The sequence below is a fragment of the Rhodospira trueperi genome (genome assembly GCF_900101965.1).
GTDB classification, from domain to species: domain Bacteria; phylum Pseudomonadota; class Alphaproteobacteria; order Rhodospirillales; family Rhodospirillaceae; genus Rhodospira; species Rhodospira trueperi.
Window position 1 is genome coordinate 1 of sequence record NZ_FNAP01000016.1, and the last position, 55906, is coordinate 55906.

Below are 55906 nucleotides of genomic sequence, written 5' to 3' on the forward strand. Positions count from 1 at the left end.
GTCAGACCATCAACCTCCGAAAGCCAAACCAAAAACGTGTCCCGATCCATACCCGCCTCCCGCGTTCAGCATCCTTTATGATACCAAAAACGGGAACGCATACCTAACGCTAATTGAGCCTATATTTTTAATTGGGCTGCGCTTCTCACAATGACGAGCATAAGTGAAGATGTGTGAATCGGATAGCCCTATCCAGGGGAGGGGGCCGGTGCGCGCCAGGGGCGACAAGCCGTTCACTTCGGAGGCCGGGCGGCCAAAATGAGAACTGCTGCGCCCCCGGTTCCTCAACTCAGAATCAGCAGCGTTCCCAGGATCGCGATCAGGCCCCAGGGCAGCGCCTGCCTGAACGGGTTGGGGCGTGGCCGCATGGCCTTCAGGGTGTCGGGATGCAACCGGAGGCCGTCGGCGCTGATCATCGAGGCGGCCCGATCGGCGTGATCCAGGATCTTCGGAAGCCGGTCCGCCGCCGTGGCCAGTGTTTCCATGCCGCTGCGCAGGCGGCCCACCGGTCCAAGGGTCTCGGCCATCCACTTCTCGATCAGGGGCTGCGCCAACTCCCACATGTTCACCGTGGGCGCCACGGTGCGCCCCACGCCCTCGATCACCAGCAGGCTCTTCTGCAACATCAGAAGCTGCGGCTGGGTGGACATGTTGAAGGTCTCGGTGACCTGGAAGAGCTGCCCCAGCAGGCGGGCGATGGAGATTTCGGCCAGGGGCTTACCCAGGATGGGCTCGGCGATGGAACGCGAGGCCTGGGTGAAGGCCTCGACCGACTGGTCGGCCGGGATCCAGCCAGCAACGAAGTGGGCCACGGAGACGCGGCGATAGTCGCGGGTCAGGAACCCCAGCAGCATCTCGCCCAGGGTGCGGCGGGTCGCGGAATCGACACGGCCCATAATGCCGAAGTCCACCGCTACGACGGTGCCGTCGGGCTCCACGAACAGGTTGCCGGGGTGCATGTCGGCGTGAAAGAATCCGTCGCGGAACACCATGTTGAAAAAGGCGTTGGAGGTGCGGCGAATGACCTCCAGCGGGTCCAGCCCGGCGGCCACGAGTTGGTCGATCTCGTCAATAGGCAGGCCGACGATGCGCTCCAGCGTCATGACGCGTTGGGCGGTGCGGGTCCAGTCCACCTCGGGCACGCGGAAGGTCTCGTCACCGGCGAAGTTCTCCGCCATCTCGCAGGCGGCGGCGGCCTCGAATCGCAGGTCCATCTCCATGTGGACCGAAATCTCGAAGGTGCGGATGGTCTCCACCGGCTTCAGCCGCTTCATGATCGGCTGGGTGGCCTCCATCAGTTCCGCCAGCCAGATCAGCAGGCCGACATCGCGGCGGAACGCGGTCTCGACTCCCGGGCGCAGCACCTTGACCGCAACCTTGCGGCCCTCCGGGTAGGTCTTGTCGGGCGGGGTGACGGCGTAATGGACCTGGGCGATGGAGGCGGCGGCGACGGGCGTTTCCTCGAATGCCTCGAACGCCGCTTCCAGCGGCCGGTCGAGTTCCGATTCGATGATCTCGCGGACATCCTCGAACGGGAACGGCGGCAGGCGGTCCTGAAGCCCGGACAGGTCGGCGGCGATCTCCTCGCCCAGCAGGTCGGAGCGGATGGACAGCGCCTGACCGAACTTGATGGCCGTCGGCCCCAGTTCGACCAGGGCATTGGCCAGCCGCTGGCCCGGGCGCCCCGGGGCCTTCTCGTTGACGAACAGGCGGGCGGCCGCGATGACCGGCTTGGCCACGCCGACCCGTTCCACCAGGAACAGGGCGTTGTGGCGCGCCAGCACGCGGGCGATCACCCACAGGCGAAGCAGATTACGGCCGAGGCGTTGCATCAGGACAGGTCCGGGGTCGGAGTCACACCGGCCTCAGAAAAGGCTAGCCTTTTCGGGGGCCGGTCGGCGCAAGCGCGCCGACGTGGCGGGAGAACCAAACCGTCATCGGTTCGCCGCGGCGATCTTGAAACGAAGGCACGGCTCTCATCGTCGGTCACGATCAGAGGCGCCAACCCGAATGAATCGCGGCGATTCCCGCCGACAGGTTGCGATAGCGGGCGTGCCGCAGGCCGGCGGCGGTCATGCGACGGCACAATTCCTCCTGGGGCGGGAAGCGGCGGATGCTTTCCGCCAGATATTCGTAGGACTCGCGGTCTCTGGCGACCACCTGCCCCAGCGTGGGCAACACCGAGAACGAATAGACGTCGTACAGCCGGTCCAGGCCCGGCAGCACCACCTTGCTGAACTCCAGGCAGTAGAACCGTCCGCCCGGTTTCAGCACCCGGCGGGCCTCGGCCAGGGCGTTGTCGATGTGGGTGACGTTCCGCAGGCAGAAGGCGATGGTGTAGACATCGACGCTGGCGTCATCCACGGGCAGTTTCTCGGCGTCGCCGACCAGCCAGTCCAGGCCCGTCACCAAGCCCCGGTCGAGCGCGCGGTCGCGGCCGACCCGGATCATGTTCTCGTTGATGTCGCAGACGGTGACCCGCCCGCCCCCGGCCGGCGGCGCCTGGGCCAGCGCCTCGTCGGTGGTCTCGTCTTCCGTCTGGCGGCGCTTCGCCTCGGCGCGGCGCGTCATGTGGTCGAGCAGGCGGAAGGCGATGTCACCGGTGCCGCCGCCGACATCCAGGCAGGCCATGCCCGGTCGGGGCGAGACCTGATGGACGAACGAATCCTTCCACAGGCGGTGGACGCCGCCGCTCATCAGGTCGTTCATCAGGTCATAGCGCGAGGCCACGGAATCGAACACGCCCCGGACCATGCCCGCCTTCTCGGCGGCGCGGACGGTGCGGTATCCGAAGTGGGTGGTGTCCGGGTCGGCCGGGGCGGCGGAGCCGGACTCCGGCAGGTCGGAGTCTTGGTGCGTCATGGCCGGCAACATAGCGGATCACATCGCATCGCACCAGAATTGTTGCACGCGGATCGGGCGTCTATATGAGGCGGTTGTCCGTCGATCCGGAGCGCGCGCCGCCATGCCCGAACTGCCCGAGGTGGAGACCGTCCGCCGCGGCCTGGAACCGCTGTTGCTGGGCCGTCGGCTGGCGCGGGTCGTGGTGCGCCAGCCTCTGTTGCGCTGGCCGGTGCCGGCCGGATTCGCCCGTGCCCTGACCGGCCGGCGGGTCGAGGCGCTGGACCGGCGCGGCAAGTACCTGCTGATCCGGCTGGACGACGGCCGCGCGGTGATCGGGCACCTGGGCATGTCGGGCTCGCTGGCGACACGTCCCACGGCAGCGGCGCCCGACCCCCACGATCACGTCCTCTTCGAGACCGACGCGGGCGCGCGCCTGACCTTTCATGATCCGCGCCGATTCGGCGCCCTGTTGCTCGCCGACGCGGCCGGGCTGGCGTCGCACCCACTGCTCGCCCACCTGGGGCCGGAGCCGCTGGACGAGGCCTTCGACGGCCCGGCGCTGGCGGCGCGGCTGGCCGGCAAGCGGTGTTCCATCAAGGCGGCGCTGCTCGACCAGCGCGTGGTCGCCGGTCTCGGCAATATCTATGTCAGCGAAAGCCTGTTCCGCGCCGGCCTGTCGCCGCGCCGGCTGGCGGGAACGGTGACGGGCGCGCGCGCCGTCCGGCTGGCCTCCGCGATCAAGGCCGTGCTTCTGGAGGCGCTGGAGTCGGGCGGCTCGACGCTGCGCGACCACCGCCGCGCCGATGGTACCCTAGGCTATTTTCAGCACGCCTTCGCCGTCTATGACCGCGAGGGACTGCCCTGTCCCGGCTGCGATTGCGACCTTGCCCGCACCGGCGGCATTCGGCGCTTGGTGCAGAATGGCCGCTCGACATTTTTCTGTGCGGCGCGGCAACGCTGATGTAGCGTGCGGGGCCATGACACGGGGACCGAAACACGCGGTTGGCGCGCTTCTGGCGCTTGCGCTCCTGGCGGCCATGCCCTCGCCCGGCGTGGCCGACGAGGCGGGCGTCTTCGTGACCGGGACCGAGGATCTGCCGTTGATGCCCGGGCTTCGCGAGGTGCCGGATCGCGGCGTGGTGTTCGAGACCGGCCAGGGCCGTATCGTGGAGGCGTATGCCGTCGGATTCCTGTCGGCGGATGCGGTTGGGGGGTTTTACCGCGAAAGCCTGGAACAGTTGGGCTGGAGGCGAGTCGGCGACCTCACCTTTCATCGGGAGGGAGAGGTCCTGACGCTGACGTTTCCGTCCGCGCCCGATCCCCTGACGGTGCGGTTCCGGATCGCGCCGGGCCCGTGAGGATTCAGAGTCATTTTCCCGCGCACCGGACGGGCGCGGACCAGTGCGGAGCGTTGAGATATGGCCTACGAGAACATTCTGGTCGAGACCCACGGCAAGGTGGGCGTCATTGTCCTGAACCGGCCCAAGGCCCTGAACGCCCTGTCGAAGGGCCTGACCCGGGAACTGGCGCAGGCGCTGGACAGCTTCGAGGCCAACGACGACATCGGCGCCATTGTCCTGACCGGCAGCGAGAAGGCCTTCGCCGCCGGCGCCGACATCAAGGAGATGGCCTCCAAGTCCTACATGGACGTCTACATGGAGGACTTCATCACCGTGGACTGGGAGCGGGCCTCCACCTGCCGCAAGCCGGTGATCGCGGCCGTCTCCGGCTATGCCCTGGGGGGCGGCTGCGAGTTGGCCATGATGTGCGACTTCATTCTGGCGGCCGAGAACGCCAAGTTCGGCCAGCCGGAAATCACCATCGGCACCATGCCCGGCGCCGGCGGTTCCCAGCGTCTGACCCGTTTCGTCGGGAAGTCCAAGGCCATGGAGATGTGCCTGACCGGCCGCATGATGGACGCCGCCGAGGCCGAGCGTGCGGGCCTCGTCAGCCGCGTCGTGCCGGTCGATGACCTCAAGGACGAGGCCATCAAGACGGCCTCTAAGATCGCCGACCTGTCGCTGCCGGTGGTGATGATGACCAAGGAGGCGGTCAACCGCGCCTTCGAGACCACGCTGGGCGAGGGTCTGCGGTTCGAGCGCCGCCTGTTCCACTCCACCTTCGCCACCGAGGACCAGAAGGAAGGCATGGCCGCCTTCGTCGAGAAGCGCCAGCCGGACTTCAAGAACAAGTAGGGCGGCGCGGTCGGGGTCGGTGCGACAGGGGCGCTCCCCCTCGACAGGCGGGCGCGACGTGCCTACATGGCCGGGGACTGTTCGTGCGGACCCTGCGCGGTTCCGCCAGCCGGGACGCCATGCCATGACCGAAGCCGAGACCCAGACCGCCCCCCCGCCGGCCGGCACGCTGTCCGTCAGCGAGGCCTGCGCCGCCCGCGTGCGCACCCTGATCGCCGGAGAGCCGGCGCCAGAGCCCATGCTGCGCGTGATCGTCGAGGGCGGGGGATGCTCCGGCTTTCAGTACCGCTTCGACCTGGACCGGGTGGTGGCCGACGACGACCGGGTGTTCGCGGCCCACGGCATCCGCGTGGTGATCGATGAGGCCTCTCTGGAGATTCTGGACGGCTCGGAGATCGACTATGTCGAGGATCTGATGGCCGCCGCCTTCACCATCCGCAACCCGAACGCCACCGCGACCTGCGGGTGTGGAACGTCGTTCGCGGTGTAATCCGGAACCCGGATGATCGGCTCCCGTGCGTTGGCCGCCAACCCGTAGGTTGGGGTGAGCGAAGCGAACCCCAACGGATCCGGCCACCAGAACCGAATGGTGTTGGGGTTCGCTTCGCTCACCCCAACCTACGGGCCAATTCGCCGGATCGCGAACGAGTCACCCGGTCTCCGGATAAGACCTTAGGCCGGAACCGAAATCCCGGCCGGTGGTCCCGGTGGCGTGCTACTCACCCTTGGTGCTGGCGGCGTCCTTGCGGGCCTTGGAGACCTCGCGCTCGTGATGCAGCGCCTTCTGCGTCGCGGTGCCGTCCTCGACGATGCGCGCCGAGCGACCGCGACGGCCCCGCAGATAGTACAGCTTGGCGCGGCGGACCTTGCCTCGGCGCACCACCTCGATGCGGTCGATGGTCGGAGCGTACAGCGGGAAGACGCGCTCCACACCCTCGCCGAACGAGAGCTTGCGCACCGTGAAGGAGCTGTTGAAGCCGGCGTTGCGGCGCGCGATGACCACGCCCTCGTAAACCTGGATACGGCTGCGCTGGCCCTCGACCACCTTCAGGTGGACCTTGACGGTATCGCCCGGGGAGAACTCCGGCACGCCGCGCTGCTCCAGCGCCTTTTCGATTTGCTCTTTCTCAAGCTGTTCGATGAGGTTCATGGTCTGTCGTCCTTTCGCATCAATCTTGGTTGGTTTTCATTGGCGTTTTTGTTTTCATCGCCGCAACGATCCTGACGGATCACGCGGCAGTTCACATTTCAGTCGCCGCCGCGATCCGTCAGGATCGCGCGGCTTCGGGCCTTCGGCCCGCCCGGGCGGTCGCCCGGGATTGGCACACCACATCCGACGCGACCGCGTCGGCGCGGCGAAGCCGCGGAGCCCCGCGAGGTCCGAAGGACCGAGCTGGGGCGATAAAGAACAAAGATTCGCTCGGGTTTGGCACACTCCATTCAGCGCAGACGTGCCCAGTTAACACCTCTTCTTCGTAGGGCGGGTTCGCGCCGAAGGCGCAACCCGCCATGTGTGGTGCCGTCTGTGGCGGATTGCCGCTGCGCGGCGACTCCACCCTACTCCTTCTCCACATACCGTGCCCACAGATCGGGGCGCCGGTTCCGGGTGATCGCCTCGGCCTGTTCGCGCCGCCACTGGGCGACGCGGCCGTGGTGACCGGAAACCAGCACCTCGGGCACGGTCCGTCCGTCCCACACCTGCGGCCGCGTGTAGTGCGGATACTCCAGCAGGCCGGTCTCGAAACTCTCCTCCGCCAGCGATTCGGCCTTGCCCGTCACCCCGGGCAGCAGCCGCACCACCGCGTCCAGCATCACCAGCGCCGCCGGCTCGCCCCCGGAGAGGACGACATCGCCGACACTGACCTCCTCCATGGACCACGCGTCAATCGCACGTTGGTCCAGGCCCTCGTAGCGACCGCACACCAGGGTCACCCCCGGCCCGGCGGCCAGCTCCCGCACCAGCGCCTGATCCAGCACCCGCCCGCGCGGGGACGGGTAGATCAGCCGCCGCTCCGGCGTGTGGTTCGCGGCCACCGCGTCGCTCACCACGTCGGGGCGCATCACCATGCCGGCGCCACCGCCGAACGGCGTGTCATCCACGGTGCGGTGACGGTCCCGGGCATAGCCCCGAATGTCCACCGCGTCCAGCGTCCACACCCCCTCGGCCAGCGCCTTGCCGGCCAGCGACAGCCCCAGCGGACCCGGAAACATCTCCGGGAACAGCGTCAGCACCACCGCCGACCAGGGACGCGCGGCACCGGTCTCAGCCCCGGTCTCAGCCATTGCCGTTGCCCTCGTCCGCGCCCGCGTCCTCCAGCAGCCCCGGCAGATCGGCCACCACCGCCCGGCCCGCCGCCACATCCACCACCGGCACGGCGGCCCGGGTGAACGGGATCATCAGCGGCTTTCCGCCCGCCGCCGTCGGCGTCACGTCCAGCACATCGCCGGCCCCGAAATCGTGCACCGCGCGCACCGTGCCCAGCGCCGTGCCGTCCTGTCGCTCCACCCTCAGGCCGATCAGGTCGGCGTGGTAGTATTCCTCGTCCTCCCCGGCCGGCGGCAGCGCGTCGCGCGGGACATACAGCCGCAGGCCCTTCAACGCCTCGGCGGCGGTGCGGTCATCGACGCCGTCGAGGCGGCACAGCACCACGCCCTTGGCGTCGCCGACCACCGACAGGCCCCACGACCGCGCCCCGTCCTCGGTCCAGACGGGGCCGTAAGCGCCCACATCGGCGGGGTCGGCCGTGAAGCTCTTGACCCGCACCGCGCCGCGCACCCCGTGCACGCCGACCACCACGCCCAGGCAGACCCGTTCGGCCATGGTCCCGGCTCCCAGGGGAGATTACGTAGCGTCGCCGTCCGCGGGTGCGGCGTCCGCCTCGGCGGCGGCAGCGGCGGCCTCGGCCTTCTCCTGAGCCTCGCGCAGACGCTCCTGGGCTTTGGCCTTGGGCTGGTTCTTCTTGGTCTGCTCCGGATGCGGGCGGGCGTCCATCAGGCCGGCCTCGGCGAGGAACTTGGCCACGCGGTCGGTCGGCTGCGCGCCCTGGGCCATCCAGTGGCGGATGCGCTCCTCCTTCAGGCGGACGCGCTCCTCGTGCTCGCGCGGCAGCAAGGGATCGTAGGTGCCCAGCTTCTCGATGAAGCGGCCGTCGCGCGGCGACCGCGCATCGGCCAGCACCACACGGTAGAACGGCCGCTTCTTGGCGCCACCACGGGACAGACGGATCTTGAGGGACATGCTTGCTCTCTCCTGGTGTTTCTTGTTCTCGGTGTTCAGGTGTCTATTTCTTGCGGCCCTTGGGCCGCTGCATCATCAGGTTGGTGGGGAGCCCGGATCGGCCGGGACCACCGGCGCCCAGCCCAGGGGGCAAGGCCGGGCCACCCGCGCCCCCGGCGCCCAGGCCGGGCGGCAGTTTGCCATCGGCCAGTTCGGGCGGCAGCTCGCCCCGCTGCGCCATGTCGGCCAGCATTTTCGGGTCCATGTCGCCCATGTCGGGGGCGCCACCGCCGCCGCCGAACATGCCGCCCATCTGTTCGGCCAAGCCCTTCATGCCGCCCATCTTTTTGACCTTCTTCATCATCTGGGCCATCTGCTGATGCTGTTTCAGCAGCTTGTTGACCTCCTGCACCGTGGTGCCAGCGCCGGCGGCGATGCGCTTCTTGCGCGAGGCCTTGATGATGTCGGGATAGCGCCGCTCGCGCCGGGTCATGGACAGGATGATGGCTTCCTGGCGCTTGATCATCGAATCGTCGATGTTGGCGGCCTCGATCTGCTTTTTCATCTTGCCGACGCCGGGCATCAGGCCGAGCAAGCCCTTGACGTCGCCCATACGGCGGACCTGTCGGAACTGGGAGAGCATGTCCTCCAGGTCGAACTTGCCCTTCTCCATGCGCCGGGCGAGCTTTTCGGCCTCGTCCACCTGAATCGAGCGGGCCGCCTTTTCCACCAGACTGACGACATCGCCCATGCCCAGGATGCGCCCGGCGACGCGGTCGGCCTGGAATTCCTCCAGGGCGTCCATCTTCTCGCCGGTGCCCATCAGCTTGATGGGCCGGCCGGTGATGGCGCGCATGGACAAGGCCGCGCCGCCCCGGGAGTCGCCGTCCACACGGGTCAGAACGATGCCGGAGATGCCGACCTTCTCGTTGAACTCGGTGGCCACGACGACGGCGTCCTGGCCGATCATGGCGTCGGTGACGAGCAGGGTCTCGGCCGGGTTGGTGATCTTGCGGACCTCGGCCACCTCCTCCATCAACTCCTCGTCGATGGCCAACCGGCCGGCGGTGTCGAGGATGACCACGTCGTAGCCGCCCTTGCGGCCCTCATCCAGGGCCCGCTTGGCGATCTGCACGGGCTTCTGGCCCATGATGATGGGCAGGGTGTCGACGCCGGTCTGTTCGCCGAGCACGGCAAGCTGATGCTGGGCCGCCGGGCGCTGCACGTCCAGCGAGGCCATCAGCACCTTCTTGCGCTGCATGGTCTTCAGGCGCAGGCCGATCTTGGCCGACGTGGTGGTCTTGCCGGAGCCCTGCAGGCCGACCATCAGGATCGGGACCGGCGGCGTGGTGTTGAGGTCCAGGGCCTCGGTCACCCGGTCGCGCTTGCGGGCGCTCCGCTCGTCCTCATCCTCGTCGTCCGCCGCGCCGCCGACCTCGCCGGCCAGCATTTCCACCAGGGCGTCGTGAACGATCTTGATGACCATCTGGCCCGGGGTAACGGACTTCAGCACCTCCTGACCGACAGCGCGCGCGCGCACCTTGGCGACGAAGTCCTTGACCACCGGCAGGGCAACGTCGGCCTCCAGGAGGGCGACGCGCACCTCCCGCATGGCCTCCTTCACGTCGTCCTCGGAGATGCTGCCCTTGCCGCGCAGTTTCTCCAGAACGTCGCCGAGACGACCCGACAGCCCTTCGAACATGACCAAACCCCAAGCCTATTGGTCCGCGCCGCGTCGCGTTACGCCAACAGCAAACACGCCAGTGCGCGAACCCTCGCGGACTGGCGGGCCGCCGTGGCGGCAAACGTCACGACCCAATGCGGTACGAAGACGATCCGGCCGGACAAGGCCCGGACGGAAGACGGCTTTTTAGGCCGGCGCGCCCCGGCGAGTCAATGAAAGGATTGGCGGGACAGCAATTCTCAGGATGGAGGGAGAACACCGGTTGCGGCCGGTGCCGGCCTGTTCTCCTCCCCCTTCGGGGGGACGTTGGGAGGGGGGCGAGGGGATGTCCGCACGGACCCCGCTTGCCGCATCAACCCCGCGGGCCTTTTTTCAACCCCACGGGCTTTCTTTTCAACCCCACGGGCTTTCTTTTCAACCCCACCCCAGGCCCTCCCCTATCCAGGGGAGGGCGTTCGGCTCGCGCCTGGGGCTCACAGCCGTTCCCTTCGGAGGCCGCGCGGCCAAAATGAGAACTGCTGTTGGCGGGAGCTTGACACAGGGGGCCGCTGTTGCCCCGAGAAGGCAAGGGCCGATGCGACGGGCGCGACGATCCGCTCGATCTCGGCGGGCGCGGGGGATTCGATGGAAAAGGGAACCGTCGGGTCAGAATTCCAACAGATCGGCTCTCGTCTCCCCGGTTTCAAGCGAAGCCCGTGCCCATCGCGTCGCCCCGTCGAATCCCGTCAACGGACTCCTCATGCCGGCCCCAACGCGGCTTGAACGGCCTGAGCCCGTGTGCGGGCCGTCAGGCCGCTTTCGAAAAGCCTTCTCTAAAGACGCAGGCGGCCGGAAACCAGTCCCGTCCAATTGAGAACTTACCTCTGCGGGCAAGCTCCGGTATGATGGGCAGGCCGCATGGTCCCGAAGGCGGCGCGGATCGGTTCGAGCCTTTTGGGACCGCATGGACTTTGGGAGGGGTTTGAGACGTTGAGCAACCCGGGCACGTCGGGGGCCACGAACGGTCCGATGCCAAAGGACGGCGGCACACCGCCGACGGGACTTGACCTGTCGGAGTGCGAGGCCGAACCAATCCATTTACTCGGCCACATCCAGCCGCACGGATACCTGTTGGCGCTTGATGCCGACGCCACCCGGATTACCCACGTCAGCGCCAATATCGCCGGATTCCTGGGGCAGCCCCCCGAAGCCGTGTTGGGGAAATCCCTGCCGGACGTTCTGGAGGCCCCGGTGGCCCAGCGCCTCGTCGACCTGATTCGGGGAATCGGGACCCGGGCGGGGCCGACCGCGGCGACGGCGGTTTGTCCGCCCGGCTCGTCCGAGCCCTGCGCCGTCACGGTTCACCGGCACGCCGGCCGCCTGTTCGTCGAGGTCGAGCGTCTGCCTGCCGAGGAGACCGCGCCGACCGTGCCGGCCCTCACCGCCGTACCCGATTCTTTGGCGGAAATGGGCGACGACGTGCTGCATCGTCTGGCCGACCGTGCCGTGCGCGCGGTGGCCGAGGAAACCGGCTATGACCGGGTGATGATCTACATGTTCCATCCGGACTGGAGCGGTGAGGTCATCGCCGAGATGCGCCGCCCGGAGATGGTGCCCTATCTCGGTCTGCGCTATCCGGCCACGGACATTCCCTCTCAGGCGCGCCAGCTTTTCACCCTGAACCTGCTGCGGGTGATCGCCGACGTGGACGCCCGGCCGGTCTCCATCGTGGCCGAGCCCGGCACCGCCGAGGACGCACAGGCGCCCGATCTGAGCCTGTCCGGCCTCCGCAGCGTCTCGCCCTACCACCTTGAATACATGCGCAACATGGGGGTGGCGGCGTCGCTGACCGCGTCGATCATCATCGACGGAGAACTGTGGGGCATGGTGGCCTGCCACCACCGGCGTCCTCGTCTGACCCCGCCCGCGCAGCGCGCGGCGGTGATGCGGCGGGTCGGCGATCTGGTCGCCCACGTCAAGGCCCAGGAGCAGATGGAGGCGGTGCGCCGCGCGCGCGCCGTGGACTTCGCCATGGGCCGGCTCGATCGGCGCTTGAGCGAGGGTCAGGATCCGGTGTCCGCCCTTCTGATGGGCGATCAGCGCCTCGTCGAGGACCTGGAGGCCCAGGGCGCCATGGTGGCAGCGGATGGGGCGATGGCCCTGGTCGGCCGCTGCCCCAGCGGGCCGGTGATCGCCAGAGTCCTGGAGATGGCCGCCCGGACGGACGGTCCGGTTTTCATGACGGACGCGCTCAGCGCCGAGATCGGCGCCGTTGGCGACGGCGAAGGGCCGAATGCGGACGAACCCGTCGTGGGGGTGTCCGGGGATATCGCGGGGTGCGCCGTCCTGGTGATGTCTCGCGCGCCCCTTGTGGCCATCGCCGCATTCCGCGAACCCGAATCCCGCAATGTGTTCTGGGCCGGCGATCCCAACAAGCCGGCGATCCGCGAAGAGGGCAAGGAGCGCATCAGTCCGCGCAACTCCTTCGCCGCCTGGAGGGAAAGAGTCGAGGATCGGTCGCGTCCGTGGGAGAGGTGGTGCGCCGACCTGCTGACCCGCGCCGGGACCGCGGTGGGCCGTCATGTTGGCGCGGACAATCCGGCCGAGGCCTTGGGAAACGCCGTGCGCGGCCTCGCCATGCGCTTCAAGGATGCGCGCACCGTGCCAGGCGGGACCCTGGACGCGGCGGGACAGGGAGTTCTGCTGACCCTGCGACAGTCCGGGCATCGGGCTCGCGTCGTAGCCACCAACCAGACCTTTCTCGACCTGTTCGACCTGGAACCCGGCACGATCGAGGGTGAATCTCTGCACACCGTCGCGGCGCGGATCGGCCTGCCCGACGACCTTCGCCGCAAGGTCCTGTCCGGTCCCCAAACGTTCGACTGCTGGTCACGGTCGCTGGGGCGGCGGGCGCTGGAAACGGTCGCCCGCAACATGCTGGCGGTGCGCGACAACGGATCCGTCGTGGAATGGGACGTGTTCACCTTCCGCGATGTCACCGCCTTCCACCGCACCGCCGAGGCCTTGGCCGCCGCCCGTGACGAGGCGGTCACGGCCTCGCGCCAGAAGAGCGAGTTTCTGGCCAACGTCAGTCACGAACTCAAAACACCGCTGAACGCGATCATCGGGTTTTCCGAGTTGATCCAGTCCGGCCGAGTGGGGCCGACATCGGATCGGGTCACCGACTACGCGCGCATCATCGGCGAGGCGGGTCACCATCTGCTGACCATGATCAACGATCTGCTCGATCTGTCCCGGGCCGAGGCCGGCCGTCAGATCATCGAGGATGAGCCCGTCAATCTGACCACGCTGGCGCGGGACTGCCTGTCCTGGATGCGCTCGCAGCCGCGCGGCGACGCCGTCACCTGGACTCCCGGCGGTGTGCCCGATGGCCCCCTTTGGGTGCGCGGCGACAGTCGCGCCCTGCGCCGGGTCCTGCTCAACCTTCTGGGCAATGCCCTGAAGTTCACGCCCGACGGCGGAACGGTTGGTCTGGTGGTGGGACACATGGGCGATGGCAGCGTGTTCCTGGAGGCGCGGGATACCGGAATCGGCATTCCGGCCGATGAGGTGGAGAGCATCTTCCAACCGTTCCGGCGCGGCAAGGGCGCGAACGTCAGCGCCCGGGAAGGCGCGGGACTGGGGCTTGCCATGACCAAGGCCATGGTGGACCTGCACGGCGGCCGGATCACCGTCGAGAGCACGGTCGGCACGGGTAGCACCTTCCGCGTTCTGCTGCCGCGAGACCGGGTGTTGAGGTCGGGCTCGGATCCGATCAACCCCGCCCAACCCGCGTAAGACATCCCGCGCAGGCCCGGACCAGCGGGCGAAGACGTCGGGGACCGAGGCCGGATGCGGCGGGGGGCAACGCACCCAAGCCGGATCAACATGGACCCTGACCATGCGCCAGCATCACGACACCCTGACCGTTCAGACACGCGGCACCGGCTTCGTTGAGTTCACCCGCGACGCCGCCCGGCTCGTGGCCGACAGCGGCATCCGCGACGGCCTGCTGACCCTGCTGATCCAGCACACATCGGCCGGACTGACCATCACCGAGAACGCCGACCCGGACGTGCTCGCCGATCTGACCGACCGCCTCGCGGTGCTGGCGCCGCGCGATCCCTCGCTGTACCGCCATGGGCTGGAGGGGCCGGACGACATGCCCGCGCATATCCGAACCCTGCTGACCAACGTGCAACTCTCGATTCCGGTCAGGGACGGCCGCATGGTCCTGGGCACCTGGCAGGGGCTGTTCGTGGTCGAACACCGCGCGCGCGGTGGTCGCCGTCAGGTTGCGGCGCATGTCATCGGCGAGTGACGCCGAAAAGGAACTCCGCGCCCACAGAAGGTCTCGATGCGGTTGGACGACAGGGGACCTGACGGCGCCGCCCGGCGGCCTCCGCGCCGCCGAAAGGTTTGTTCGCAGTGCAGCATTGACTATATTGCCGGCACAGGGATGAGCGGTGATCCGCTGGCGCCGGGGTTTCCGGCGCGACGGGACGCCGCGTCCACGGTCCGGGACCGACGCTCGGTCTCGTCCCAAGGGGAGAAACAAGCTTCCCCGTATCAGTCGATCTTGGAGGACTTCATGAGCTTCACCGTCATCGAGCAGGCTCCGGCGCGCCTGAACCGTTCCGAATTGGCCGTGCCCGGCTCCAGCGCGCGTTTTCTGGAAAAGGCCGCGCAGGGGGCCGCCGACGTGGTGTTCCTGGACCTGGAGGACGCGGTCGCGCCCGACGAGAAGGAGAAAGCCCGCAAGAACATCATCGCGGCGCTGAACGATCTGGACTGGAGCGGCAAGACCGTGTCCATGCGTATCAACGGCCTGGACACGCACTACATGTACCGCGACTTGGTCGAGGTGCTGGAGGGCGCCCCCGGCAAGCTGGACCTGATCATGATCCCCAAGGTCGGCACCGCCGCCGACGTGTACACGGTGGACTGTATCGTCAGCCAGATCGAGGCCGCGACCAAGGTCGAGAAGCGCATCGGCTTTGAGATGATCATCGAGACCGCGCTGGGCATGGCCAATATCCATGAAATCGCCGCCGCCTCGCCGCGCAACGAGAGCCTGCATTTCGGCGTCGCCGACTATGCGGCCTCAACCAAGGCGGCCACCGTGGGAATCGGCGGTCCCAATCCGAACTACGGTGTGTTGACCGACCCGGCCGACGACGGCAGCCGCGACTATCATTGGGGCGACATGTGGCACTACGCCATCGCCCGCATGGTGGTGGCCGCGCGCGCCCACGGCCTGCGCCCGCTGGACGGCCCCTTCGGGGACATCAAGGACCCGGACGGCTACACCGCCCAGGCGCGCCGTGCCATGGTACTGGGCTGCGAGGGCAAGTGGGCGATCCACCCCTCCCAGGTCGATCTCGCCAACGAGATCTTCACACCGACCGAAAAGGACATCGCCAAGGCCAAGGCGATCCTGGAGGCCATGGAGCAGGCCAAGAAAGAGGGTCGTGGCGCCGTGACCCTGGACGGCAAGCTGATCGACATCGCCTCCATCAAGCAGGCCGAGGTGATGGTCAACAAGGCCGCGCAGATCGCGGGGAAGTAGGGCGTGTCCGGGCGGGCGGCCGATGGTCGCCCCCCTATGCCCCCGGCAGGGCGTCGAGCAGGCGGTCGACGTCTTCGGCCGTGTTGGTGTGGACCATGCTGGCGCGGACGATGCCGTCGTCCGGATCCAGGCCCAGCGCCTCGATGGCCCGCCAGGCGTAGAAATTCCCGTGACGGACGGCGACCTTGCGGGCGTGCAGCGTCGATGCGATGTCGCGGGACGACAGGCGCTCATGCACGAAGGCCACGGTGGGCGAGCGGTGCGTCCCGGCCTCCTGGGCGCCGATCACCCGGATCCCGGGGATGGCGTGCAGGCCCGCCAGCAGACGCGCGGTCAGGGCCTCCTGATGGGCCTCGAAGGCGCCGAACAGGCGCTCGACGCGGGTGCGCGGGGCATCGTCCGGCCCGCCCCCCAAGTCCCGGTCGAGGGCTTCCAGATAGTCGGTGATCCCGGCCAGTGCCGCCGCCAGTTCGTGCGGGGGGCCGCCGGGATTGAGCGGCAGGGTGCCCTTGCCGGCGAGAAACATGTGGTTCTGGTTCTCCAGACGTCCCGGCAGTTCCGGCCGCAGCGCCAGAACGCCCACATGCGGCCCGAACACCTTGTAAGGACTGAACGCATAGGCGTCGGCGTTCAGCGCCATCACGTCCACCAGCGCATGTGGGGCGAACGACACGCCGTCCACCACCGCCAGCGCGCCGGCCTCGTGCGCCAGCCGGACGGCGTGGGCGGCATCGCTCACCGCGCCGGTGACGTTGGAGGCATGGGGCAGGCACACCAGCCGGGTGTTCTCGGTCAACAGGGACTCAAGGTCCGCGATGTCCAGCGCGGCCGTCTCCGGATCGAGGCGCCATTCCCGGATCGTCGCGCCCACCCGTGTCAAGCGCCGCCATGGCGTGATGTTGGCCTCGTGGTCCAGGTTGGTGACGATGATCTCGTCGCCCGGCTCGAACAGCGGGGCCAACGCGTTGGCCAGGACATGCAGGTTGGTCGAGGTATCGGCGCCAATCACCAGGGTGTCGACCGGAGCATTGGCCATCGTGGCCATGGCGGCCGTGCCTTCAGCGATCATGGCCGACGCCAGCGCCGACGCCGGGAAGGGTGCGCCCGGCTGCACCTTGGCCTCGATCATGAAGCGGGTCAGGCGGTCCAGGACGGCCTGGGGGACATAGGTGCCGCCGGCGTTCTCGAAAAACGCCCAGCCCGCGCAGGGGCCGGTTCGGAAGGCGGGGAAACGCGCGCGGGCAACGGCTGGATCGAACGCGGGTGCTGCGGCATTGGCATCGGGCATGACGGGACGAACTCGACAAAGGGGATAGGGAGGCATTGGACCACTGGCCTCGGCCGGGGTCAGGCCATCAGTCCGGTGCCCACGGCCAGCGCCAGCAGCATCAGCCCGCCGGCGCCCAGGAAGACCACGCCCGTGGCGGTACGCTGATCCGCCATCAAACGGCGCAGGGCGCGGCGGGGCATGGCCGACCAGGATCCGGGTCCACCCCTGTGCCGGGCCAGCCCCGCGTCGTGCAACGCGGTCCAGGCCTGCTCGACGGATGCGGAGGGCGCTGATCCGTCCGCGTCCGCCGCCCGTAACTCCTGCAGAAACGGCCCGAGCGGCGCGACACCCTCGGGACGGCCGCGCGGAAATTGGGTGCGTCCGGGCACCAGCACCTGACCGGTGACCGTCAGGTCTTCGGCGTCCGCCTCGGCAAGCGCCGCGCGCACGGCCGTCATGGCGCGGTTCAGACGGAGGAGCGGGTTGCCGAAATGATAGATTTCCAGGCCCAGGTCCTGGCGCCAGACGCGGGCGCCGCGCCGCCCGATCAGACGGCCCGACCGCATGCATGTCTCAAGAACCACGAGGCCGGTGGGCAAGCGCACCAGATGATCGATCTGGCACAGCCCGCCGTGCCGGCCCTTCAGGACCAGATCGTTCAGGCAGGTCAGGCCGGCCTTGTGCAGCGAGCGGGCCACCCGCCGCTCGGCCCGGCCCTGCCGCAGTGCCGGCCCCACGGTCATGTAGACGCCGGCGACCAGCAGGAACACGGCGACGACGGCGAACAGAAGGCCCCACAACACATCCGTGGCCCACAGGATCAAGCTCTGTTCCATGGTGTCGTGCCCGGGCTCCCGTTGTGGCCGGCGGCCGGCCGGGACCGCCGCCGCGTTTTCCATCCGTTTCCGGTTCTTCTTCATACGCGTCGACCGGCGCGTTGGCCAGCGCCGAAACGCCCTGTCGCCCGGCGGGGCGCGGCGAACTTGACCTGACGGGTCGCACCCTGACATTGAAGAGAGGGGAAGTTTACAAAAAGGACGGTCTCATGGGTCTCGACCTCAGCCGGCTGTGCGTCCTGATCGTTGACGACAATACGCACATGCGCCTGATCGTCACGGAGATCCTGCGCTCCCTTGGCGTCGGAACGATCAAGGCAGCCGCCGATGGGGCGGATGCCCTGAAGATGATGCGCGTGGTGGAGGCCGACATCGTCATCGCCGATATCGACATGGCGCCGCTGGACGGGCTGGAGCTGACGCGGCTGTTGCGAACCTCGAAGGACAGCCCGAACCCTTACGTGCCCATCATCATGCTGACCGGCCATACCGAGGCGTTCCGGGTGGTCGAGGCCCGCGACGCCGGGATCGATGAGTTCCTGGCCAAGCCGATCTCGGTGAGCAGCCTGTATTCGCGCATGCGCGCGGTGATCGAGCGCCGCCGACTGTACATCCGCTCCAAGGGATATGTGGGGCCGGATCGGCGGCGTCGCGACAGTGACTTCCGCAAGTCCGGTGGTACCGAGCGGCGCCGCGATCCGGAGGGCGGACTGAGTTCGGCATTAATTGACACTCCTGGGCAGGATCAAACCGCCTGAAACCGTTTGCCTTCCCACCATGAGCCGCTAAGGTGCCCAATTGCTGGGTTGACGGGGAGATGGCGGCCATGACGTGGACCGTGAGCAGGGCCTTGACCGTGGGATTGGTAGGCCTGGGCCTGAGCGTGGGCGCGCCCGGTTCGACGGCGCGCGCGGATCAGGACTTCAATCTGATTGCCGCCGCCTCGTTGGCCGTCATCGGTGCGGGCATGATCGGCGATCATATTCGCGGCAACGACATCTGGGCTCCCGGGCCGGAGGAGCCCTTCCGCGTCGCTCTGGGCGCTGGTGTCGCCAACGTGAATCCCGACAATGAGGCGGACGGAGACACCCTGTACGGCCTGTTCCGGGCTGAGGCCCGCCTGCCCATGAAGCTGTGGCGGTTCACACCCATCGCCGGTGTTGAGGTGACCCATGAGGGGTCGGTCTACGGCTACGGCGGCCTTGCGCTCGACGTGTTCTTCGGTGAGAACATCCTCGTCACGCCGAGCGCGGCCGTTGGCTTCTACAGCGCCGGGGGCGGCCGCGACCTGGGTTATCCGCTGGAGTTCCGCACCGGCCTGGAGGCGGCCTGGCAGTTCGAAGGCGGCACCCGCCTGGGCTTAGCCTATCACCACATCTCGAACGCCGAACTGGGCGACCGCAACCCGGGCATCGAGAACTTGACGGTCAATCTGGCCGTGCCCCTGGGCATGGTGTTCGGGGAGTAACGGGGGGGCGGGTGGCGTGCCGGCGTCCGGACCCATCGGCCTGCGGATCAGGCGGGCTCCTCGGGCGCGGTCAGGTCGATCTCCCGGATCTCGTGGCCCAGCTCGTCCAGGAACCGGCGCAGGTCGGCCGTGCGGATCGAAGTGGTCGCGGTATTCACCAGCGGGTGATAGTTCGCCACCTCCGACGCCATCATGTGGGCGTCCAGAATGACCGTCACGCGCCGTTCCGTGTCATTGATCAGCGCAAAGGGCGTGACCGAGCCCGGCTCCACCCCCAGCACCGCGCGCAGCAGCTCGGCGTTGCCGAACGACAGTCGCTTGCACCCCAGGCGTTTGTGCAGCCGGTTGGCGACGATCTCGCGATCATGCGGGCAGACCACCAGAAACAGCGCGCCCTTGGCGTCCTTCATGAACAGGTTCTTGCAATGCACGCCGGAGATCGCGTCGTAGGTGGCCTTGGCCTCCTCGACCGTGAACACGGGATGGTGCTCGACCGTGGTGGTCTCGATGCCCAGCCGGTCGAGATGAGCGAACAGGGGGGCGGTGACGTCGGAAAGGGGCATGGGGCGTCTCGTGCGGGGTTCGGGGATTGCGGGTGGAAAGAACGCTCGGATCGTGCGCCGTTTCCGGGCGCGGCCGCAAGGGGGGTCACAGCCGCTCCACCGGTACGGCGAGCACGTATCCGCCGCCCCACACGGTTTTCAGCACGGCCGGCTCCTTGGGGTCGACCTCGATCTTGCGGCGCAGGCGGGAGACCTGGGTGTCCATCGACCGGTCGGTGACGGCGGCGTTGTGGCCGCGCGCCAGATCCAGCAGTTGGTCGCGGGTCAGCACCCGCTGCGGATGCTCGACAAACGCCCGCAGCATGGAGAACTCACCGCTCGACAGCGCCACCGCGACACCGTCCGGCCCCTCCAGTTCGCGGCGGCCCAGATCCAGAATCCAGCGGTCGAAGCGTACCCGACCGGCCGGCGGCAGCCGGTCGGCTGCCGCCTCCGCGTCACCATTCACGACACTCGCGCGCGGGCCGGCGCGGCGCAGCACGGCCCGCACCCGGGCCAGCAACTCGCGCGGATTGAAGGGTTTGGGGATGTAGTCGTCGGCGCCCAGTTCCAGGCCGACGACGCGGTCGGTCTCCTCGCCCATGGCGGTCAGCATCACCACCGGCAGCGCGGCCGTCGCCGGATCGGCGCGCAGCGCGCGGCACAGCGACAGCCCGTCCTCGCCCGGCAGCATCAGGTCGAGGATCATCAGGTCGGGCCGGTCGTCGGTCGGCCCCTCCAACACCCTGCGCGCGGCGGCGGCATCGGCGGCCGTGGAGACGGCGAAGCCGTGCTGGCCCAGATAGCGCGCCAGCAGATCGCGGATGTCGGCGGTGTCGTCCACCACCAGGATGCGCGGCGCCGCACCCGCGCCGCCACCGGTCTCAGCCATGGCGGGCCTTCTCGTCCAGCCGGTTCTGTCGGCGGCAGGCGGTGACGACGTTGCGCATCAACATGGCGATGGCCACCGGGCCGACCCCGCCGGGAACGGGCGTGATCCATCCCGCCACCTCGCGCACCTCGTCGAATCGGACGTCCCCGACGATGCGCAACTCGTCGTTCACCGTCACCCGGCTGCGGCCCAGGTCAATGACGGCGGCGCCCGGTTTGACATGGCGGGTGCGGATCATGCCGGCGCGGTTGGTGGCGGCCACCAGGATATCGGCTTGCCGGCAGACCTCGGCGAGATCGCGGGTGTCCTCGTTGGCGACGGTCACCGTGCAGCGCTCGTTCAGCAGCAGGCGCGCCGCCGGCCGCCCGGTGCGGTGGGTGTCGCCGACGACCACGGCGTGCCAGCCGACCGGGCGCGACTCGACCACGGTCTTCAGCAGGTGGATGCCGGCCAGCGCCTCGCACGGCACGAAGGCGGGCGCGTCGTTGGCCAGCAGCCCGGCATTGCTGGTGTGGAACCCGTCCACGTCCTTGCTTGGGGCGATGGCCTCGATCAGGCGTCGGGCGTCGCGGTAGCGTGGCAGGTAGTGTTGCACCAGGATGCCGTGAACGGCGTCATCGTGATTCAAACCGTCGATGACGGTGATGACCTCGGCGTCCGTGGTGTCGGCGGGCAGGGTATAGAGCTGGGTGCGCAGGCCGGCCTCCTCGGCCCGGGCCTTCTTGTTCTCGATCAGACGCAGGGTGTTGGCGTCGTCGCCCACGACCACCAGGGCCAGGGTGACGGTCAGGCGGTGGTCGGTGTTGAGGTCGCGAACGGCCTTATGCACCTCCCGCAGCATGTCGCGGGCGGTGGGCTGACCCTCGATCACACGGGCGCCGCCGGCCATGGCTGTCTCTCCTTTCAGACGGTGGGCGGACGGATCGGGAGGCGGACCGCCACGGCGCGGCGATTACCGGCGGGGCAGGGCCATCAGACGTGCCGTGATGTCCTCGACTGTCGCCGCGTCGGCGGAGATGTGCAAGGTTTTGCGGCGGTCGATGGCGCCGGCCGTGACCTGAATCGCGCCCTTGGGCACCTTCCACGCCTTGGCCAGAAGCGCCACCAGGGCGGCGTTGGCCTTGCCGGCCTCGGGCGCGGCGGTGACGGAGACACGCAGCCACGGCCGGCCGTCGGCGTCCCGTGCGATGCCGTCGATGCCGGCCCGTGCCGCTCGGGGCGTCAGGCGCACCGACAGGCGGGCCCCACCCTCGGCGGCGACCAGAGGCAGGGTGTCATCCTCGGCGCGCATGGCGATGCCCTGCTAGCCCAGCTTCATCAACAGCCGTGTGAACAGCATTTCCAGGAAGATCAGGCCCAGGATCAGCACCATGGGCGACAGGTCCACCCCGCCGAACGAGGGCAGCCGGCGGCGGATCGGCCCCAGCGCCGGTTCGGTCAGCCGGTACAGCATTTCGCCCACCGTTGCGATGAAGCGGTTGTAGCCGTTGACCACGTTGAAGGCCACCAGCCAGGACAACACCACCTGAGCGATGACGACCCACATGTAAAGGCGGATGACGATCAGCAGAATGCCGAACACGGGTCCGAATATGATGTCCATGGCGGACGGATCCCTGATGTTTGTGTGGGTGGGGGAACGGAGAGGGACCCTAGTGCAAAAATGGGCGTGAGGGAATCACCGGATGGGACGGGTGGCGTTCCGCCCGCAAGGTCACCGCGCCCGTGCACCGGCCGGTCCGAGCCTCACCGTGCCTCGCGCCACCACGCCAACCCCAACCCGCCCAGGATCAGCAGCAACGCCAGCCACGGCGGCAGCAGCGCCGCCTGATCCACGCCGACCACCCGATAGGATCCGGTGTCGCGCAGGCCGATCCAGCCCGAACCGGCCAGGGCGCCGGTTCCGGACACCCGGCGCACGGCGGGCATGCCGTCCGTCTCCAGCCAGCGCACCGTCCCACCGCTGGCCTCGGCGAGCGGTGCCAGCGGCGCGTCCGTCGCCCTGACCTCGGCCGTTTCCAGCGGGTTGGGGGTGCCGGCCACGGCCACGGCGCTCAGGGTGCCGTCGTCCAGGGTATGCACGCCCGGCGCCGCGTCGGGCAGCACCGCCACCGCGCGGCCGTCGCCTTGGTCGGTCAGGGGCAGTTCGTGCGTCTGTCCCAACGGGTCGGTGACGGTGACGGTGTCCGGCATCGCCTCCGGATCCAGGCCGCGCCGGGTGACCTCCAGTCCGTCGCCGACCATGCGTGCGCCCAGGGTCTCCTCCTCCAGGTCCGGCTCACGCATCAGCCAGTGCGCCACGCGGCGCAGCAGCTCGGCCTGTGGGCCGCCGCCCTCGAAGCCCTTGGCCCAGAGCCACATGGTATCGCTGAGCAGAACGCCGGCCCGGCCCTCGCCGGCTCGCGCCAGCACCAGCAGCGGACGCTCGCCCGCGCCGGTCAACAGGGTCTGGCCGTCCCCGGAGACTTCCGCACCGGCCGCGAGGTCGGCCTCCACCACCCGCGCCCAACGTCCCCAGGCGGGTTCGCTGTTGGCGTCCGACGGCAGGCCGGGCAGGCTGGCGGTGACCGGATGGCGACGGCCCATGGCGGTGGGGTTGGGACGGAAGGCCTCGTCGATGACGGCCCGGGTGGGAGTCACCGGCAGCACGTCGGCCAGCGCGCTGTCGTACAGGCTGACGGTCTCCGCGAATTCCGGCCCGACCGCGAGCAGGAGGGCGCCGCCCCGGCGAACGTAGGCCGCCACGTTGGCCAGATAGCCCAGCGGCACCAGCCCCTGACGCCGGTAGCGGTCGAAAATGATGAGGTCGAAGCTGTCCAGCCGCTCCTGGAACAGATCGGCGATGGGAAACGCGATCAGGGCCAGTTCGTGCAGCGGCGTGGCGTCGTCCTTGTGCGGCGAGCGCAGAATCGTGAAGTGGACCAGATCGACGTTGGGGTCGGACTTCAGCAGGTTGCGCCAGACCCGCTCACCCGCGTGCGGCTGGCCGGAGACCAGCAGCACCCGCAGTCGGTCGCGCACACCGTTGACCGAGATGGCGGCCCGGTTGTTGACGACGGTCAGTTCGCCCGGCACCGGCCGTGCCCGCATCTCGAACACCGTGTCCCCGGCGTGCTCCAAAGGCAGCGAGACCGATCCGGGCCGGTTGGCGGGCACCGTGACGGTTCCGGCCGGCCGGCCGTCGCGAAACAGAGTCAGCGGCACCGGGGTTCCGTCGGCCAGCGTCGGATCGCGCAGGCGCACGGTGGCCTCCAGCGTGCGGCCGACGAGCCCGTAGGTCGGCGCCGCCTCGACCGAAAGGTGGCGGTCCACCTCGTCCGGACGCCCGGTCAGCAGAACGTGCAGCGGCGCTCCCAGGGTGGCGGCGTCCAGGGTGTCGGCGTCGTGGACCCGGCCGTCGGTCAGGGCGATTACCCCGGCCCGGCGCGACGGCGGCACGTCTGCCAGGGCGGCCCGCACGGCGGAAAGCAGTCGGGTGCCGCGTTCGCCGTCCGTTTCCTCGACCCGCGTCACGCGAACCTCCAGGTCGGGACTGTCCCCGAGCGAGTCGCGCAACGCCGCCAACCCGGCTACCGTGCGGGCCGCGCGCCCGTCCAGTCGGTTGGAGGTGCTCTCGTCGACCGCGATCACGGCCACGTCGGCCAGCGGCTCGCGGCGCTCCGCCACGCCCTGCGGGTTGGCCAGCACCAGAAGCAGCAGGGCACCGGGCAGCAGGCGCGTCCACGCGCCGCGCGCCCGGCGCCAGACGGCCAGGGCGGTGAACAGCCCTACCAGCGCGCCCAGCCCCCAGAGCACGGGGACGGGGACCAACGGGGCCAAAGCGATCTCGACGGGCGGGGTCATGGGCGGTGGACATCCTCGCCACGGCGTTGGAACCGGTTACGGATACCACATGGGAACGCGGACCGGCTGCGTCACGGGTTTATCGCCGAGCCGGCGTCCGGTCGGTCAGTCGAACCGCCAGTGGCGCGAGCAGAACGATCAGCAGGATCCGCGCGATGTGATGCGTGGAGACGAACGCCACATCCACGCCCAACGCCAATGAGACCAGACTCATCTCCACCACGCCGCCGGGGGCGTAGGCCAGAATTAACTCGCGCGGGGGCAGGGGGGTGACCAGGGACAGGCCGCCCGCGAACGCCACGGTCAGCGCCAACAGAACGGCCGTCGCGCCGATACTCGCGACGAACAGACGGGCCACCTCGCGGATCGACACGCCGGCGAAGCGCGCGCCGATGCTGGCGCCGACCACCACCTGGGCGGCGGCCACCGCCAGGGCCGGCGGGTGCGAGGCGGTCCACCCAAGGCCGTGAACCAGCGCGCTGAGGGCCATGGGGCCGATCATCATGCCCGCCGGCACCTTGAGGGCGCGGGCGCCGAGTCCCCCCAGCACGGCGCATCCCAGCAGCCAGACCGCGTCCATCAGGTCAAAGCCGCCCGATCCGGGGCCGGCGCCGACGACGGCGCCCCCGTCGGGCCGCTCGTAACCGGCCAGCAGCGCAAACGCCGTCGGCACCGTGAACACGACCAGAAGGATGCGAATCCCGTGAGTGAGGCCGATGACCCGCTCGTCGCCGCCCAGGGCGCCGCCCATCAGGATCATCTGGCCCAGTCCCCCGGGCGCGGCCGAGAACCAGGCCGTCACCGGGTCATAACCGGCCACCCGCCGCAGCCACGCTGCCACAAGCAGCGTGGAGAGGCCGACATAGGCCAGCAGGCCGCACAGGCTGGGCCCCCACCGCGCCATCTGTTCGAGCATGCCCGGGTGAAAGGCGCTGCCCAGCATCACCCCCAGGATGCTGATCATTCCCGTGCGCAGGGGGTCGGCGACGGCCAGCCGGCCGCCGGTCACGGCCACCGCCGTGGTCGCGGTGATGGCCCCCAGCATCCACGGCAGCGGCAACCCGAGACCCCAGAAAACCGCGCCGCCGCCCGCGCCCAGGGCGAGCGTCAACCCCCAGGCGCCCCAGGGCCGCCGCCGTGTCTCGCCGTCGGCGTCCGTCATGGCATGAATTGTTCGTTCAGAATGCGCTCTTCCAGATTGTGTTCCGGGTCGAACAGCATGAGCAGGCTGGCGTCCCGGTTCTCGCGTACCTCGACCGAGACCACGTCGCGCACCTCGGTGTAATCCGCCACGGCACTGACCGGGCGCTTTCGGCCCTCCAGCACCTCAATGCCCACGGTCGCGGTGCAGGGCAGGATGGCGCCCCGCCAGCGGCGCGGCCGGAAGGCGCTGATCGGGGTGACCGCGACGACGTTTGCTCCCATGGGCAGGATCGGTCCGTAGGCGGAGGCGTTATAGGCGGTCGAACCGGCGGCGGTGCACACCAGCACGCCGTCGCAGATCATTTCGGGGAGGCGCACGCGGCCGTCCACGCTGATGCGCAGCTTGGCGGCCTGGCGGGTCTCGCGCAGCATGGAGACCTCGTTGATGGCCAAGGCTTCCTCGATCGCGCCGTCCTCGGTGTGGGCGATCATGGCTAGCGGCTTCAGCGAGACGGGCTGGGCCGCGCGCAGACGGTCCATCAGGCCGTGAATGCGGAACTGGTTCATCAGAAACCCGACCGAGCCCTGGTTCATGCCGAAGATCGGGGTGCCCAGGGGCATGTGCTTGTGCAAGGTTTCCAGCATGAAGCCGTCACCACCCAAGGCGACGATCACGTCGGCGTGTTCCGGTTCGGTGTGCCCGTACTTCTTGCGCAGCAGGTCGCCGGCGGCGCGGGCGGCGTCGGTGTCGGCGTTGAGCACGCTGAGCGTGGTGATATCCATGCGAGGCCTCGCGCGACCGGAGCAGGGTCAATCATACGGAAACCGGATGATCGGTTCGGTGTGTCGAGGATCAAGTGTAGGGCGGGTGGCCGAAGGGCACCCGCCGCCCCCTCGGCTTGGTGGCGGCTGTCCTTCGGCCAGCGGCCCTACAGGTGCGAACGAGTGAACCGGAAACCGTATCACTTAACGGCAGTGCGCCCCCGCCTGTCCAGCGTCCGGATATGACCGTTGGACGATTTCACCCGGCATCGCGCGCGTCGGGGTTTTGCCGCAGCGCGGAAACGGATAGGGTCCGCCTATTCCCAACGCCGCGCCGGCTGACGCGGGGACACTGTCCCGGCGCCAGCTGGTCCATTACGTCACGAAGGACACGCAACACACCATGGACCTGAACAAGATTCCCGTCGGCGAAAACCCGCCCGAAGATGTCAACGTCATCATCGAGGTGCCGCTGCGCGGCGAGCCGGTGAAGTATGAAATCGACAAGGCGTCGGGCGCCATGTACGTGGACCGATTCCTGCACACGGCCATGCATTACCCGGTCAACTACGGTTTTATCCCGCACACCCTGTCCGACGACGGCGATCCGGTGGACGTCATGGTTCTGGGTCGGCTGGCCGTGGCCGTGGGCGCGGTCATGCGGGTGCGCCCCATCGGCGTCATGAGGATGCGGGACGAGGCCGGCATGGACGAGAAGATTCTCGCCGTGCCGCACTCCAAGCTGCATCCGTACCACGACAACGTTTTGCACTATAAGGATCTGCGCCCGACCGAATTGAAGCGGATCGAGCACTTCTTCACCCACTACAAGGACATTGAGGAAGGCAAATGGACCAAGGTCCTGGGCTGGGGCGACCCTGAGGAGGCATGCGGCCTCATCAGCAAGGGCATCGAGGCAGCGAAGTCCTGACGAACCGCTCCTTGTAAGGAGCGGTCGGGGGCGCTCAGGCGCCCCCAGAATCCGGGTGAAAACGGGCGGTCGGGCGGCCCTTGGGCAGGGTCGATCCGACCGCGACTTTTTCTTTGAGAAACAGAGGCTTTCTTTAAATCCCTAAGAAAAAAGAGGCCTGAAAGGGTAGGCTTTAACTGAACCGTTGCCGCGACGTACAATCGTTAGCAGTAGGTGCCCTTCTTGACTTATCAAGGTTCGCGATCTAGCCTCTCTAGTCGTTTGTGATCGTTTGAACCTTTTGTAATTTGTGGGCTTGCCTATGGTCAGCTTGGCGCGGTCATCTGTCAGCCATATCGTGCGCGTGCAAGAGGTCTGCGCCGAAACTCAAGGCGAAGGTGTGGTTTCGCTCGCCGAGCGATCCGATGGCGTTGACGCGCCTCCGTATATCCCTCTCAAGACCGTCTTCATCGTCGATCCGCTCACCCGCCATCGCGGTGACTTGGCCGAAGCCCTGAGGGGGCAGTACGAAGTTGAGGAGTTTGCCGACGCTCCGGCGCTGAAGGAACGACTGCGAGCGCTCCGGCCGTCCCTGATTCTGGTCGATGAGGCGACGCCGCCCGACGGTGGTGGGGCGGTCGTGCAGCGCCTGAGGGAGTCGCAGGCGACACACTCGATTCCCATCGTCGGCATGACGCGCAGCGGCGGGTCTCGGTTCGTATCGTTGCTGCACGAGGCCGAGCTCGGGATCCTGATCAAACCGGCCACGCTGCACACCCTGTACGACGCCGTCACTCACGCCATCTGCAAATCTGTCGAGGATGAATGGCAGACCCTGGAGGAAAACCAGCGTCTGGCCCTGACGCAGACTATTGCCGTGTTCCGGGACCTGCCGGACCAGATCATGAACGGCGAGCCCATCGAGTACGTCTCGATCCGGGAAAGCTGCGCGCCCATCGTGACGGCGGTCTGCAACAACCAATTCTCGGATCTGCTGAATGGGGTCAAGGGACACGACAACTACTCTTATGTTCATTCCGTTCGGGTCGCGATCCTGCTCGCGCATTTCGGACGGGAGCTTGGCTTGCCCCGGGACGACCTGCTGACCCTGGGCACCGGTGGCGTGCTGCACGACCTCGGCAAGGTGGCCATTCCCCATTATGTGCTCAACAAGCCGGGCCGGTTGACCCCAGAGGAATGGGTGGTGATGCGGTCGCATGTAGACCGCAGCATCGAACTGCTCGATTGTATCGAGCACCTGCCGCGCGGGGTCATGACCATCGCGGCTCAGCATCACGAGAAGCTCGACGGCACCGGTTATCCGCACGGGCTGAAGGGCAGCGAACTCAACGAACTGGCGCGCATGGCGGCCATTGTCGATGTTTTCGGGGCGCTGACCGACCAGCGCATCTACAAACCGCCCCATGCACCTGATGCGGCTCTCGACATGATGCGGGAGATGGGCCCCAACCACCTCGACCAGCACCTTCTGACGCTGTTCCGGTCCATGCTGCTGGATACCGCGTCCGTCGTCCAGGCGCTGTAGGTCCCGAGATCAGGGGAGTCGCATCGACGGATTCAGCTTGATAAGCATATAAAGATATCTTTATATTTCGGCTCAGTCGAGCCGGGTGCCGTGATCGCGCGCGCCCGCGCCCGTGTCCATTCTTCTCACGTGCACCGGAGCCGCTTCCCCATGACGTTCACCGATTTCAAGGTCAAGGACATCAGCCTCGCCGACTGGGGCCGCAAGGAAATCAATATCGCCGAAACCGAAATGCCCGGCCTGATGGCCACCCGCGAGGAATACGGCGCGTCCAAGCCGCTGAAGGGCGCGCGGATTGCCGGTTGCCTGCACATGACCATTCAGACGGCCGTGCTGATCGAGACCCTGATCGAACTGGGCGCCGAGGTGCGCTGGTCCTCGTGCAATATCTTCTCCACCCAGGACCACGCCGCGTCCGCCATTGCCGCCGCCGGCATTCCGGTGTTCGCCTGGAAGGGTATGTCGGAGGAGGAGTTCTGGTGGGCCATCGACCAGACCATCTTCGGTCCGGACGACTGGCGCCCGAACATGATCCTGGATGACGGCGGCGACCTGACGCTGGTCATGCACGAGAAGTACGCCGACCTGATGACGGACGTGAAGGGCATCTCGGAAGAGACCACCACCGGCGTGCACCGCCTCTACGAGATGGCCAAGAAGGGCACGCTGCTGGCCCCGGCCATCAACGTCAACGACAGCGTCACCAAGTCCAAGTTCGACAACAAGTACGGCTGCCGCGAAAGCCTGGTGGACGGCGTGCGCCGCGCCACCGACGTCATGATGGCCGGCAAGATCGCCGTCGTGGCCGGCTTCGGCGACGTCGGCAAGGGCTCGGCGGAGTCGCTGCGCAGCGCCGGCTGCCGCGTCGTGGTCACCGAGGCCGATCCCATCTGCGCGCTGCAGGCCGCCATGGAGGGCTACGAGGTCACCACCATGGACAAGGCCGCCCCGCGCGGCGACATCTTCGTCACCTGCACCGGCAACATCGACGTCATTACCATCGACCACATGCGGGCGATGAAGGACCGGGCCATCGTCTGCAACATCGGCCACTTCGACAGTGAGATCCAGATCGGCGCGCTGCAGAACTACACGTGGGACAACATCAAGCCGCAGGTCGACGAGATCGAGTTCCCGGACGGCAAGCGGATCATCGTCCTGGCCGAGGGCCGGCTGGTGAACCTGGGCTGCGCCACCGGTCACCCCAGCTTCGTCATGAGCGCCTCGTTCACCAATCAGGTGCTGGCGCAGATCGAGCTGTGGAACCACGCCGACAAATACGAGCGTCAGGTCTACGTGCTGCCCAAGCACCTCGACGAGAAGGTGGCCACGCTGCACCTGGGCAAGCTGGGCGTGGACCTGGAAACCCTGTCGGAGGAGCAGGCCGCCTATATCGGAGTCACCCCGCAGGGACCGTTCAAGCCGGATTCGTACCGGTACTAAAGCAAACACGAAGGCAAATTCCGAGCGATCCGGACCGGATCGCGACGATGATTTGCTTGAACTTCAACAAAAACGAGAGCGCGGTGCGTGGTTCGGAACGCAACGCGCTCTGACCGGCGCCGGTCTCTCTTGTCCTGACACCAAACCGCCTCAGACGTTGCCGCCGGAGGCGGCCGCGTTAGGGGCGTTCGCATGGGGGCGTGTCGGCAACTCGGCCGTGCCGCCCCTGACGCGAACGGGCGTCGATCCGGTCTGGACCGACGCCCGCTATCGTCTCTTCAACATTCTGTGTCGCGATGGTGGCCCGATTCGCCGGTCCATGACGCCACGCCCGGAGCGGCGCCTTCGATTCGCGCCCCGTGTGCCGGTTCTCCCTGACCCGGGAGCCGACCCGAACACTCCCGTTCCGGAGAACCGCGCTTCCTAGGGCGAGGTCAGCCAGCGGAGTCGACGGGACGGCGTCGGACCGGCCCTCAGATCAACTCCACGCGCCCGGCCATGGGGCCTTTCTTGCCCATGCGGCACATCATGCGCACGCGCTGTCCGGCGTCCAGGTTGGATAGCCCGGAGTATTCCAGGGCGCGGCTGCCGACGTAGACGTCCTTGCCGCCCCCATCCGGGGTCACGAAACCGAACCCCTTGTCAGCGCTGAAGAATTTGACGACACCGTCAATCTCTTCCTCTGTGTCGGAGGCGTCCATGCCGCCCGGATCCTGGGCTCCCTCCGGGACCTCCACTTCGTGGATGAAGGCCACCTGAGGTCCCTTCTGACCCATCGACAGGTCGCAAACAATGGTCGCGCCCTCGGGGATATCCCGATAGCCCGCACGCTGAAGCACGGAGATGTGGAGGAACGCGTCGGGAGTGCCATCCGACAGGGCCACAAAACCGAAGCCCTTGGTGGCATTGAACCACTTAACCGTGGCGGAAGACCGAGACTGCATAGCGGAAGAGAAACCTTCATAGCGTGGAGTCGACAAAACCATCCAAGGGATACCCGAAAAACCCGTCGACGCCAATTGGTCTTATGACGAAGGGGATATTTTTCGTCGCGTCCGTGGCGCCTCCGCACCGGCCGGCCCGGCCGGTTTCATCGCAGGTTGCCGTCCATCGGCAGGGATTCCGGGCCGTCGCTATCCTCCGAATCAGTCGCCGCGCCGCCCATTCCGCCACCATGGGTCGGGCGCGCGCTCCAGTCCGGATCGGCCACCGTCCGCGTACCCTGCCTGTCGATCATGTTTTCAACCCGGCGCATGTTGCGCGTGACGATGTCCGCCTGACGCTTCGCGCCGTGCTGTTCATAGGTCTCGGCCGACTGGTGGAAGGCCTCGCGCGCCTCGTGAAGGGCGCCGATGTTCCGGGTGACGCGGAACAGAAGGAACAGCGCGGAGCCAAGGTTGTTCTGTGTGGCCGCCCAGAGCAGCGGCACGCGCTCCAGGGTGCGGACCTGAAGGGCCGCCCGGGCGGCCTCGACCGCGCGTTCGATCACCTCGCCCTTGCGCTCCTGACCACCGTACACCTGAAGCACCTGGGCCAGATCGTGCATGATTTCGCCCCAGCGGTCGGGGGTCTCCGCCGGGCTGAAGACCTGGAGGGCGGCCTGGAACGCGGTGATGGAGTCGCGCAGGGCGGCGGGATCGCCCTCCGCCATGTGGACCCGATAACACAGAATTCCCAGGCGGTTCTTCAGGCCGGCCCAATCATAAGGGTAGAGGTCCCGCTGGAACGAATCCAGGGCCGCCTTGAAGGCGTCCACCGCCTGCCGGGGGTCGATGCCGCCGGCGCCGCGTTCCACCAGCGCCTGGAGCACCAGCCCCAGTGAGCGGTGAATGACACCCCACTCGGCGTCCGCATTGCGCGGCAGATGGCGGATGGCTTCCTCGTAGGCGGCTGCCGCGTGCTCCATCCACGCCGGTTCATTGGCCCAGGCCCCGACGACGGCGAGAACGTTGCCGTAGCAGGCCACGATGTGCGCCGTCTCCAGCCCGCTCAGGCCGTAGGGCAATTCCGACAGCAGCGCGCCGGCCTCCTCGGCCATCGGCGGCAAGATTTCTACCAGCGCCTTGCCCTGGTTCTCGGTACGCGGCTCCATCGCCGACAACGCCACCGCCCTGAGCAGAACATGCCAGGAGTCCTCGAAGTCCAGCGGCAGATACAGGGCGTTCTGTGGCGACATCATGCCGATCCGTTCCACCTCCTTGCTGGGCCACGGCGTCAGAAAGCGGACCTCGACCAGCCGGCCGGTGGGATCGGGGCCACCCCAGATCAGCAGATCGGCCAGGTTCTCCCGCAGAAGCGGCCGGCCGATGGCGGCGGCTCCGGACAGCGCGGTATAGGGGTCCAGTTCGGGGGAATACGGCACCGACTTGTCGAGGCGGCGTACCCGCACGCCGGGCAGAGTTTCCAAGGCAGCCAGCACCCGGGCGCGCTGTTCATCGCCGCCGGTTCCCGGAAACCCTGCCAACAGCAGGACCGGCTGGCGGGTCCGCGCCGCGCCGGCCAGCGCCGCGCCGGCGCCCCGGGGGCCGCCACCTCCGCCCCGTAGAGCCCCGATCAAGCGCCCGATCAGACCGCCGGACCGCTCCACCTCTCCGCCCGCGCCGTCGGAGGTCGCCAGGGCGGTGGATCGGGATGACGCGGCCCCCCCGGCCGACGAGGCCGAATCGGTGTCCTCCGGTGCCACGTCGACGGCAGGTTCCAGTTGGGCAATGCGGTCGTTGGCATTGCGCAGCCGGCGCGACAAGCGAATGAGAATGCGCACCGTCATGTCCGGGTCTTCCATAAGCTTCCGGACAAACGCCTTGCGGGGAAAGGCGTGCAGGACGATGTTGCTCTTCGCGACCGCCGTTGCCCCGCGCGGATCGTTCTCGACCGCTCCCATCTCGCCCAGCAGTTCGCCCTTTCCAAGGGTCGCCAGATGCACGAGCCCGCGCGCGGATTCCTTGTAAAGCACGACCTCGCCGTCGGCGATGATATAGGCGGTGGCGCTGTCGTCGCCTTCCCGGAAGATGACGTCTCCGGTCTCGAATCGCTGGACGGTGGGTTTCATGGTGGCCATGACGGGGGCTCAGGGTCGTTGAATGGGGGCGCTGAAGATGGTCCGGCGACGGATCGTGGATCAGGCGTTGGCGTCGGTGTCCGTCCGGGCCCGCAGCGCGGCGTCCCTGTAAACACGGGCGGTGCGTCGGTCATCGCCCTCGCCGTACTCGGCCGCGATGTAGGGGCGACCGTCGGCGTCCGTCTCCAGGCTCAGGGTCAGATCGCCGGACTCGAGCAGGGCGGCCACCTGCTCCGATGGCAGGGCCAGGGCCGCCGCCAAGTGGCCCAGCAGGGTCTGGATCTCGTGGTACATCTCGCGGTGTTCGGTCAAGGACGACGCTCCCGATTGGCTGCCGGTCCCCCCAGGCATCACGATATCTTTACCAGAGCGGCCCGAAAGTCTAAAGAAAAGGCCAAACGACCCAAACGAACGTGGGGCGTGGGGGCGCCCGACCCCGCGCCGCAGCCATCAAAGGGCCCAGACATCAGGAGGCAACTGCATGAGCTACGAGCAGGTAGAGGAAGCCTGGGGTCTGATCGACGAGGCCGCAAAGCACAAGGAAGAATCGGGTCAGGACCTGAATTCGGATGCCTACTGGGATGCCGTGTTCGCCAAATCTCCTCTTGTGGATGTTGAACGTACCAAGGCGGAAGGCGGTTCCCCCCTGGAAAAAGTTTTTCTGAGATCGCCCTACGGTCTTCAGTTCCGTACCGAATACATGGACTGGATTCCGTTCCGCCATGGCGAGGTCAAGCTGGATTGACCCCGGCCCCGACGGCCTGAAATGTGGATTTCAGATTATCCGGTCCCGCCGGTGCTGGACTTTTGCGGTCGCGGTGTCGGCTTCGTTCGGACAGTCTTCCCAGGGATTAGGGGAGGGTGGGGGGCGGCGCTGTCCGGCCCATGGTTCTCCACCCACACCGAGGCCGGTTGTCGTGGCGCGGCGGCGGTTTCGTGCCGACGCGATCCAGGGTAGACTCTTTTCGGCCGTCGGCCCCGGATAGGTTCGGGCCTCGCGGTGATTCCTGACACGGGCCGGTCTGGAGGGCGAGACGTGGCGATGAAGACTCAAGGCGTGCGACGCCTTCTTGTGGTGGGCATGCTGGTGCTGGCCGGGGTCGCAGGCGCGCGGCCTGCGCTGGCCGACAACGGGGCCACGGTCGTTCCCGTAGACCCGTTGCAGGCGACCATCAATGCGGCCGCGTTCCAACCGCTGCCCGCGCCCGCCGTGTTCGTCATCCGGCGCGATGATGATTCGGAGATGCACGACGCCATTCACAGCGCGCTCGTCTCTGCCCTGCCACCCTCTCCGGCCCAACCGAACACGGCCACCGTCCTGGAGATGGATTTCGACGTTCACGTCATCCGTTCGGGTGTTCCCGAGATGGCAAAGGGCGTGCTGGAGATGGAGGAGGCGCGGGGTAGCGGACGCGCCTCGACCGTTCCACCGACGGTGAACGCGACCGACCTGCGCGGCCGAACCACCGCCCTGGAGGGGAACGTCCTGCACCTTCGACGGGACAGCTTCGCGTCGGCCATGCGCCTTCAGGTCACGGTCAGCGATCCGCGGACCGGCGCCTACCTGTGGCGCGGCTGGGTGGATACGCCGCTGAACCGGCTGTCGCGCGCCGAGGTCGCCGCGCTGGTGGCGGAGCCGCTGCTTGCGACCCTGGGCCAGACGGTCGCCGGACGCGAGATGAAGGTTGAGGTTCCGGCGGCCATGGGCGGCGAAACGCAGGGGCGTTGACGCCGACGCGGCGCCGGGCCGGCCCGAAGGACGGTGCAAATGTGCCTGGAGGAAGCGGGCCATGACACCCTCGACCGCATCCGGACACCCTCCTCCCGAACCCGGCGCGAAGCCCCCGGTGCGGGCGGCGGGCCCTGGGTCCTGTTGGGATGGGCCTTCGGCGTGCTGGTTCTGCTGCTGATCCTGCCCGACCTGGGCGTCAACCCGCGCGCGGGAGAGGACGACGGCCCCAGCATCAACCCTGTGGGATCTCGTTCAGGGTCCAGTGGCTGAACAGGGTGCGGCGGCCGATAGCAGGCGCTGAACCGCCGGCGGGGTGGTGGCGTCCTGACGGCGTCCGGGTCCAGCATGTCCATGCAGATCTCTTTCCATGATCGTTGTTACAATATCGCCGATCTGATCGGGGGTTGACTTCGCGACTCGGTCGGTTACCTTCAATGCGTCAAGTATTTTCGTAAATGGCGCGAAGGACTCCGGCATGGCACAGAAGCGAACATTCGGACGTCGGCGCCCGGATCAGAGCGCGTCGGCGCAATCCGGTGAGGGGCCGAGCCCCGAAGATCTGCGAGAGGCCCGTTCAGACACCGAGACGTTCGCGCGAACGCTCTACATCGACACCCGGGATCACCGGTCGGGTTTCGGTGCCGGCGCTATCATGAGTGGCCTGGCGGCCTTGGTCCTGCTTGCGCTGGCGGTTCCCTATCTCAACTCCGGGGTCGGCCCGGGAAGCGGCGCGAGCGGACAGGGCTCCACGGTCGTTGCCCAGGACTTCGACCGGATGTCACCCAGCGAACTGGCCGAGCTTGCCCCCGCCGCCGGAGAGTCCCGCGGGCCGCTCGACTGGCTGCTGGACGCGTTGTGGCAGTGACCGAACGGGCGTGACGGGTTTCGCGTGGTCCAAGGCCCGGGCCGTGCCCGATGACCGGGACCCGATGGCGCTGGCCCTGTCGGAGGCGCGCGCCGCCGCCGGACGAGGCGAGGTTCCAGTCGGGGCCGTGCTGATCGGTCCCGACGGACAGGTGCTTGCCCGCGCCGGCAACCAGGTGGAAGCGGACGCCGACCCCACGGCCCATGCCGAAATGCTGGTGATCCGCGAAGCCGCCCGCCGTCTTGGCACGCCCCGGCTTGTGGACTGTTCTCTCGTGGTGACGCTGGAGCCCTGCGCCATGTGCGCCCAGGCCATTGCCTTGGCGCGCCTGAAGCGCCTGGTGTTCGGGGCCTACGATCCCAAGGGCGGCGGCGTCGAGCACGGTGCCCGGGTGTTCGAACGCGCCACCTGCCATCATCGGCCGGAGGTCATCGGCGGTGTTCGCGAGCGCGAGGCCGGGGATCTTCTGCGCGGTTTTTTCCGGGACTGCCGGGTAGATCCCTCACCGTAGGCGATCATAGCGGCGATGTGTGGTACATCGGAGCTGAAGGATCGGCTGACGATGGAGGGGATACGATGAGCGATCTGCGCGTGGATTTCGACACCACCGACCGGGCCGAAACCCGGCAGGGGCATGATGCCCTGATCGCATGGTCGCCGGACCTCAGCGTCAGTTCCCCGACCCTGGATCTTCATCATCAGATCCTGGTGGGGTGTCTGAACCGTATGATCCTGTTGCAGGGAAACTGGAGAGACTGCCTGCCGGCGGTGCGCCGGGAACTGGCGCTGGTCATGAACTATTGCCGCATTCACTTTTTCATCGAGGAAGCGGCGATGAAACTGGCCCAGGTTCCCGATGAAACCGTCCAGGAGCACACGGCCATCCATCGCAGGATCGTGGGCAAGATGTCAGACGCGGTGGGGGCCTTCAAGTCCGACCCGCTCGGCTTTCCCTTCGACGAGACGCTGCGCTTTTTGAACATGTGGTTGGTCCGTCACATCCAGGACGAGGACAAAAAACACTACGCGGAGGCGCTGCGGGCCTTCCACGGTGTGGAAGTGGACCTGAGGAAGTACAAATACGCCCAGATTTCGCGCAAACTGAAACTGAAAGAGGATCCGACCCGAACCGCCGCAGCCGGTGACACCCTGTCCGGCCGATGGGTCAGCATCATCGAAAGCAACATGGAACGCCGGGCGTTCATGGCGCGGGTGTTCCAGGATCAGGGCATGCGGGTCTCTCAGGCAAACAATGTTCTGGATGCTCCCGTCCTGATCGACGCCAACATGCCCGAGGTGGTGTTCCTGGACTGGTCGATGCGCGACGCTCTGCCGTTTGCCCGGGAACTCTACTCCAAGCGCAACGCGGCCGTGGTGGCCTCGTACTTCGGCGATCCGATGGAGATCATCGACCAGTGCGACCTGGAGGGCGTGGCGAACATTCTGGCGCACCCGGCCAGCGCCGTCGACATCATCTCCGTCACCCGGGAAACCCTGGACGCTCTGGTGCCGCTGCGGGCCCTCGTCCTGGAACGCCTGGAAGGTTAGGCCAGATCGCATCCCGGAAGCCGGTTGGCGGCTTGTCTTTCCCCTCCCGATATGGGAGGCAGAAGCCGACACGAACGCCATCCGAGAGGGATCCCGCCATGAAGGTCAACGGCACCCCCACCCGCACCATCTGGCTGGCCGAGGACGGCCGCACGGTGGAGATCATTGATCAGACCCGCCTGCCGCACCGTTATGAAATCACGCGGCTGGAGACGCTGGACGATGCCTGCCGGGCGATCAAGGACATGCTGGTGAGGGGTGCGCCGCTGATCGGCGCCACGGCGGCGCACGGACTGGCGCTGGCCATGCGCGCTGATCCATCGGACGGGGGGCTGGCCACGGCCTATGACCGCTTGTTCGCCACCCGCCCCACGGCGATCAATCTGCGCTGGGCGCTGGACGACCTGCGAACCCGCCTGACACCGCTGCCTCCCGGCGAACGCGCTACCGCCGCCGTCGCCCGGGCTGTCGCGATCTGCGACGAGGACGTTGCGCTCAATGAGGCCATCGGCGATCACGGCCACGCCATCTTCCGCGACCTGTGGGAGCGGAAAGGCCAGCCCGAGCGGTTCAACGTGCTCACCCACTGCAATGCCGGGTGGCTCGCGACGGTGGACTGGGGGACGGCGCTGGCGCCGATCTACAAGGCGCACGACGCCGGCATTCCGGTCCATGTGTGGGTCGACGAGACTCGGCCACGCAACCAGGGCGCGAGCCTGACCGCCTGGGAACTGAACCAGCACGGGGTGCCGCACACGGTGATCGTCGACAACGCTGGCGGTCATTTCATGCAGCACGGCATGGTCGATGTGTGCATTGTCGGCACCGACCGTACCACGGCGACCGGCGACGTTTGCAACAAGATCGGCACCTACCTGAAGGCTCTCGCTGCCCGGGACAACGGCGTGCCGTTCTATGTCGCCCTGCCCAGCCCGACCATCGACTGGACCGTGCGGGACGGCGTGGCGGAGATTCCCATCGAGGATCGCGGCCCCGGCGAAGTGCAGCGCCTGTGGGGCCGCCTGGACTCCGGCGAGACCGCCTGGATCACGGTGACGCCGGAGGGCAGCCCGGCCGCCAACCCGGCGTTCGACGTGACCCCGGGGCGCCTGGTCACCGGACTGGTCACCGAGCGCGGCGTCTGCGCCGCCAGTGCCGACGGCCTTTCCGGTCTGTTCCCGGATCGCGCGGCGGCGTGAGACGAACATCGGAAAAGGCCGGCCGCCCGATCAGAGAAGCGCAAGCCTTTCACCAGCCGTGATCGGTGCCGATCTGATCGCCACCCTCCGGACGGGAGGAAGCGCTGGCGTCCATGGGCGGGGGATCAATCCCCGGTCGCCGGGGGCAGTCCAAGGCGGAAGGTGGTGCCCTCGCCCTGAACGCTCTCCACGTCGATCGAGCCCTCCAGGCGGTCCATCATCTCCTTGCAGATCAGAAGGCCCATGGCGGTTCCCGTTTCGCCGCCGGTGCCGATAAGCGACGCCCGGGCGCCGACGTCGAACAGGCCTGCCAAGTGGTCGGGCGCAATGCCGACGCCGGTATCGCTGACCGAGAGGGTGACACCGTCCGCCGCCATATCGGCCCGGATCGTGATGCTGTCGCCCGGATGGGTGAACTTGATCGCATTGCTGATGAGGTTGCGCAGGACCGTGTCCAGCATGCTGACATCGGCCCAGGCGCGAGCCATCCCGGTCTGCTCGACCTCGATGCTGACTCCTTTGGCCTGGGCGGCGTAGCGATAGCGTTCGATGTTGGTGGCCACCAGTGTGCCGATATCCACGGCATCGGGATTGATCTCGATCCGATCAAGCTGGATGCGCGACCAGGACAACAGGTCCTCCAGCAGTTTGTGAACCTCGGTGGCGGCGCGGTGCAGCAAGGCGCCGTACTCCACCACCCGATCCGGCGGCAGGCTGCCGCCCTGGGTAGCCAGGATCTCGGAAAACCCGAGCAGGGGTGTGAACGGGCTCCGCAGGTCGTGGGCGACGACGGAGAAGAATTTGTCCTTCTGCACGTTCAGCGCCTCCAGCCGGGTCCGGTTTTCCTCCAGCGACTCGGCGAGGGCGACCAGTTCCCGGGCCTGACTTTCCAGCCGCTGTTCCTGGTCCCGCAACTCGGTGATCTGGGCCTCCATCTCCTCGGCCCGCTCATTCAGCGCCCGTTCCGTTTCCTTCAGGGCGGTGACATCCGTATGCGCGCCGATCATGCGCACCGGACGGCCGGCCTCGTCACGGATCATCATGCCCCGGCACCGGATCCAGACGGTGTGCCCGTCCCTGTGCCGATAGCGCACCACCTGATCGAAGGGGTGAGTCGGGTCGGCCTTGTGCTTTTCGAAGTTGTTGAGCGCGACCTTGAGGTCGTCCGGATGGATATTGGACTGCCACCAGTCCACGGTGTTGTCCATCTCGTGGTCGGCGTAGCCGAACACCTCCTTGAAGCGTGGGCTCAGCCACTCCTCATGCATGCCCTCCAGGTCCCAGTACCAGAGCCCGTCAAGTGAGCCGTTCTGGAGGAAATCGAAGATGGCCGGATCGGTGCGGACGCGTTCGTACAACTCGTCCTTCAGCCAGTGCGTGCCGCCCGTGTTCCCGCCGGTCATGTCTGGGTTGGTTTCCTGAACAACTGCCTGCTTGTCGACACTTCCCACCATTCGGGTCCGATCTACGTCCGATGTCGATTAAACGCGCTCGACGGAACCCGAGTATGCCCCCGATAGTCGAACGCGGTCGACGATGAACACTCGCACTTCATGGGCGCGGAACGGCCCGACTCCGAACAGCGCTCCAAATTCGATTGAACAACCGCCCCATCAACCGATTGCACTGAGTGTTTACGATATTTCCATGACGTCTGGAGTCGTGACCGCACGGGACTTGACCCCGGCACCCAACCGCACGCGCCCGCGCCACCCGCGACTCGGAGGCCTCGAAACCGCGTCAGTGACTCCCAGGATCCAAGCCCATCGACCGCAGCTTTTCGGTGATCCGCTGCGGAATCGTATAGCCCTGGAGCCCCTCCTGAAGCAGACGGGTCAGCGGGCCGCTTACACTTAGATTAATTTGAAACGGGTATCCGTCAAGGACCGCGTCGTTGGCCCCGTCCAGACGCACCGCCATCGCCATGTCATCGCGCGTGTCGCCATTCAGGGTCAGCGACAGGTCGCTGTACTGGAAGTTCTCCAGTGCCCGCCGCGCCAGATCCACGCCCTGCATGCCCTCCGGCAGCGCCTCGCCGGTGTACCGGACCACGCCGGGTCCGATGGTCGCCAGTCGCCCGGCATCGACGCGGACCGCGCCGGGTGTGAGCACCAGCGGCAGGCGGCCGTTGACCTCCCCAGAAATGGTCAACCCATCGACCGGAGTCAAGGCGGCCAGCTCGGCGAGGTCCAGTCCCTCGACCGTCAGGGTCAGGGGCACCCGGTCGAATCCGGCCAGCGGAACCAAGGCTTCGCTGACGGTGATGTCACCGTCGGCGAGGCGCATGCTGGCCCCGTCCAGCACGAACGCCCCCTCTTCTCCATCAATGTGATAGGTGACCTCCAGGTCGGTGAACGGAACGCCCATATCCAGCCCGCCGGCCACCAGGTCCTGGGGAGGGGCGGTCAGCGGGGCGAGGTCCGTCAAGTGGACCACGCCGTTCAGTTTGTGCAGCCGTATGGCGCCGTATGCGGCCCCGACGTCCACCAACCCGATCAACAACTCCGGGCGCGGGCGGCCGCCGTTACGCCACGCCAGCGTGCCTTGGAGGCCCACGGTGCCCTCGCGGGTGCTGAGATCGACCAGCGCCCCGTGCAGGTGCCACGGTTGAACCCCTTCGTTCCCCAGGGGGAGAGGTGTTCCGGCAAGGACAAGCCGACCGTCCCGCCCGTCGGCCGAGATCCAGCCCCGCGCCGACGCCAGGGTGGCGCGGAACGGCGCCCCGATGGCCGCGTCCACCCGCAACCGCCCGGTAGTCTCCGCATCCGGCGACACCGTGCCGCGCACGCGCAGCGGTCGTAGCGGATGGCGTTCCCCCTCCGGCGCCGGAGGCTCGCCCGGCAGATCGGGCAGCACCGCCGTCACATCGAGCGTGGGGCCGTCCGGCGTCAGGGTCAGGTCGGCCGTGGCGGTCGAGACCCGCCAGTCGGCCAGTCGTGCCCGCGACACCGTCGCCGACAGCGCGAACGGCGCTCCGGGAACCGGCGGCAGGCGCCCGGCCGCCGTCACCCCCTCCACCCGCCCCGTCACGGTGCCGGTCAGATCGACGGGCTGGAGCGCCAGACCCAGCGTCAGGGCCGGCGCGCCGTCCTCCATTCGGTCAAGGATCACCACATGCCGGCGATCCCGCGTCAGCGCCAGGGACAGCAGGGACGGCCCGGTCCAGGCCCCACCGGTGGCACGCGCCGCCGCGATCTCCAGCGCGCCCGTGTTCAGGGTCACCTCCGCCCGGGATGGGGACAGCGCCACCGTTCCGGCGGCCGTAAGGTGGATCGGCCCCGCCAAGAGGCCCGCCGTCTCCAGACCGGCCGCGTCGGCCCGCGCCCGCAGCGTGCCCGTCACGCGCCCGTCGCGCAGATCCAGGCGCGGGCTCGACAGCCCCGCCGTCACCCGGCGCAGTCCCATCGGCGCCACGCCCTCGGCTGTGATGGTCAGGTCTCTGATGCGGGCGGTTCCCAGCCCGTCCACCGGGGAGGCTCTCCCCTCCAGGCGAGCCGACAGGGACGCGCGGGCGGACCCCGCATCGCGCGCGGTCACCGCGCCGTCGAGGTCCACGGCCCAGACCGCCGGACCATCCACGTTCGGCTCCGGCGTCAGGGTGGCGCGCCACGCCTCGCCGCCCTCGCGCGCCGACACGGTCAGGTCAAGCGGCAACACCGGGGGCGCGCCGAGCCCCGATGCTAGAGCCTCGACCAGTGCCGGCTCCGGGTCCGGCGCCGTGACACGCAGCGGTGTCACGGCCCGCCAGACCAGACCAGCGTCGTCGAAGGTCAGGCGGCCCGCCGCGTCCACCCCAATCCCGGATCCCAGGACCGGGGCCACCGCGTCGCGGACCCGAAGGTTCAGATCCACGGTGCCGCGCGGCCGTGCGGCCACGCCCGACACACGCCCCTCGGCCGTCACCGCCAGCCGCGCCGTTTCCAGGCGCAGACGCCCGCGCGCCTGGGGCGGACCCGACGCCGGATCCGTGCCCAGGGCCAGCGGCAGGCTGAGGCGCGGCGCCTCGCCGCCGTCCACGGGCTCGACACGCAGGTTCAACGGTCCCTCGGCAAGCGCGGCCAACGCCGGGTGCAAGGGAGCCAGCAGGGCCGGATCCACGGCGTCGGCCCGCAGCGCGAGAGAGTCGGCGGTCAGCGACAGCAGCCCATCGCGCCAGTCCAACCGCAGCGTGCCCCGGCCGGCCAGACCGCGCGCCAGCCCCGGCCGGTCGCGTTCCTCCGCCTGGACCATGGCCACGGCCTCGAACGCCGGTGTGGGCCACGGTCGGCCCCGTCCCTGAACCACCGCGAACAGACCGGCCCCGGACACGGTCACATCCGCGCTCGCCTCCGGCTCCGCTCCGGTCGTGTCCAGCCCGCCGTCTCCCAGCGCGCGCAGCGACCCCCAGGGTGTGTCCAGCGTGACGCGGAGGTCATTCAGGCGCAAACCGTCGAAGGGAAGGTCGGGCGTGCGTCCCGTTCCGCCACCTCCGCCGCTGCGCAGAAGGGCGTTGAACGGCCCGGCGTCCAGGCCTGTGTCCGGCGCCCACGCCAGCGCCGCGTCGGCACCGCTCACGGTCACCGACTCAATCCGTCCCCGCGCCAGACCCTCCGGGGTATAGGTTGCGGTGATCCGGTCCGCGATCACCCGGCCGCCGCCCAAGCGGACGTCGCGCAGATCGAGCCGATCCGGCTCCAGCGCAGCCACGGTCAGCGCGGCGGGACCAAACCCTGCACGGGCCAGCGCCCAGGGCGCCAGCGCCTCCACCAGGGGAACGCGGGCCACCCACAGCGCGCCTGCAAGGGCCCCCAGGGCCAGCACCGGCCCGAGAATGTCGCGTGCCAGAAATCGCCACAGCGGCCGGCGGCCTGGCGGGGACCTGGGGGACACATCGGTCCCGGACGAAGGAGACGGAGGGTCTGTCATGCGGGCCGGGGCCTTGACCGGAACGGGAACGCCGCCAACTCTACCGGATCACGCGCCCGGTGGCATCGGTCCAGAGCACGCTGCCCTGCTCTGCCTGGAGGTTCATGTCGAGGCGGTCGCGTGCGCCCTGCGGCGTTGTTCCTCGTTCCGTCGGGCTGTTGTCCGCAAAGCGTCCCCACCCGGCACGTCCCGACGGGGAGGCGGCAGATTCTGCCGGGCTCGGCGGCGCTGTGGCCAGACAGACCGGCGCGTTCCGCGGGCTCACACTGGCACGGCGTGTGCTTCGGTCAGCGACGGAAGAGTCCGTTCCCCGCGTTCCGCACGGAGCCCGCACCATGAGTGTGTTCGCCGCCCTCCATACCTCGTCCCAGGCCATGGCAACGCAGTCGCATGTCATGGAACGGATCAGCGGCAACGTCGCGAACGTCAACACGACAGGCTACAAGGCGTTCGACGCCCATCTGAGGGACAGGGTCAACCACGTCTCGGCATTGGGCACTTTCCTTGGGGTTGGGAGCGTCGATATCCGGCGCATGGAGCAACAGGGCGTCACCGTCGCCACGTCCAACGCGCTGGACATGGCGATCAACGGTCGGGGCTTTTTCGTCACCAATCCGAAGTTCGACCTCTCCGATACACCGCACTATACCCGGAATGGGGCGACAACCACCGCCCTGGGCGACGACGGGAATTCCTATCTCGCCACGACCGCCGGCCAGTTCATCCTGGGATGGGCGGCCGACGAGGACGGCGCGGTGGACACGACCGGTACACCGGCGCCGATTCAGGTCAACAGCCTCGATCCGCTGCCGGGGGCGCTCACGACCGAGGCCACGTTCGCAGGCAACATCGAGGCCAACTCGACCCAGAGCCATAACTTCCAGGTCAATCTCTGGTCCAGTCCGAACGATCAAGGTGAGAACGATCCCTATGCCCTGGTGATGACCTGGGAGCCCGGCGCCCCGGGAAGCAATGCGTGGACCGTCAGTTACACCGTGCGCGGCCCGGACGGCAGTGTTCAAGTCCTGCCCGACACCACGCCGGTCAGCTTCGACGGGCGCGGTCAGTACCAGTCTCCGGCGGTCAATCCGGTTCTGACGATTCCCTTCGCGAACGGTCCATCGGACGTGACCCTCGACCTCTCTGGCATGACCCAGTTTGGCGGCGCCGGTTCCCATGAGAAATACCAGGCAGCCAACGGATACGCCCAGGGAATGATCTCGTCGGTTCGGATCGATCCGTTCGGCCGGTTGACCGCCAGCTACAGCAATGGCCAGAGCCGGATTCTGTCTCAGGTGGCGCTGGCCGATTTCACAGCGCCGCAGCACCTGCAGGACGAAGGCAACACCTCCTTTACCTATCGGGAGGAAGCCGGCGAAATGGCGCTGTTCGGGGTCGAGGATCGAAACGCCAGCAGCGGCATCCAGCCCTCGGCCGTGGAGGCCTCGACGGTTGATCTGGCGGAGGAATTCTCCCGCATGATCATCACGCAGCGGGCGTATTCGACGTCGGCGACGGTCTACCGCACCTCCGATGAAATGATCCGCACGGCCACGGACCTGAAGTGACGGGCGGGGGTCAGACCGGTCGGCGCGCCCTGAGGGCGGCCCCGATGGTGCCGTCGTCGAGATAGTCCAGTTCGCCCCCCACCGGCACGCCCTGTCCAAGCGAGGACACGGTCAGACCGGGGGCCACGGTGGCCAGCCGGTCGGCGATGACGTGCGCGGTGGTCTGGCCGTCCACGGTCGCGCCCAGGGCCAGCACCACCTCGCGGACAGCGCCGACGGCACAGCGGGTTTCCAGCGCGGGAATGGTCAGGTCGTCCGGACCGACGCCGTCGAGCGCCGACAGCACGCCGCCCAGCACATGGTAGCGGCCGGCGAAGGCGCCTGCGCGGTCCATCGCCCACAGATCGGCGACATCCTCGACCACGCAGATCAGGCCGTCGTCGCGGCGCGGGTCGGCGCACACGGCGCAGGGGTCGCGGGTGTCGAAGTTGCCGCAGATGGAGCAGGGCCGCACCCGCTCCGCCACGTCCCCAAGGGCGGCCATCAGGGGCCGCAGCGCCGTTTCGCGATTCTGGATCAGGTGCAGGGCCACGCGCCGGGCCGAACGCGGCCCCAGTCCGGGCAGCCGCGCCAGCAGGGTCATCAAGCGGTCGATTTCGGGACCGGTCACGGCGCGGCCACCCGACATCCGGGTTCCGTTCGGACGCTCATCGGGAATAGACCCCCAACACCGCTGGCATGAGGCGAAAATCCGGGTCCATCAGGCCCTCTAAACCGCAACCAGCAAAGCGCCGCCCGTGATGAGGACGACACCCAGCCAATTGATCGTGCTGAGGCGCTCTCCCAGAATCCAAACGCCAAACAGCGCAACCAGAACAACGCTCAGTTTGTCGATCGGCGCCACCCGCGCCGCATCGCCCAGCTTCAGGGCATGGAAATAGCACAGCCACGACGCGCCGGTGGCCACCCCGGACAGCACAAGGAACAGGACGGGACGGCCGGACAACCCGGATATCCCCTGCCACCCACCTGTCAGGGTCAGGATCACGGTCAGCAGTGCAACCACGACCAAGGTTCGGACCAGGGTCGCCAAGCCAGTGCCGATGTCCGAAACGCCGATCTTGGCAAAGACGGCCGTCAGAGCGGCGAACACGGCGGCCAGCAGTGCCCAGAACTGCCACGAGGCGAAAACCGTTTTCATCCTGGCCCGATCCTTCCGCGACCGGCGCGAGCGGCCGTCACATCGGCAGGTTCATGCCGGGCGGCAGCTTCATGCCGCCGGTCACTTTTTGCATTTCCTCTTTCATGGCTTCCTCGGCCTTGGCCTTGGCGTCGTTGAAGGCGGCGACGATCAGGTCCTCCATCATCTCCTTATCCTCGGGATCGACGATGGCTTTGTCGATGGACAGGCGGCGCATGTCCCCCTTACCGCTGATGACCACCTCGACCATGCCGCCGCCAGAACTGCCGGAGACCTCCATCTCCTGCAGTTTTTGCTGCATCTCGGCCATCTTGGATTGCATTTCCTGGGCCTGCTTCATCAGGTTGCCAAGGTTTTTCATGTGTCGTCGTCTCCGAAACCATCCCCGAACGCCCCGAAGGCCGGCGCGTCCTCATCGGGCTCTGTGATGAACTCTCCGGCGGCCACGGCGTCGCCGCCGTCGTCCACCATGTCGGTCGGTGCGTCCGCGTCGGCGGCCAGCGTCCGGACGGCGCCGATACTGGCCCCCGGAAAGACCTCCAGCACCGCGCGCACCAGGGGGTCCGCCAGCACGCTGGCGTGAAGCTGCTCGTGCAGCGTCGGATCACCCGGCTGGTCGGAGACCATGACGACCCAGCGCCGCCCCGTCCAGTCCTGAAGAGCCGCGCTCAGCCGTCCGGCCAGATCGCGGGGTGCCTCCGGGCCCGGATTGATCTCGATTCGGCCCGGTTCAAAGTGAACCAAGCGCACGTCGTGGGTGAGGTGCTTGGCCAGGCGGCCCTCGCGTCGATCGCGGGCCAGATCGGCCACGGCCTGAAAGCTGGCCGGCCCGTCCGCTCGGGCCGCGTCCCGCCGTTCAGGGTTTGGCGCGGGCGGCGGATCGGCCGGAAGCGGACGGCTGTCGGCCAGGGCGACCACGGTGTTATCGCGTCCCGCCCGTGCCGCTGGCCCCCCAGTCGGGGCGGAGGCGGAGGCGGACGCCGATGCCGACGGTCGCGGTCCCGAAGTGCCGCCGCCGCCTGTCGCCGGGCCGGCACCTCCAGTCCCGCCACCGTTTCCGTCCCCGGCAACACGGGCCACCACTTCCGCCGGGGGCGGCAGGTCGGCGGCATAGGCCAGCCGGATCAGGGCCATCTCGACGGCCTGCAACGGATCGTGCGCGGCGCGCGCCTCGCCCAACCCCTTCAGCAGCATCTGCCACGCTCGCGTCAGGGTGGCGATGGACAGCCCGCCGGCCATGTCGCGACCCCGCGTGCGCTCGGCCTCTGGCACGGCGGGGTCGTCCTCGCCGCCCTTGACCACCTTGAGGCGCGTGAGCCAGTGGGTCAGGTCCAGAAGGTCCTGCATGACCACCAGCGGGTCGGCGCCCAAAGCGTACTGCGCCGCCAGAAGCTCCAGCGCGGCGGCGATGTCGCCCTTCATGACCGACTCGAACAGGTCGAACACGCGGGTGCGGTCGGCCAGCCCGAGCATCTCGCGCATCTGGTCCTCGGTGACCGCGCCCTCGCCATGGGCTAGGGCCTGGTCGAGCAGCGAAAGCCCGTCGCGCACGGAACCATCCGCGGCGCGCCCGATCAGAGCCAGCGCGGCCGGTTCGACCGAGCCCCCTTCCTTTTCGGCGATGCGGCCGAAGTGGGTGGCCAATTCCTCCTGGTCCACGCGGCGCAGGTCGAATCGCTGGCAGCGCGACAGCACGGTGACCGGAACCTTGCGGATTTCGGTGGTCGCGAAGATGAACTTCACATGCTCCGGCGGTTCCTCGAGCGTCTTCAACAAGGCGTTGAAGGCCGGGGTGGAGAGCATGTGGACTTCGTCGATGATGTAGACCTTGTAGCGCGCAGACGTCGGCCGGTAGCGCACGCCGTCCAGGATCTCGCGGATGTCGTTGACACCGGTGCGGCTGGCAGCGTCCATCTCCAACACATCCACATGGCGGTCGGCCATGATGGCGGTACAGTGCTCGCAGACCCCGCACGGCGAGATCGTCACCCCGCCGGAGCCGTCCGGGCCGACGCAGTTGAGCGCACGGGCGATCAGCCGCGCCGTGGTCGTCTTGCCGGTGCCGCGCACGCCGGTCAGCATGTAGGCTTGGGCCAGCCGGCCGTTCCTGACGGCATTGGTCAGGGTGCGGACCAGGGCCTCCTGGCCGATGAGCTGATCGAAGGTGGTGGGGCGGTATTTGCGCGCCAGCACGCGATAAGCCGTCTCCGACCCCGTTTGCGGACCCGGCGGCGCATCGGTCGGGGCCTCGGCGGGGGGCTCGGTCATCGCTGTCGAAGCTGTGGGGGTGAGGCGGCGCGGCGAAGTGGAAGACTGAACGGCGACCCGGACCGAAACTCGTTACGGCTGCTTCCTTCCGGACCTGACCGGGTTGGCGAGGAGCCCGTCCACCGCCAGCCTTCCGACTCCCACTATAGGAACCCGCCCCCCCGGGACGCAAGGGCTGTGTCGCGACACCGGTTCCATCCCGCGCTCGGAGACGTCACGAGGGCGGCCACGGGCGCCACGGTGACGACGACTCCCGGGAGGCAAACGCCCTGGAGGCCGTGGTGGCCCGCCTGCGGCGCAAGCTGAGCGCCGGGATCATCGAGACCCGGCGCGGATTAGGCTATATCCTGGCCGACGGTGGCGACTGACGGGATCTGTCATCATGGTCCGGCTTTCTCTTTCGTCCGTGCGTCTGCGTCTGCTGGCGGCCGGCGCCGTTTCCGTCGCGGCGGCGCTGGTGCTGGCCGGGCTCGGGCTCGCGCTGCTGTTCGAGCGCCACGTCGAACGGCGCGCCGTGGCCGAGCTGTCGGATCATCTCGATCAGGTGATCGCGGGACTGGACAGAACGGCCGACGGCGCCCTGATCGAAACCCGACTGCCGGCCGATCCCCGCTTCGACCGGCCACTGTCCGGGCTGTACTGGCAGGTCAACGCCGGAACGGAGGTGCTGCGGTCGCGCTCGTTGTGGGATTCGCGACTGACCCTGCCGGACGATGTGCTGGCCGACGGTCAGGTGCATGAACACCCGCTGTCGGGACCGACCGGAGAAACGCTTCTGGCGGTGGAACGGCGGGTGACCCTGCCGGCGCGGCTGGGCGGTGAGGCCGCGCGCGTAGTCGTGGCCCTGAACCGGGCGGAGGTGCGTGCGGCGACAGCGGCCTTCGTGACCGACCTGCTGCCGTATCTGGCGGTTCTGGGGCTGGTCCTGATCGGCGCGAGCTGGGCGCAGATCACGGTGGGTCTGCGGCCCCTGGCCGCCATCAGGGCGCGCGTTGAGGCCGTGCGCTCGGGGCGCGCCACGCGCCTGGGCACGGATTTCGCCGACGAGGTGCGCCCGCTGGCCGCCGAGGTCGATGACCTGCTGGAGGCCCGGGAGGACGACGTGCGGCGCGCCCGCGCCCGGGCCGCCGACTTGGCGCACGGGCTCAAGACCCCCTTGCAGGTGCTGGCCGGGGATGTGGAGCGACTGAGGGCGCGGGGCGAGACGGCCGAAGCCGATGGGATCGAGCAGGTCGCCGACGCCATGCGTCGTCACGTCGACCGTGAACTGGCGCGGGCGCGCATCGCGGCGGGCCTGACGCCGGCCACCTGCCGTCCGGCCGAGGTGGCGGATCGTGTGGTCGGCGTGGTCCGGCGAACCCCGGACGGCGCGCGGCTCACATGGCGGCAGGACGTGCCCGCCGATCTGGTCGCGCCCATCGACGCCGATGATCTGACCGAGGTGTTGGGCGCGCTGATCGAGAACGCGGCCCGGAGTGCGAGCTCTGACGTGGTGCTATCCGGTTGGCGGGACGGGGATGGCGCGGTTCTGACGGTCGCCGACGATGGCCCGGGCATTCCCGCCGACCAGCGCGCGGCGATGCTGGAACGGGGCGGGCGCCTGGACACCCGGGGCGACGGCACCGGCCTGGGGCTCGCCATCGCCCAGGACATCCTGGCCGCCTGGGGCGGGACGCTGGCATTGGACGACGCGCCAAGCCGCGGCCTGACGGTCCGGGTGACGTTCGTCGGGGCGTAATCGCGGCCGGTCGGCACGCTCCTTCGCCCCATTCCCACGCGTGCCTTGCGTGCGGCCCGCACCAGGTTCAATGTGCTTGCATGAACCGCAAGCACCGGAAGGCCCTGGCCGCTGAGGCACCAAATTGAGAGGAGTCAGGGGCCCGAAACGATCGATCTTCACCGCCCGGTCTCTGTGGGCAAGCCCGAAACTCGTGCCATCACCACATCCCCCTCGACCGTGCCGAACACCAGACGGTCGGGATCGGCGGTCGGGGTGACAAACGGACGCGCCCGGAACGGCAGGTCCGGGGCCGCCGCCTCGCGGCCGTTGGCGCGGTCCAGCACGTGCAGCCGGTGGCCCATGTCCAGGACCCACAGCCAGGGACCGGAGGCCCGCACCTCGGCCATGATCGGGGCCCAGTCGGCGCGGCCGTCGGAGCCGAAGCGGTGGGTGCGGGTCCGCCAACGCCGGTCGCCCGTCCGGGCGTCCAGGCCGATCACCCAGCCGGTCGGGGACCAGAAGTAGACCCCGCCTTCATGCACAAGCTGACTGTTGATGAAGTTGCCGGCCTCGAAGCGCCACAGAATGGCGCCGTCGGTCGGGTTCAGGCCGTAGACGGCGTCGTCGTACCCGCCGGCGACCAGAACGCCGCCGTCTGCTGTCAGCGCCATCTGACGCAGATATTGCCATTGTCCGAATCGGTCGATGGACCACCGCACCGCACCGCTGTCCGCGTCCAGCGCCGTCAGGTGGCCGTCACCGGCGCCCAGGAACAGCGTTCCGCCGCGAGCGGCCGGCGCGTAAAAGATGCCGGCGCTACCGTGAACCGTGTAGCGCCACAGCGGCGCGCCGTCCGCCAGGGCGAAGGCGGCCAGATCGGAGCCGTCGCCGACCAGCAGGCGGTTCCCATGCACAAGGGGCGCGCCGAAGGCCTCGGTCGGGGTCGCCCGCCAGGCGGTGCTCCCGTCGGCCATCTCCAGCACGGACAGGCCCTTGCGCCCGCCGATCACGACGTGCTCCGGCGCCGGTCGCGGCGCGAAGTTCGCGGGCATGGCCAGAGGCGATGTCCAGGCCCGGGCCCCATCCGGGCTCCAGGCCTCGGCCGTCGCTTCGCCGGCCACGATGATCCGATCCCCCTGGATCGCGGCGGGCGCCAGTGTCCTGTTTTCGGTGGTCCCGCGCCACGCCACGGCGACGGCGGGCACCCCGCCGGCCTGTCGCGCGAAGGCCGGACCGGCGAGGCCGGCCGCCCCTCTCCACGGACATCCCGGCGGGCGTCACTCGCACTTCGCCCCCTGGTCGATCCACTGCATCAGGATCTGGATGTTCGGGTGGTCGCGGTTCTCGCTGGGCTCGATACCGGCCGGCATGCGGTTTTCGATCAACCGCTGGTAAAGCGGAGAGGCGGCGGAATCGCCCGGAATGACGATCTTGGTGGGCTCCTCGCCGATGGCGGCGTGCGCGATGGCATCCGCCCCCAGCATGATGCCTTCGAAGCTGGTCAGGTCCAGTTCGTGGAAGCTGGGCGGTTCCTGGTTGGACATGTGGCAGTCCGTACAGGGCTGAAACCCGCCGAACGCCATGGGATCTTTGAACAGCGGCAGCACGTCCTCCTGGAAGACGTCGTCGTTCAGGGCGCCGTCGTCGATCCACATCTTGATGGTCTGGATGTTCGCGGTATCGCGCGGCGCGTCGAACGGCACACCGTAAGGCATGCGGTTGTTGCGCAGGTAGCGCCGCAGGCTGCTGTCCCCGGCGTTCCCCGGCTCGAACAGGGGGCGCGCTGGCGGTTGGGTGGCCCCGGTCTTGATGCCCTCGCAGGTGGTCAGATCAAGGCCCCGGTAGCTGGTCTCCGGATCGCTCGACGAGTGGCAGACCACGCACGCCGCGCCCTCGCCGAAGGCGTTCGGAATCCGCATCAGGGTGGCGATGTAGTCGTAGGGAATGGCGATGTCGCGGTTCTGCACCAGCTTGGCGACCGCCTCCTCGTGGCTGCTGGCGTAGGCGGGTTCTTTGTCCAGCGCCTGATAGTAGGCCTCCAGGCCGGTCAGGGGGGCGCTGTCTTTATGGTCGTCATCGTCGTCATCGTCGGCGAAGGCGGGCGAACCTCCGGCTAGTCCAAATCCCAGGGCGCCGACCATGGCCAGCGTCAGCAGGCCGCGCATCGGTTGGAGCCAGTCCGCATCAGGAAAGAAACGTATCATGGTTAAGTGTCCTCCCGGTTCGTTTCTGTATTCATGACGGCCAGGAGAGACCATTCACCAGCGCCGCTATTGGCGTGATGTCAAGAATGCTGCGTTGCGAAAACGCCGGAAGCCTAGGCTTCCGTCCCCCCTGGTTCGTTACGCGCGTATATCGCGCTTTTGTTATGTATCCCTTCTCTTATGAAGGGATTATGTACCCTGTCACACCAGACCGGATGGAATAATGAGAAATTTGTTTCGATCAGCGAAAATTAAGGCGTCGCTCGGCGCGCGGACCGGCGCCGTCCGGCCCGGCCCGGCCCGTAACCACGAGGTCGATGAGTCACTCTTTCTGATGGCCCGCCGTATGACGCTTTGAGTGCGTTTCGAGGGGGGCACCCTTTAGATGTTTGATGCTTGGTTGAACCGCCGTCGCGATTCACGCCGGATCAAGCGCTACCGGAATCAGTTGCAACCCGCCGTACCGAACGCCGCGCTGGGTGGTGACGCTGTCGGCGAGGGCGCGCAGGTCGGCCGGGGTGCCACGCAGGACCGCCACCTCCAGGCACGACCTGTGGTCCAGGTGGACATGCAGGGTCGCCACCGTCAGGTCGTGGTGGTGGTGCTGGGTCTCGATCAGGCGACGGCCGAGGTTGCGCCGGGCGTGGTCGTAAACGTAGCTGAGCGCGCCCAGGCAGGGCGCCTTGCGTTCCTCCTGTGCGGTGTTGGGGCCGTCGATGCCGATCGCCTGACGCAGGATGTCGCGCACGGCCTCCGAGCGGTTGGCGTAGCCGCGCCGGGCGATCAGGTCGTCGAGGGTGGTCAACAGGTCGCCGTCGATCGAGATGGTGACGCGTTCCATGTCCATGGCTCCGACAGGGGGCGCGCGCGGCCGAGGGACGGCGCGAGCGGGGCGCGCCATGATGGTCCGCCCGGCCGGGGCCGGCAACCGCACAGCCCACGGCGTCCGCCCCGTGCTTGACAGAGGTCGCTCCAGAGTGTGATGTTTCGTTTCGTTCTTCATACGGAACGCTCGATCCGCAGCCTCGTGCCCACCACCAAGATCAAGACGGGAGAGACGGAATGCCTGCGACACCGCGCCTTGGACTGATGGCGGCCCTGACGGCGGGATGGACCCTGCTGGCCATGCCGGCGGCCGCCCACTTCCAGGAATTGATCCCCGAGGCCGATGTTCTGCCCGAGGGCGGCGCCGTCAGCCTGGATCTGGTCTTCACCCATCCGGTCGACGGCGGGCCGGTCATGCCCATGGAGGCGCCGCGTCGCTTCGGCGTGGTGATCGGCGGCGAGGCGCACGATCTGGCGGACTCGCTGGAGTCCCGTCCGATCGACGGGGCACAGGCCTGGACCGCCACCCACGCCCTGCCCGAGCCCGGCGCGGCCGTGTTCTTCGTCGAGCCCGCGCCGTACTGGGAGCCGGCCGAGGGCAAGTTCATCATCCACTACACCAAGGTCGTGGTCGACAGTTGGGCTTCGGGTGAGGGCTGGGATGCCTTGGTCGGTCTGCCGGTGGAGATCATGCCGCTGGCGCGCCCCACAGGCCTATGGACCGGCAACACCTTTCGCGGGGTCGTGCTCAAGGATGGCGCGCCGGTGCCCCACGCCGAGGTCGAGGTCGAGTTCATCAACGGCGGGCGCGTCGCGCCGCCCAACGACGCCTTCGTCACCCAGGTCATCAAGACCGACGCGCATGGCGTGTTCGCTTATACCATGCCGCTGGCCGGCTGGTGGGGTTTCGCCGCGCTCACCGAGGCCGACGGGACAATGACCGCGCCTGACGGTCAAGAGGCGCCGATCGAGGCTGGCGCGTTGATGTGGATTAAGGCCACCGACATGCCGCGCGCGGGCCAATGATACCGGCCGACGATAGGATCGACTCATCGGTCTCGTGGTCACTGCGACGAACCGGTGACGATGAGTCTTTGTTTTTCTCGCCGCTGCGCCCCTTCGGGGGGCGCGGCTCCGGGCCGACGACATGGTCGTCGGGCGGTATGTTCACCCCGAGCATTCGCGCCGCGTGCCTGGGACTGGTGCTTCTGTTGGGTCCGCTGGCTGGCCCCGCCGTCGCGCACAATATGAAGGTGTTCGCCACCGTCGAGGCGGGGGAGGTTTCGGGCTACGGCTTCTTTGTCGGCGGCGGGCGGGCGCGCAACGCGGCGGTAACCGCGACCACCGGGGACGGTCGGATCGTCTTCGAGGGTAGGACGGACGCCGAGGGCCGGTTCTCGTTCACACCGGAGGGGCCGGCCCCGCAGGCCGTGACCGTCACTCTGAAGGTGGGTGATGGACACATGGCGTCCATCACCCTGGACGGGGCGCGCTTCGGTGCCGTCGCGGCGCCCGAGGCCGCCGCCGTCACGACGCCCGCGCCTCAGGACCTTCCGGACCCACCCGAGGAGCGTCTGGTGGCGCTCGTGGAAGCGCGGGTCGAGGCTGCGGTCGCCCGCCAGATCCGCCCACTGCTGGAGGCCCAGGCGGAGGCCGAGGCCCGCATCCGCGTCAAGGACATCGCCGGCGGCTTGGGCATGATCCTGGGCTTGGTCGGTATCGCCCTGTGGGCGCTGTCGCGGCGGCGCGAATCCACCTGATCGGGTTTGCGGAGGCACCGACTGGGGTGTTCGGACGGCACGATCACCCAACCCGGATGTCCAAAGCAAATCCCGAGCGATCCTGGACGGATCCCGACGACGATTTGCTTCAGTCACAAATGGCTGCGGCGACACGGCCTGTCGGGTCGGTGGTCGTCCCCCGAAGACTCGGTCGGAGGAGGACCAGCCGCAGCGTCGAGACCCTCTATCGCCGCGATATCGGCCGAACCGCCCGCCTTGCCGAGAGCCCATGGCCCGGCTGGAGAACGCGATGGGACCGGATCCTGCAAGCTGACCGGCCCGGTTCCAAAAGAGGGCGGAAAAACTCTATTGGATCAATGGCTGGGGGACCTGGATTCGAACCAGGACTGACGGAGTCAGAGTCCCAGGAAGACAATTGATTTTGTTTGGCTTTTCCTCGAACCACGAGGAAGGCCGCCCGTGCAAAAACAATGGGTTACAGGCCGTTTTCAAACGGCCTCAGGTCACCAGGACGCGATAGCGCCGCGCTGGGATTTATCCGTTGCCCGGTCCATCCATCAGGGCCTGGACGGTGCCCCATGACGGACCCAGCCCGTTTCGCCGACATGGCCGATCCCGAGCGGAACCCTCAGTTCCGGCGTCGCTGGATCGAGCCGGGCACCGACGGGACGGCCGGTCCCGCGCCCCGCGAGGTATGCGCCCCGGCCGACGATCCCCTGGACCATCTGGGCACCCTGATCGCAACCGACTTCCGCGCCGCCCGGGCCGGGGGGTGTCGATGATCGACCTGATTGGCGAGTTCCTGGACATGGCCGCCCAGGTCACACCACAGCATGACCTGGCGCTGGCGTCTCTCGGCGTGCCCATCAACTGGTTGCGGGGCTGGCCGAACACGACCCGATACGGTGTCACCCGGGCGACGCTGCCCCGTTCTGGTGCCTTCTGGGAGCCGCATCCCGATGGCGAGCCCGTTTGTGTTCTGCCGGAT

The 55906-nt window shown here is 68.1% G+C and carries 54 protein-coding genes, 1 other RNA gene and 1 pseudogene (1 of these 56 cut by a window edge); 26 read left to right on the forward strand and 30 right to left on the reverse strand.

Annotated elements, in window-relative coordinates:
• Positions 1–284 precede the first annotated feature (284 nt).
• Both ubiB and BLS85_RS16150 read right to left on the reverse strand, forming a co-directional pair.
• A complete protein-coding gene (gene ubiB / locus BLS85_RS16145; RefSeq protein ID WP_092787776.1) occupies positions 285–1832 on the reverse strand; it encodes a 2-polyprenylphenol 6-hydroxylase in 1548 nt (515 codons plus the stop codon).
• 160 nt (positions 1833–1992) lie between these two features.
• The gene (locus tag BLS85_RS16150) at positions 1993–2862 is read right to left on the reverse strand and encodes a class I SAM-dependent methyltransferase (protein ID WP_092787828.1); all 870 of its coding nucleotides are present in this window, start codon (positions 2860–2862) and stop codon (positions 1993–1995) included.
• Between the two features lie 103 nt (positions 2863–2965).
• On the opposite strand from BLS85_RS16150, the gene mutM reads away from it, so the two are divergent.
• From mutM to erpA, 4 genes are all read left to right on the forward strand, one after another.
• A complete protein-coding gene (gene mutM, locus BLS85_RS16155; protein WP_092787777.1) occupies positions 2966–3805 on the forward strand; it encodes a bifunctional DNA-formamidopyrimidine glycosylase/DNA-(apurinic or apyrimidinic site) lyase in 840 nt (279 codons plus the stop codon).
• A gap of 16 nt (positions 3806–3821) precedes the next feature.
• Positions 3822–4202 carry a hypothetical protein gene (locus tag BLS85_RS16160; RefSeq protein ID WP_092787778.1) on the forward strand — a complete coding sequence of 127 codons (381 nt, stop codon included), beginning with the start codon at positions 3822–3824 and terminating at the stop codon, positions 4200–4202.
• A 60-nt stretch (positions 4203–4262) separates the two neighbouring features.
• A complete protein-coding gene (locus BLS85_RS16165) occupies positions 4263–5039 on the forward strand; it encodes an enoyl-CoA hydratase (RefSeq protein WP_092787779.1) in 777 nt (258 codons plus the stop codon).
• A gap of 124 nt (positions 5040–5163) precedes the next feature.
• Positions 5164–5529, forward strand: a complete 366-nt coding sequence (gene erpA, locus BLS85_RS16170) for an iron-sulfur cluster insertion protein ErpA (protein ID WP_092787780.1) — start codon at positions 5164–5166, stop codon at positions 5527–5529.
• 225 nt (positions 5530–5754) lie between these two features.
• Here erpA and rplS read toward each other — a convergent pair whose 3' ends face one another.
• From rplS to BLS85_RS16195, 5 genes are all read right to left on the reverse strand, one after another.
• On the reverse strand, positions 5755–6189 hold the full coding sequence (gene rplS, locus BLS85_RS16175; RefSeq protein ID WP_092787781.1) for a 50S ribosomal protein L19: 435 nt from the start codon (positions 6187–6189) through the stop codon (positions 5755–5757).
• Between the two features lie 407 nt (positions 6190–6596).
• Positions 6597–7322: a tRNA (guanosine(37)-N1)-methyltransferase TrmD gene (gene trmD, locus BLS85_RS16180; protein WP_092787782.1), complete on the reverse strand. Its 726-nt coding sequence runs from the start codon at positions 7320–7322 to the stop codon at positions 6597–6599.
• The gene (rimM, locus tag BLS85_RS16185; protein ID WP_092787783.1) at positions 7315–7860 is read right to left on the reverse strand and encodes a ribosome maturation factor RimM; all 546 of its coding nucleotides are present in this window, start codon (positions 7858–7860) and stop codon (positions 7315–7317) included. The genes trmD and rimM overlap by 8 nt, the downstream gene beginning before the upstream one ends.
• A gap of 21 nt (positions 7861–7881) precedes the next feature.
• Positions 7882–8277 carry a 30S ribosomal protein S16 gene (gene rpsP / locus BLS85_RS16190; protein WP_092787784.1) on the reverse strand — a complete coding sequence of 132 codons (396 nt, stop codon included), beginning with the start codon at positions 8275–8277 and terminating at the stop codon, positions 7882–7884.
• A 43-nt stretch (positions 8278–8320) separates the two neighbouring features.
• Complete coding sequence (locus tag BLS85_RS16195) at positions 8321–9958, reverse strand: signal recognition particle protein (RefSeq protein ID WP_092787785.1); 1638 nt, start codon at positions 9956–9958, stop codon at positions 8321–8323.
• 990 nt (positions 9959–10948) lie between these two features.
• Here BLS85_RS16195 and BLS85_RS16200 point away from each other — a divergent pair.
• From BLS85_RS16200 to BLS85_RS16210, 3 genes are all read left to right on the forward strand, one after another.
• Positions 10949–13717, forward strand: coding sequence for an ATP-binding protein (locus BLS85_RS16200; RefSeq protein WP_176793828.1), 2769 nt, complete (start codon positions 10949–10951; stop codon positions 13715–13717).
• Positions 13718–13820: 103 nt separating this feature from the next.
• Positions 13821–14240 (forward strand): secondary thiamine-phosphate synthase enzyme YjbQ, encoded by a 420-nt coding sequence (locus BLS85_RS16205; protein WP_092787787.1) that lies wholly within the window; start codon positions 13821–13823, stop codon positions 14238–14240.
• A gap of 270 nt (positions 14241–14510) precedes the next feature.
• Positions 14511–15488 (forward strand): HpcH/HpaI aldolase/citrate lyase family protein, encoded by a 978-nt coding sequence (locus BLS85_RS16210; protein ID WP_092787829.1) that lies wholly within the window; start codon positions 14511–14513, stop codon positions 15486–15488.
• A 34-nt stretch (positions 15489–15522) separates the two neighbouring features.
• Here BLS85_RS16210 and BLS85_RS16215 read toward each other — a convergent pair whose 3' ends face one another.
• Positions 15523–16776: an aminotransferase class V-fold PLP-dependent enzyme gene (locus BLS85_RS16215; protein WP_176793830.1), complete on the reverse strand. Its 1254-nt coding sequence runs from the start codon at positions 16774–16776 to the stop codon at positions 15523–15525.
• A 59-nt stretch (positions 16777–16835) separates the two neighbouring features.
• Positions 16836–17594 carry a nuclease-related domain-containing protein gene (locus BLS85_RS16220; protein ID WP_176793832.1) on the reverse strand — a complete coding sequence of 253 codons (759 nt, stop codon included), beginning with the start codon at positions 17592–17594 and terminating at the stop codon, positions 16836–16838.
• A gap of 209 nt (positions 17595–17803) precedes the next feature.
• On the opposite strand from BLS85_RS16220, the gene BLS85_RS16225 reads away from it, so the two are divergent.
• Positions 17804–18352, forward strand: coding sequence for a response regulator (locus BLS85_RS16225; RefSeq protein ID WP_092787790.1), 549 nt, complete (start codon positions 17804–17806; stop codon positions 18350–18352).
• 68 nt (positions 18353–18420) lie between these two features.
• Complete coding sequence (locus BLS85_RS16230; RefSeq protein ID WP_092787830.1) at positions 18421–19062, forward strand: acyloxyacyl hydrolase; 642 nt, start codon at positions 18421–18423, stop codon at positions 19060–19062.
• Between the two features lie 47 nt (positions 19063–19109).
• Here BLS85_RS16230 and BLS85_RS16235 read toward each other — a convergent pair whose 3' ends face one another.
• From BLS85_RS16235 to BLS85_RS16270, 8 genes are all read right to left on the reverse strand, one after another.
• A complete protein-coding gene (locus BLS85_RS16235) occupies positions 19110–19625 on the reverse strand; it encodes a prolyl-tRNA synthetase associated domain-containing protein (protein ID WP_092787791.1) in 516 nt (171 codons plus the stop codon).
• A gap of 85 nt (positions 19626–19710) precedes the next feature.
• Positions 19711–20496 carry a response regulator gene (locus BLS85_RS16240; RefSeq protein ID WP_092787792.1) on the reverse strand — a complete coding sequence of 262 codons (786 nt, stop codon included), beginning with the start codon at positions 20494–20496 and terminating at the stop codon, positions 19711–19713.
• Complete coding sequence (locus BLS85_RS16245) at positions 20489–21385, reverse strand: bifunctional 5,10-methylenetetrahydrofolate dehydrogenase/5,10-methenyltetrahydrofolate cyclohydrolase (RefSeq protein ID WP_092787793.1); 897 nt, start codon at positions 21383–21385, stop codon at positions 20489–20491. Before BLS85_RS16245 ends, BLS85_RS16240 begins: the two co-directional genes overlap by 8 nt.
• A gap of 63 nt (positions 21386–21448) precedes the next feature.
• A complete protein-coding gene (locus tag BLS85_RS16250) occupies positions 21449–21787 on the reverse strand; it encodes a DUF167 family protein (RefSeq protein WP_092787794.1) in 339 nt (112 codons plus the stop codon).
• Between the two features lie 12 nt (positions 21788–21799).
• Positions 21800–22099 (reverse strand): YggT family protein, encoded by a 300-nt coding sequence (locus BLS85_RS16255; RefSeq protein WP_092787795.1) that lies wholly within the window; start codon positions 22097–22099, stop codon positions 21800–21802.
• A gap of 143 nt (positions 22100–22242) precedes the next feature.
• Positions 22243–24339 carry a hypothetical protein gene (locus BLS85_RS16260; RefSeq protein WP_092787796.1) on the reverse strand — a complete coding sequence of 699 codons (2097 nt, stop codon included), beginning with the start codon at positions 24337–24339 and terminating at the stop codon, positions 22243–22245.
• 79 nt (positions 24340–24418) lie between these two features.
• A complete protein-coding gene (locus tag BLS85_RS16265; RefSeq protein ID WP_092787797.1) occupies positions 24419–25501 on the reverse strand; it encodes an AbrB family transcriptional regulator in 1083 nt (360 codons plus the stop codon).
• Positions 25498–26265, reverse strand: coding sequence for an NAD kinase (locus tag BLS85_RS16270; protein WP_092787798.1), 768 nt, complete (start codon positions 26263–26265; stop codon positions 25498–25500). Before BLS85_RS16270 ends, BLS85_RS16265 begins: the two co-directional genes overlap by 4 nt.
• A 382-nt stretch (positions 26266–26647) precedes the next feature.
• On the opposite strand from BLS85_RS16270, the gene ppa reads away from it, so the two are divergent.
• The 3 genes from ppa (at position 26648) to ahcY (ending at position 30143) form a co-directional block, all read left to right on the forward strand.
• A complete protein-coding gene (gene ppa / locus BLS85_RS16275) occupies positions 26648–27175 on the forward strand; it encodes an inorganic diphosphatase (RefSeq protein WP_092787799.1) in 528 nt (175 codons plus the stop codon).
• Positions 27176–27554: 379 nt separating this feature from the next.
• A complete protein-coding gene (locus tag BLS85_RS16280; protein ID WP_176793834.1) occupies positions 27555–28700 on the forward strand; it encodes a response regulator in 1146 nt (381 codons plus the stop codon).
• Between the two features lie 150 nt (positions 28701–28850).
• Positions 28851–30143, forward strand: coding sequence for an adenosylhomocysteinase (ahcY, locus tag BLS85_RS16285; protein WP_092787801.1), 1293 nt, complete (start codon positions 28851–28853; stop codon positions 30141–30143).
• Between the two features lie 473 nt (positions 30144–30616).
• Here the strand turns inward: ahcY and BLS85_RS16290 are convergent, their stop codons facing one another.
• The 3 genes from BLS85_RS16290 to BLS85_RS16300 form a co-directional block, all read right to left on the reverse strand.
• Complete coding sequence (locus tag BLS85_RS16290; RefSeq protein WP_092787802.1) at positions 30617–31087, reverse strand: cold-shock protein; 471 nt, start codon at positions 31085–31087, stop codon at positions 30617–30619.
• A 146-nt stretch (positions 31088–31233) separates the two neighbouring features.
• Positions 31234–33201 (reverse strand): cyclic nucleotide-binding domain-containing protein, encoded by a 1968-nt coding sequence (locus BLS85_RS16295; RefSeq protein WP_092787803.1) that lies wholly within the window; start codon positions 33199–33201, stop codon positions 31234–31236.
• Between the two features lie 60 nt (positions 33202–33261).
• Positions 33262–33513: a hypothetical protein gene (locus BLS85_RS16300; protein ID WP_092787804.1), complete on the reverse strand. Its 252-nt coding sequence runs from the start codon at positions 33511–33513 to the stop codon at positions 33262–33264.
• 169 nt (positions 33514–33682) lie between these two features.
• Here BLS85_RS16300 and BLS85_RS16305 point away from each other — a divergent pair, with 169 nt between their 5' ends.
• From BLS85_RS16305 to mtnA, 7 genes are all read left to right on the forward strand, one after another.
• A complete protein-coding gene (locus BLS85_RS16305; protein WP_092787805.1) occupies positions 33683–33946 on the forward strand; it encodes a hypothetical protein in 264 nt (87 codons plus the stop codon).
• Between the two features lie 291 nt (positions 33947–34237).
• Positions 34238–34930: a hypothetical protein gene (locus BLS85_RS16310; protein ID WP_143027230.1), complete on the forward strand. Its 693-nt coding sequence runs from the start codon at positions 34238–34240 to the stop codon at positions 34928–34930.
• Between the two features lie 39 nt (positions 34931–34969).
• Entirely contained in the window at positions 34970–35203 is a 234-nt protein-coding gene (locus BLS85_RS16315; protein WP_092787807.1) for a hypothetical protein, read from the forward strand.
• 205 nt (positions 35204–35408) lie between these two features.
• Positions 35409–35798, forward strand: coding sequence for a hypothetical protein (locus BLS85_RS19320; RefSeq protein WP_092787808.1), 390 nt, complete (start codon positions 35409–35411; stop codon positions 35796–35798).
• A 64-nt stretch (positions 35799–35862) separates the two neighbouring features.
• The gene (locus BLS85_RS16325; protein ID WP_092787831.1) at positions 35863–36309 is read left to right on the forward strand and encodes a nucleoside deaminase; all 447 of its coding nucleotides are present in this window, start codon (positions 35863–35865) and stop codon (positions 36307–36309) included.
• A gap of 65 nt (positions 36310–36374) precedes the next feature.
• On the forward strand, positions 36375–37346 hold the full coding sequence (locus BLS85_RS16330) for a hemerythrin domain-containing protein (RefSeq protein ID WP_092787809.1): 972 nt from the start codon (positions 36375–36377) through the stop codon (positions 37344–37346).
• Positions 37347–37444: 98 nt separating this feature from the next.
• Positions 37445–38545 carry an S-methyl-5-thioribose-1-phosphate isomerase gene (mtnA, locus tag BLS85_RS16335; protein WP_092787810.1) on the forward strand — a complete coding sequence of 367 codons (1101 nt, stop codon included), beginning with the start codon at positions 37445–37447 and terminating at the stop codon, positions 38543–38545.
• 125 nt (positions 38546–38670) lie between these two features.
• Here the strand turns inward: mtnA and BLS85_RS16340 are convergent, their stop codons facing one another.
• Positions 38671–39948: a PAS domain-containing sensor histidine kinase gene (locus tag BLS85_RS16340; protein WP_176793838.1), complete on the reverse strand. Its 1278-nt coding sequence runs from the start codon at positions 39946–39948 to the stop codon at positions 38671–38673.
• Positions 39949–40285: 337 nt separating this feature from the next.
• The gene (locus BLS85_RS16345) at positions 40286–43414 is read right to left on the reverse strand and encodes an intermembrane phospholipid transport protein YdbH family protein (protein WP_143027231.1); all 3129 of its coding nucleotides are present in this window, start codon (positions 43412–43414) and stop codon (positions 40286–40288) included.
• Positions 43415–43785: 371 nt separating this feature from the next.
• Between BLS85_RS16345 and BLS85_RS16350 the strand changes: the two genes are divergently transcribed.
• Positions 43786–45018 carry a flagellar hook protein FlgE gene (locus tag BLS85_RS16350; RefSeq protein ID WP_176793840.1) on the forward strand — a complete coding sequence of 411 codons (1233 nt, stop codon included), beginning with the start codon at positions 43786–43788 and terminating at the stop codon, positions 45016–45018.
• 10 nt (positions 45019–45028) lie between these two features.
• On the opposite strand, the gene recR is transcribed toward BLS85_RS16350, so the two are convergent.
• The 5 genes from recR to ffs form a co-directional block, all read right to left on the reverse strand.
• Positions 45029–45628: a recombination mediator RecR gene (gene recR / locus BLS85_RS16355; protein ID WP_092787832.1), complete on the reverse strand. Its 600-nt coding sequence runs from the start codon at positions 45626–45628 to the stop codon at positions 45029–45031.
• A 99-nt stretch (positions 45629–45727) separates the two neighbouring features.
• On the reverse strand, positions 45728–46159 hold the full coding sequence (locus tag BLS85_RS16360) for an EamA family transporter (protein WP_092787814.1): 432 nt from the start codon (positions 46157–46159) through the stop codon (positions 45728–45730).
• Positions 46160–46196: 37 nt separating this feature from the next.
• Complete coding sequence (locus tag BLS85_RS16365; RefSeq protein WP_092787815.1) at positions 46197–46520, reverse strand: YbaB/EbfC family nucleoid-associated protein; 324 nt, start codon at positions 46518–46520, stop codon at positions 46197–46199.
• A complete protein-coding gene (locus BLS85_RS16370; RefSeq protein ID WP_092787816.1) occupies positions 46517–48427 on the reverse strand; it encodes a DNA polymerase III subunit gamma/tau in 1911 nt (636 codons plus the stop codon). The genes BLS85_RS16365 and BLS85_RS16370 overlap by 4 nt, the downstream gene beginning before the upstream one ends.
• Positions 48428–48463: 36 nt before the next feature.
• An RNA gene (gene ffs / locus BLS85_RS16375) (signal recognition particle sRNA small type) lies at positions 48464–48562 on the reverse strand.
• 116 nt (positions 48563–48678) lie between these two features.
• On the opposite strand from ffs, the pseudogene BLS85_RS16380 reads away from it, so the two are divergent.
• Positions 48679–48795 (forward strand): annotated as a pseudogene (locus tag BLS85_RS16380) (winged helix-turn-helix domain-containing protein); the annotation flags it as partial.
• A 14-nt stretch (positions 48796–48809) separates the two neighbouring features.
• Positions 48810–50165 (forward strand): sensor histidine kinase, encoded by a 1356-nt coding sequence (locus tag BLS85_RS16385; RefSeq protein WP_092787818.1) that lies wholly within the window; start codon positions 48810–48812, stop codon positions 50163–50165.
• A 158-nt stretch (positions 50166–50323) separates the two neighbouring features.
• Here the strand turns inward: BLS85_RS16385 and BLS85_RS16390 are convergent, their stop codons facing one another.
• From BLS85_RS16390 to nikR, 3 genes are all read right to left on the reverse strand, one after another.
• Entirely contained in the window at positions 50324–51352 is a 1029-nt protein-coding gene (locus BLS85_RS16390; protein ID WP_092787819.1) for an outer membrane protein assembly factor BamB family protein, read from the reverse strand.
• 72 nt (positions 51353–51424) lie between these two features.
• A complete protein-coding gene (locus BLS85_RS16395; RefSeq protein WP_143027232.1) occupies positions 51425–52351 on the reverse strand; it encodes a hypothetical protein in 927 nt (308 codons plus the stop codon).
• A gap of 418 nt (positions 52352–52769) precedes the next feature.
• On the reverse strand, positions 52770–53192 hold the full coding sequence (gene nikR / locus BLS85_RS16400; RefSeq protein ID WP_092787833.1) for a nickel-responsive transcriptional regulator NikR: 423 nt from the start codon (positions 53190–53192) through the stop codon (positions 52770–52772).
• 221 nt (positions 53193–53413) lie between these two features.
• Here nikR and BLS85_RS16405 point away from each other — a divergent pair, with 221 nt between their 5' ends.
• The 4 genes from BLS85_RS16405 to BLS85_RS16420 form a co-directional block, all read left to right on the forward strand.
• Entirely contained in the window at positions 53414–54202 is a 789-nt protein-coding gene (locus BLS85_RS16405) for a DUF4198 domain-containing protein (RefSeq protein ID WP_092787821.1), read from the forward strand.
• Between the two features lie 137 nt (positions 54203–54339).
• Positions 54340–54936 carry a hypothetical protein gene (locus BLS85_RS16410; protein WP_218128462.1) on the forward strand — a complete coding sequence of 199 codons (597 nt, stop codon included), beginning with the start codon at positions 54340–54342 and terminating at the stop codon, positions 54934–54936.
• 560 nt (positions 54937–55496) lie between these two features.
• A complete protein-coding gene (locus BLS85_RS16415; RefSeq protein WP_092787822.1) occupies positions 55497–55700 on the forward strand; it encodes a hypothetical protein in 204 nt (67 codons plus the stop codon).
• Positions 55697–55906: the beginning of a hypothetical protein gene (locus BLS85_RS16420; protein WP_092787823.1), read on the forward strand. Its footprint extends 393 nt past the window's final position; only the first 210 of its 603 coding nucleotides appear in the window; its start codon is at positions 55697–55699; the stop codon falls past the right edge of the window. Before BLS85_RS16415 ends, BLS85_RS16420 begins: the two co-directional genes overlap by 4 nt.

Bases quoted from the DNA above. Each gene is read 5' to 3' on its own strand.
- ubiB (WP_092787776.1), bottom strand. From the start codon at position 1,832: ATGCAACGCCTCGGCCGTAATCTGCTTCGCCTGTGGGTGATCGCCCGC.
- BLS85_RS16150 (WP_092787828.1), bottom strand. From the start codon at position 2,862: ATGACGCACCAAGACTCCGACCTGCCGGAGTCCGGCTCCGCCGCCCCG.
- mutM (WP_092787777.1), top strand. From the start codon at position 2,966: ATGCCCGAACTGCCCGAGGTGGAGACCGTCCGCCGCGGCCTGGAACCG.
- BLS85_RS16160 (WP_092787778.1), top strand. From the start codon at position 3,822: ATGACACGGGGACCGAAACACGCGGTTGGCGCGCTTCTGGCGCTTGCG.
- BLS85_RS16165 (WP_092787779.1), top strand. From the start codon at position 4,263: ATGGCCTACGAGAACATTCTGGTCGAGACCCACGGCAAGGTGGGCGTC.
- erpA (WP_092787780.1), top strand. From the start codon at position 5,164: ATGACCGAAGCCGAGACCCAGACCGCCCCCCCGCCGGCCGGCACGCTG.
- rplS (WP_092787781.1), bottom strand. From the start codon at position 6,189: ATGAACCTCATCGAACAGCTTGAGAAAGAGCAAATCGAAAAGGCGCTG.
- trmD (WP_092787782.1), bottom strand. From the start codon at position 7,322: ATGGCTGAGACCGGGGCTGAGACCGGTGCCGCGCGTCCCTGGTCGGCG.
- rimM (WP_092787783.1), bottom strand. From the start codon at position 7,860: ATGGCCGAACGGGTCTGCCTGGGCGTGGTGGTCGGCGTGCACGGGGTG.
- rpsP (WP_092787784.1), bottom strand. From the start codon at position 8,277: ATGTCCCTCAAGATCCGTCTGTCCCGTGGTGGCGCCAAGAAGCGGCCG.
- BLS85_RS16195 (WP_092787785.1), bottom strand. From the start codon at position 9,958: ATGTTCGAAGGGCTGTCGGGTCGTCTCGGCGACGTTCTGGAGAAACTG.
- BLS85_RS16200 (WP_176793828.1), top strand. From the start codon at position 10,949: ATGCCAAAGGACGGCGGCACACCGCCGACGGGACTTGACCTGTCGGAG.
- BLS85_RS16205 (WP_092787787.1), top strand. From the start codon at position 13,821: ATGCGCCAGCATCACGACACCCTGACCGTTCAGACACGCGGCACCGGC.
- BLS85_RS16210 (WP_092787829.1), top strand. From the start codon at position 14,511: ATGAGCTTCACCGTCATCGAGCAGGCTCCGGCGCGCCTGAACCGTTCC.
- BLS85_RS16215 (WP_176793830.1), bottom strand. From the start codon at position 16,776: ATGCCCGATGCCAATGCCGCAGCACCCGCGTTCGATCCAGCCGTTGCC.
- BLS85_RS16220 (WP_176793832.1), bottom strand. From the start codon at position 17,594: ATGGAACAGAGCTTGATCCTGTGGGCCACGGATGTGTTGTGGGGCCTT.
- BLS85_RS16225 (WP_092787790.1), top strand. From the start codon at position 17,804: ATGGGTCTCGACCTCAGCCGGCTGTGCGTCCTGATCGTTGACGACAAT.
- BLS85_RS16230 (WP_092787830.1), top strand. From the start codon at position 18,421: ATGACGTGGACCGTGAGCAGGGCCTTGACCGTGGGATTGGTAGGCCTG.
- BLS85_RS16235 (WP_092787791.1), bottom strand. From the start codon at position 19,625: ATGCCCCTTTCCGACGTCACCGCCCCCCTGTTCGCTCATCTCGACCGG.
- BLS85_RS16240 (WP_092787792.1), bottom strand. From the start codon at position 20,496: ATGGCTGAGACCGGTGGCGGCGCGGGTGCGGCGCCGCGCATCCTGGTG.
- BLS85_RS16245 (WP_092787793.1), bottom strand. From the start codon at position 21,385: ATGGCCGGCGGCGCCCGTGTGATCGAGGGTCAGCCCACCGCCCGCGAC.
- BLS85_RS16250 (WP_092787794.1), bottom strand. From the start codon at position 21,787: ATGCGCGCCGAGGATGACACCCTGCCTCTGGTCGCCGCCGAGGGTGGG.
- BLS85_RS16255 (WP_092787795.1), bottom strand. From the start codon at position 22,099: ATGGACATCATATTCGGACCCGTGTTCGGCATTCTGCTGATCGTCATC.
- BLS85_RS16260 (WP_092787796.1), bottom strand. From the start codon at position 24,339: ATGACCCCGCCCGTCGAGATCGCTTTGGCCCCGTTGGTCCCCGTCCCC.
- BLS85_RS16265 (WP_092787797.1), bottom strand. From the start codon at position 25,501: ATGACGGACGCCGACGGCGAGACACGGCGGCGGCCCTGGGGCGCCTGG.
- BLS85_RS16270 (WP_092787798.1), bottom strand. From the start codon at position 26,265: ATGGATATCACCACGCTCAGCGTGCTCAACGCCGACACCGACGCCGCC.
- ppa (WP_092787799.1), top strand. From the start codon at position 26,648: ATGGACCTGAACAAGATTCCCGTCGGCGAAAACCCGCCCGAAGATGTC.
- ahcY (WP_092787801.1), top strand. From the start codon at position 28,851: ATGACGTTCACCGATTTCAAGGTCAAGGACATCAGCCTCGCCGACTGG.
- BLS85_RS16290 (WP_092787802.1), bottom strand. From the start codon at position 31,087: ATGCAGTCTCGGTCTTCCGCCACGGTTAAGTGGTTCAATGCCACCAAG.
- BLS85_RS16295 (WP_092787803.1), bottom strand. From the start codon at position 33,201: ATGGCCACCATGAAACCCACCGTCCAGCGATTCGAGACCGGAGACGTC.
- BLS85_RS16305 (WP_092787805.1), top strand. From the start codon at position 33,683: ATGAGCTACGAGCAGGTAGAGGAAGCCTGGGGTCTGATCGACGAGGCC.
- BLS85_RS16315 (WP_092787807.1), top strand. From the start codon at position 34,970: ATGTGCCTGGAGGAAGCGGGCCATGACACCCTCGACCGCATCCGGACA.
- BLS85_RS19320 (WP_092787808.1), top strand. From the start codon at position 35,409: ATGGCACAGAAGCGAACATTCGGACGTCGGCGCCCGGATCAGAGCGCG.
- BLS85_RS16325 (WP_092787831.1), top strand. From the start codon at position 35,863: ATGGCGCTGGCCCTGTCGGAGGCGCGCGCCGCCGCCGGACGAGGCGAG.
- BLS85_RS16330 (WP_092787809.1), top strand. From the start codon at position 36,375: ATGAGCGATCTGCGCGTGGATTTCGACACCACCGACCGGGCCGAAACC.
- mtnA (WP_092787810.1), top strand. From the start codon at position 37,445: ATGAAGGTCAACGGCACCCCCACCCGCACCATCTGGCTGGCCGAGGAC.
- BLS85_RS16340 (WP_176793838.1), bottom strand. From the start codon at position 39,948: ATGACCGGCGGGAACACGGGCGGCACGCACTGGCTGAAGGACGAGTTG.
- BLS85_RS16350 (WP_176793840.1), top strand. From the start codon at position 43,786: ATGAGTGTGTTCGCCGCCCTCCATACCTCGTCCCAGGCCATGGCAACG.
- BLS85_RS16360 (WP_092787814.1), bottom strand. From the start codon at position 46,159: ATGAAAACGGTTTTCGCCTCGTGGCAGTTCTGGGCACTGCTGGCCGCC.
- BLS85_RS16365 (WP_092787815.1), bottom strand. From the start codon at position 46,520: ATGAAAAACCTTGGCAACCTGATGAAGCAGGCCCAGGAAATGCAATCC.
- BLS85_RS16370 (WP_092787816.1), bottom strand. From the start codon at position 48,427: ATGACCGAGCCCCCCGCCGAGGCCCCGACCGATGCGCCGCCGGGTCCG.
- BLS85_RS16385 (WP_092787818.1), top strand. From the start codon at position 48,810: ATGGTCCGGCTTTCTCTTTCGTCCGTGCGTCTGCGTCTGCTGGCGGCC.
- BLS85_RS16395 (WP_143027232.1), bottom strand. From the start codon at position 52,351: ATGATACGTTTCTTTCCTGATGCGGACTGGCTCCAACCGATGCGCGGC.
- nikR (WP_092787833.1), bottom strand. From the start codon at position 53,192: ATGGAACGCGTCACCATCTCGATCGACGGCGACCTGTTGACCACCCTC.
- BLS85_RS16405 (WP_092787821.1), top strand. From the start codon at position 53,414: ATGCCTGCGACACCGCGCCTTGGACTGATGGCGGCCCTGACGGCGGGA.
- BLS85_RS16410 (WP_218128462.1), top strand. From the start codon at position 54,340: ATGTTCACCCCGAGCATTCGCGCCGCGTGCCTGGGACTGGTGCTTCTG.
- BLS85_RS16415 (WP_092787822.1), top strand. From the start codon at position 55,497: ATGACGGACCCAGCCCGTTTCGCCGACATGGCCGATCCCGAGCGGAAC.